A 57,671-nucleotide genomic window follows, 5' to 3' on the forward strand; every position below is an offset into this window, starting at 1 on the left:
GCATCCACGCCATATTCTACGAAATTATATTGTACTCCACTGAAGTTAACAGGGCTTCCGTGTGTTAAGTGACCACCATGAGATAAATTCATACCAAGTACTGTATCGCCTTGCTCTAAAATCGTGAAGTATACTGCCATGTTCGCTTGTGCACCAGAATGCGGTTGAACATTTACGTGCTCTGCGCCGAAAATTTCTTTTACGCGATCACGTGCGATATCTTCTACTACGTCTACATGTTCACAACCACCATAGTAACGTTTCCCAGGATATCCTTCAGCATACTTATTCGTTAAAACAGAACCTTGCGCCTCCATTACTGCTTCACTTACGAAGTTTTCCGAAGCAATTAACTCAATCTTCGAACGCTGTCTTCCTAGTTCTGCCTCAATTGCAGCAAATACCTTTTCATCTTGACGTTTTAAATGATCCACCAAAATCCCCCTTTTCTGAACGAATTACATCGATTCCCAACAGTTTTTTCTTATTTATTCAGAAAAAACGAAAATTCAGGTTGTAATTCTTTCGAACCTTCATGTTTTCAACTACATTCTAACATGACTTTCTATATCATAAAAGAAAAAAAAGACCGAAAATCGGTCTTTTCTTTCTTCTATAATAAAGTCAGACAACATACCTTATTCATAACTTTAACGGCAAGTGATATTCTCTTCCTTCGCCGCATAAACAGCACGTGCTCCACCAATTAGCTTTCCACGTGTTGTTGCCATCGTTACATGTGCACTTCCAATTTCCTTCACACTAGTACGAACCGGAACAGCTACGTGCTTTAAATGCATACCGATAAATGTATCACCAATATCCATTCCCGCATCTGCTTTAATAAACTCAATTACTACCGGATCTTTCAAATTGTGATAAGCATATGTTGCTAATGCACCACCTGCTGATCTAACAGGCGTAACTGTTACAATTTCAAATTGATATTTCATCGCCAACTCTTTCTCAACTACTAAAGCACGGTTTAAATGCTCACAACATTGAAACGCCAACTCAATACCTGTTTGTTCTTGAAATTGTTTTAACTCAGAAAAAATCGCCTCTGCTACTTCCATCGTTCCTGATGTCCCAATTCTTTCTCCTAGCACTTCGCTCGTACTACACCCCACTACAAAAATTTGACCACTTTGTAATGAAGCTTGTTCTTGGAAATCAGAAAGCGAAATTTGTAGCTGTTCTCTTACCTTTACGATTTCTGTCATTACGCCTCTTCCTTTCACAGGTTGGTTCACCAAATTATATTTCCTACTGCTTCTAGTTAGAATCTATTACTTTGCTTCGTATGTTTTAATTTTTCCTACGCGGTTTTCGTGACGGCCGCCTTCAAATTCAGTTGTTAACCAAATTTTTGCGATGTCGCGTGCTAGACCAGCACCAATTACACGCTCGCCCATTGCTAACATGTTTGTATCGTTATGCTCTCTCGTTGCTCTCGCACTGAAAGTATCATGAACTAAGGCACAACGAATACCATTTACTTTGTTTGCAGCAATTGACATACCGATGCCTGTCCCACAAACTAAAATACCACGATCTACTTCGCCATTTGCTACCATTTCCGCTGCTGGAAACGCAAAATCAGGGTAATCAACAGAACCAGCTTCACATTCACAACCTAAATCAATATATTCAATATTTAACTCTTCTAATAAACTTACAAGTTCTTTACGGATATTCATACCGCCGTGATCAGATGCTACTACTACTTTCATTTTTACCCCTCCAAAGTTTCAATCCATTATCTTCATTCTCACTTAATCCTTTAATGGGACGAAGTGATCTCCAATATCGTATTATACACGAAACATCAACCTTCTGAATGTTTTTTCAGTAAAGTTTGTACAAGTTTTTCCATCTCTTCTAATGTTTCTTTATAAATAGAGAGAGATCCGCCGAACGGATCTGAAATATCCTTACTCATCCCCTCAGTTACTCCATATAATGTATCTACTTTCCCTTCAACACTTGGATAATGCCCAAGGATAATTTCCTTATGGTTTTCCGTCATTGTTACTACAATATCTGCCCAATCAATTAAGGCTTCGTTTACCTGCTGCGAAGCATGATCGATTGCAATTCCCTTTTCAGCTAAAGCTTCCTTTGCATGTACCGACGCATCACTTCCAGGATAGGCGAAAACACCAGCAGATTGCACTTCAAACTTACCTTCTCCATAATGGCGCAGTAACGCCTCAGCCATCGGACTACGGCATGTATTTCCAGTGCAAACAAATAATACTCGTTTCATCTAAACCCACCCCTTTTCTCTATTTCCTTCCTTTTATCATAGCGTACATTACAATAGAACAAAAGAAATGTGAATATACGAAAGGCGCATTTCTCTTATATTTTTTCTAAGAAAAATGCGCCTTATCCACATATATGTGAAACCCTATTTCCAAGTGCCCAAAGTATTTTACCATATATAAGGAACAGACTACAAAACAAAATAAGGAATCCATTTCATACGAAACGGATTCCTTTCATGTGATAATTATTTCATTGTAACTTTCATTACTTCTGTTGAACCTTTTGTAGCAGTTACACCTACAGTTGTCTTAATAGACTCAGCTGCATCTGTGTTTGTAATAACGATTGGAGTAATTGTGCTTTTCGCTTTTTCACGAATTAATTCTAAGTCGAATGAGATTAATTTATCTCCAGCTTTTACAGCTTGTCCTTCAGAAACGTGAGCTTCAAAACCTTCGCCTTCCATTTTTACAGTTTCTAATCCAACGTGGATTAAAATTTCTGTACCGTTTTTCGCTTTAATTCCAATTGCATGTTTCGTGTGGAATAATTGTACGATTTCGCCATCAACTGGAGATACAACTACACCTTCAGTAGGATCGATTGCAACACCGTCACCCATCATACGACCAGCGAATACTGGATCTGGTACTTCTTCAATATTTTTCACCGCTCCAGTTAATGGAGCTACAATTGTTTCTTCATTTGTTTTTGAACCAAGACCGAATAATTTTTTAAACATAGGATAGTCCTCCTTATAATTTACCTAAAAGTTTATAGGGCAATCTCTATTAAAGATCAGAATAAACGTAAGACTTCATACTTCGAATATTATACTGTAAAAACGCTTTCGAAATAAATTACGTCATTGCTACTAGACTCTTATTGTAGCGTCTCACAAAATTCCAGTCAATTCTGATTGTCTGAATAACAATAAGAAGTTAACTTCTACTTATATTTTCTCTTTTTTTACCTAACTTGTCTAGAGGTCTTTACTACATTTTATTTTTTGTCGCTAATTTGTAAAATTAATTTCAAACTTTTTTCGAAATCCACTTGACTAAAGTAAGTAACTATTTTATTATTACTTACGTAAGATAAGTTAATAACTTTTAGGAGGTTTTCAAAAATGATGGATTTCGGTCTTCTTATTATTCGTCTTATTATAGGTATTACATTCATGGGTCATGGTGCTCAAAAATTATTTGGTTGGTTCGGCGGTTACGGTTTAAAAGGAACAGGTGGCTGGATGGAATCAATCGGTTTACGCCCTGGTGTATTTATGGCATTTATGGCTGGCGCAACTGAACTATTAGGTGGTTTCTTATTCGCATCAGGTATTTTCACTGCAATCGGTTCATTATTTATCGTTGGAACAATGTTAATGGCGATCTTCACTGTTCATGGAAAAAACGGTTACTGGGTAACTCAAAATGGATATGAATATAACTTAATGTTAATCGCTGTTGCAATTGGTGTAGCTTTAATCGGTCCTGGCGCATACGTTTTACTATAATTTTTATCTTGAATTCGAGATTATTTAGGTGGAACTTACTTCATTGTGGTTGAAGTAAGTTCTTTTTATGTAATAAAAATATTATTTTCAGCAGGAGTTTTCCACTAACATCTTGTAAACAAACAATAAGTCGTCATATTTAGAAAGGGGATTTCAATCATGTTATCCATTAATCCAAATGAACAATCGGAAAAAGAGAATTACAAATTACTTACAGGAAGTATTATTCCACGCCCTGTCGCATTCGTTACTTCTGTAACAAAAGACGGCGTATTAAATGGAGCACCATATAGTTATTTCAATATTGTCGCTGCTAATCCACCACTTATCTCAGTTTCTGTACAACGAAAAGCTGGAGAAAGAAAGGACACTTCCCGAAACGCAATTGAAAAAGGGGAATTTGTCGTACATATCTCTGATGAATCATATGTAGCGGCAATTAACGAAACAGCAGCTAATCTCCCACCAAATGAAAGTGAAATTGAACTAGCAAAATTAACACCAATTGAAAGTGATGTCATCTCCGTTCCAGGTGTAAAAGAAGCAAATATTCGAATGGAATGCGTACTAGAACGCGCAATCCCTCTTGGCGGAACAGAAGACTCACCAGCTTGCGATTTACTAATCGGACGCGTCGTTCGTTTCCATGTCGCAGAACACCTATACGAAAAAGGACGCATTCATGCCGAAGGACTAAAACCAGTAAGCCGCCTAGCAGGACACAACTACGCAAAACTAGGAGAACAATTTGAATTAGTGAGGCCAATCTAAAAGCGGAAGCGGCTCGCTCAGAATCGCAGGCTATTTGGAACTCTCGACCTTGAAGCGCTTTTTGCTTCGAGCGAGAGAGTGAAATGGCCGGAGATTCTAGCCGCTGGAGCTGGATAATATCTAAAAGTAAAGGCGGCTTGATTCCTTCCACCACTCAAACATAAAATCCCCTGCTAAATAGCAGGGGATTTTTATCATTGTAATTCTTCCTTCTTTTCTTCTAAAGCCGGTATCTTCTCTTTTTTCGGTTTCCCAAGCTTAATTACGAAGAAGTAAAGGGAAAGCAATGTAATAAGAAAAACAATTAAAAACGGGTATGGAGAATAAAAAGCACGCGCTGCCTCCGTTTTCCCCGCAACAAACTTCAATGACTCAATATCTAAAAACTCAGCAAACATTTGTACACCGAGCATACTAAACCAAAAAACAAAAAAACTAATAATAATACCAAAAACTTGCTTCAATCTCGTCATCCATCTCATCCTTTCTATATGTTTAAATTTTTAGCGCAATCAGTATAGTACAAACAAAACTATGCACAGAAAGGAACTATCCTATCATTCGCGAATTAATTTAATCCAACCTAAAATTGAAATTTGTAAAATAATACCCCAAATAATAAGCAGTCGTAACCATCTAGGAAAAAAGTTACAAATCGAATATACCATTCCAATAATTTGTTCATAACGCCCTCCCCCTAAAATTATATAGGAAAAAGGAGATATAATCCAAATCCAACCAAAATGATACCACCTACTATCTCACCATATGTACCGAGCATACCTTTCGCATGCCTACCAATGAATAAACCAGTCCACGCTAATAACATACTAATAAATCCAAAGAGTAATATCGTAATAACTGTCTGTGCTCCGTAAATACCAAGACTAAGCCCTACTGAAAAACTATCTATACTAACACCAAATGCAAATACGAATAAACTAATTCCAATAGGGGCTGTTCTAGTCTCTTCATTCTCTAAAATAGAGGAATACACAATATAAAATCCTAGTCCTATTAATAAAATAGCACCTGCAAAATGTGCAATGTCTCCATACTGCTCTGATAAAAAACGACCTAATACCATCCCAATAAATGGCATGATAATATGAAATATCCCTATCGTCACACCGATATACAGGATCTGTCTTATCTTTAAGGTCATCATTCCCATACCAAGACTCACCGAAAATGCATCCATCCCTAAGGCGAATGCCATAATTATTAAAGGTATTAGCTGTTCAAACGTCATTCATGTCCCTCCTCGGACGTGCTACTTCACAATATGCTTATCCGAGGAGAAATATTCTGTTTGCTAATCGTACCTTATCATTCAGTAATAATATGATGTCCTGCCGCTTTTGTTAAGCGATTCATAATCGCGTTTCCTATTCCTTCATTCGGGAACGATTCACTAAAAATAACATCCACTTCACTTGCATCAAACGTTCTAAGTACATCATATAATTTAGTCGCAACGCTAGCTAAATCACTTCGAACACCACATGATAATACAACATCCGCATTATATATATGGTGATACTCTTCTGTCGTTAATACACCTACTTTGAATCCTTCTTCCTTCTTCTCATCCACAAGGCGCTGGATAAACTCACGTGATCCTTCAACGATACTGAGCGGCGCTTTCGGTGCATAATGTGTATACTTCATTCCAGGTGATTTCGGTTTTTCCTTCTCATCCTTTAGAGCCGGATCTAAAGAAACCGTGCCAATCACCGCTTCCAATTGTTCTTTCGTAATCCCACCCGGGCGTAATATCGTTGGAACAGCGCTCGTACAATCAATTACAGTCGATTCAACACCGACTCCTGTTGCACCACCATCTACAATACCTGCGATTTTCTCATTTAAATCTTCATATACGTGAGATGCTAACGTCGGGCTTGGACGACCTGAACGATTCGCACTCGGTGCTGCAACAGGTACATTTGCCTCTTCAATAAGAGCAAGAGCTACCGGATGATCAGGCATCCTCACTCCAACTGTATGAAGTCCTGCCGTCACCTTCTCTGAAATTCCTTCTTTTCTAGGTAAAATAATTGTTAACGGACCTGGCCAAAAATGCTCCATCAACTTCTCTGCAACTGGCGGAATTTCCTTCACAATACCATCTAACTGCGATTTTGTACCGATGTGGACAATAAGTGGATTATCACTCGGTCTTCCTTTCGCCTCAAAAATTTTCGCAATCGCTTCATCATTCATCGCGTTTGCACCTAGTCCATATACCGTTTCTGTAGGGAAGGCAATCGCCTCATTTTCCCTTAATAATTTTGCTGCTTCTTGTAACTGTGGATAATATTTTTTTCTTTCCACAACATTATCCACAACCCACATATTTGTATGCATTTTTTCCCACGTCCTTTTCTACCCTGAAATACTTGTCTATTTTTAGTTTACTATGAGATTTATCCAAAAGACAAACAAGGTTTATCCACAAAATGTGGATAAACCTAATTAATCCGTGGATAACTTTGTGAATAGCTGACAATTTAGTATTATTGCATTTGGCTCTTTTATATTTTTACAAAAGTGTTCTAACTGTCGAATTCCCTCTGGTACGTCCTCTTTCTCTATAGTAACAAAGTCAAAAAACTGAAAGATTGTTATAGATTGTGGATGATTTGTTAGTAAGTACAATTGTCGAATATTTTTTTCTTTCATATACTGCAAAAACATTTCAAAAAAATATAAGAAAGTCTGTTTATCCACATTAGGTGTGAATAAACAAGAACGAATAAGTGCGTTTTTTTCACTTTGTTCATATCCGATGACTGCCCGTATTTCTTCCGCCTCTTCCAAAATCATAAACTGTGCGTACAACTCATTTATTTTATCATCTTTTTTATTAGCTTGTCCGAAAAAAGAATGCAATCTTTCCACATCTGCCTTCGTCGCAAAATATACCTTCTTCATAATAAATCCCTCCTCTTTTTTATATATGAGAAGGGATTTACGAATAGTACTATTTAGAGAATAAAGATGTAAAAGCTTCTACAATAAATAACTTAACTTCCGGCTTTTCTTCTTCCTCTTCTACTTTTACATACTCATTTCGCTTTTCTTGTTTTTGTTCCACAGGTTTCTCCACTTTTTCCACAGTTTTTGTTTCCTCTTTACTTGCAGGTTGTTCTTCTACTTTCGTTTCATTTTTTACTACTTTTTTTTCAGAAGCTGTTACTTTTTTTGCGACTTCCTGCTTTACAACTTTCTTTTCTTTCACCTCATCCTCTTTTTTCTCTTCTGCATTTACTACTTCTTCATCATCTATTTGTTTCACTTGCTCCTCTTCAGGAGATTCAGCCTTCACAACATGTTCTTCTTTCCTTACAGCTGTACCACTTGAAAAATCTAAGAAACACATTGGTGGAAATAGTACACACCACCAGTTTGCCCCTTCACCTTCGCCAATTGTAATTAAGACTGCTTCATATTCCCCTGCCGGATAAATAAAATTCCCATATACCTTTGTAGGAAACTTTACATTTTTACTGAATTTCACTTGAAATGAATCTTTACTTCCTTCTTTTTTCAACGTATTTGCTACTGTTTTTTCGATTTCTGGAATATGACTTTGAATGACTTTGCGCGCTTCTTCAAATGAAGTTAAATCAGCTACCCATCCATCAATTTGTGCTTTTACTTCATCACGCACTTTGCGCTTTAACGCCTGGTCTTTATCTGAATCACTATTTGCTAAAATTCGTAATCGAACGGCCTCTTTCGGAATAACTGAAGGCCCTTTCGCATCAGCTTTCATATATCCAAACTGCACAAGTAACTGTGCACCAATTAATAATAGAAGAAGATAAGCAATAACTTGTTTTTTCATTTCCTCCACCGTCCCTTCTACAAACATTGTGGACAGACTTTCATCTTTCTAAACTATTAAATTCAAAATCTATATGAATTTTTCCACAAAAAAATAGAGTAAGGTGTAAACCTTACTCCATCTCCGCAAATACCATACGATCTTTTCCATTAATATCAAAAACAACCTCAACATGAGCATGTGGAAATGCTTGTTGTAACAGCCCTTTCACGTCCTCACCTTGCCCTATTCCAATTTCAAATGCGACAATTGCTTTCTTCTGCAACACATTCGGCAACTCTTCCATAAAGCGGCGATAGAAATCTAATCCGTCTTCACCACCAACAAGCGCTCTCTTTGGCTCATGCTCTTTCACCACGGGAGAAAGACCACGCCAATCTTCTTCCGGTATATATGGAGGATTTGAAACAACAACATCTAACTTTTGACCCGTTTCATAAAATGGTGATAATAAATCACCATGATAGAACGTTACTTCTGCGCCCAAAGTTTTCGCATTTTCTTTTGCAACTTCAATCGACCCCTGCGCAATATCTACCGTATACACATGAAGATTTTTATTTTCCAAAGCAAGCGTAATCGAAATCGCTCCGCTACCTGTACCAATATCTGCTACATGTATTTTCTCATCACTAAAATGACGCTCGATTCTTTCTAACACTCCTACTATAAGCTCTTCTGTTTCTGGTCTTGGTATTAATACTTCTTCATTCACAAAGAACGATCTTCCATAAAACATTTCATGACCAATCATATATTGAATAGGAATACCTTCTACATGCTTGTGGATAAACTCTGTAAAACTTTTTTCTTGTTCCGCAGTTATTTCTTCACGCATGTTCATCAATAATCCTGTTCTATTCGTCTTTAATACATGACAAAGGACAATTTCTCCCGCATTTTCATCTCGTCCATTCTCCTGTAAAAAAGAAGAAGCCCATTTCAGGGCTTCATAGACACGCATTACTCAGCTGCCTCCATCCTTTGAGCCTGATCTTCCATTACTAAGGCATTGATGAAATCATCTAACTTACCTTGTAAGATTTGATCTAACTTTTGAATCGTTAAACCGATTCGATGGTCTGTAACACGGTTTTGCGGGAAGTTATACGTACGAATACGCTCTGAACGATCACCCGTACCAACAGCTTGTTTACGGTTTTGATCATACTCAGCTTGCGCTTCTTGTCTAAACTTATCATAAACACGTGCGCGTAATACTTTCATCGCTTTTTCTTTATTCTTAATTTGTGATTTCTCATCCTGACATGATACAACTACACCAGTCGGTAAATGCGTTAAACGTACCGCTGACATCGTTGTATTAACGCTCTGTCCACCAGGTCCACTAGAAGCGAATGTATCAACACGAACATCTTTCTCATGAATATCAATCTCTACTTCTTCCGCCTCTGGTAATACAGCTACAGTTGCTGTAGATGTATGGATACGTCCACCAGATTCCGTTTCAGGAACACGTTGTACACGGTGAGCGCCATTCTCGAATTTCAGCTTCGCGAAAGCACCTTTACCGTTAATCATAAAGATAATCTCTTTATATCCACCTAACTCTGTATAGCTAGCCTCGATAATCTCCGTTTTCCAACCTTGCACCTCAGCATAACGGCTATACATACGATATAAGTCACCAGCAAATAAAGCGGCCTCGTCGCCACCAGCAGCTCCACGAACCTCAACGATAACGTTCTTATCATCGTTAGGGTCTTTTGGTACAAGTAAAATTTTCAGACGCTCTGATAATGTTTTTTCTTGTGATTCTAACTCAGAAACCTCTTCTTTTACCATTTCACGCATTTCTGCGTCTAACTTATCTTCTAACATTGCTTTCGCATCTTTTAATTGCTCACGAACATCCTTATACTCACGATACACCTCTACCGTTTCCTGTATATCAGACTGTTCCTTTGAATATTCACGAAGCTTATTTGAATCACTAATAATTGCTGGGTCGCTTAGCAATTCATTTAACTTCTCATAACGATTTTCTACAGCTTGCAAACGATCTAACACATCATTCACCTCTACATCCTAGTATCTAATACAAATAGTATATGGTACTTACTCAAAAAAACGCAAATTATATTTAAAAGTGGCGGTGGCTCGTTCAGCTCTGACCAGCTAAAGTTCTTTCGACCTAAAGGTGCTTTTTACCTTTCGGGCGGAAGGTTCTTAGATGCGAAGAGCTAGCCACCAGAACTAGATATATTTAAAAGCGTAAGCGGCTTGCTCAGAATCGCAGGCCATTGGAACCCTCGACCTTGAAGCGCTTTTTGCTTCAAGCGAGAGAGTGAAATGGCCGGAGATTCTAGCCGCTGAAGCTAGATATCACACTTAAAGCGCAAGTGGCTCACACCACTTACACTCTCTATTCTGAAAAAAACCCGCCTTGCGCAGCGAGTTTTACTTATCTTTGTTTGTAGGAACTGCATGACAATGACGACAGCGTGGTTCATACGATTCTGAAGCACCAACTAAAATAATCGGATCATCAAATGCCGCTGGTTCTCCATCAATTAATCGTTGTGTACGACTTGCCGGAGATCCACATGCAGAACATACTGCTTGTAGTTTTGTTACATGTTCAGCAATCGCCATCAGCTGAGGAACTTGTCCAAATGGTAGACCACGGAAATCTTGGTCTAAACCAGCTACAATGACACGATAGCCACGATTTGCCAATACTTGCACCACTTCCACAATGTCCCCATCAAAGAATTGCACCTCATCGATTGCAATTACATCCATTTCTTCAGTGATATGTTCAAATATATCTTTTGAAGCTGAAACAGGAACTGCTTTTACCTTTAATCCGTTATGTGATACAACGTCTTCTTCACTATAGCGATTATCAATACATGGTTTAAATACAATTGCATGTTGTTTCGCAAATTGCGTACGACGCACACGGCGGATAAGCTCTTCTGATTTACCAGAAAACATACTACCGCAAATCACTTCAATCCAACCGTTCTGATTTATTAAGTACATGAAGCTCTCCTTTCATCTACTTTTTAATTAAAAGTAGGGTAAAGGTATAATATTTTCGCAAAAAAAACAGACAAGCGAATAGATACACTTGCCTGTTTTATGTTTTTATTACTTAAGACCGTATTTCTTATTGAAGCGGTCAACGCGTCCGTCTGCAGTAGCAAACTTCTGACGTCCAGTGTAGAATGGGTGAGAATCAGAACTGATCTCAACTTTTAGTAATGGATAAGTGTTACCATCTTCCCACTCAACAGTTTCGTTAGATCCTCTAGTAGATCCGCTTAAGAATTTGAAGCCTGTGTTTGTGTCCATGAATACAACTTTCTTGTAATCTGGGTGAATTCCTGCTTTCATTCTTTTCATCTCCTTCCGCCCTGAATCATTTTCGAAACAGAGTTTTTCATCTTCAGCTGCATACACAACTATATTGATGAAACACATATGATGAAATTATAACAAGGCTAACTTCATTTTGCAACTACCTGTTTTTGTCTTTTTAATTTTAAAAGCAGAAGCGGCTCGCTCAGAATCGCAGGCTATTTGGAACTCTCGACCTTGAAGCGCTTTTTGCTTCGAGCGAGAGAGTGAAATGACCGGAGATTCTAGCCGCTGGAGCTGGATATTATCTTAAAATGGAGGCCGCTCATCCAACTAGAACCAACTAATGCCCTTCCACTCATCTCTCTTTAAGATCACCTAAAAAACATAAAAAACTCGCTTACCATAAAATAAGCGAGTCCCAATCTTTTCCCTTTACTTCGTTGTTACATATCTTTTCGAATCTGCAACAATGTTTTGTAAAAATTCTTCATTTGTCTTTGTTTGACGAAGTTTACGTAAGAAACCTTCAACAAAGTCTGGTGTATCACGCATTGTTTTACGAATACCCCATAGCTTGTCTAAATGTTCTTTCGGAATTAATAGATCCTCTTTACGTGTACCAGAACGACGAATATCAATTGCCGGGAAGATACGACGCTCAGCTAATGAACGATCTAAATGAAGTTCCATATTTCCAGTTCCTTTAAATTCTTCGTAAATTACATCGTCCATACGAGATCCTGTATCAACAAGAGCTGTTGCTAAAATTGTTAAGCTACCGCCTTCTTCAATATTACGTGCAGCTCCAAAGAAACGCTTCGGTCTATGGAAGGCAGCTGGGTCGATACCACCCGATAATGTTCTACCACTTGGCGGAATAACAAGGTTGTAAGCTCGCGCTAAACGGGTAATACTATCCATTAAAATGATAACATCTTTTTTGTGCTCTACAAGACGCATTGCACGTTCTAACACAAGTTCTGCTACCTTAATATGATTTTCTGGTACTTCATCAAAAGTAGAGCTTACAACATCTCCTTTAACAGAACGTTCAATATCTGTTACTTCCTCTGGACGCTCATCAATTAAAAGGACAATTAATTCAGCTTCCGGATGATTTGTTGTAACACTGTGTGCGATTTCTTTTAATAGACTAGTTTTACCAGCCTTTGGAGGCGCGACAATTAAACCACGTTGTCCAAATCCAACTGGTGCAATTAAATCCATGATGCGTGTCGGTAACTTTTTCGGTTCCGTTTCCAATTTCATTTGGCGATCTGGGTATAATGGTGTTAATGCAGGGAAATGCACACGCTCTTTTGCTGACTCTGGATCATCTCCGTTTACAGCTTCAACTTGTAATAACCCAAAGTAGCGTTCATTTTCTTTCGGAGGTCGTACTTTACCAGAAACCTTATCTCCATTACGTAAATCGAAACGACGAATTTGCGAAGCTGAGATATAAATATCTTCTGAGCTTGGAGAGTAGTTGATAGGACGTAGGAATCCAAATCCTTCTGATTGAATAATTTCTAATACGCCTTCCATGAAGAAGAAACCTTCTTTTTCTGCTCGAGCTTTTAAAATGGCGAAGATTAACTCTTTTTTCGTTAATTTGCTATAATACGAAATTTTAAATTCTTTCGCAAGCTCGTATAACTCTTTTAATTTCATGTTTTCTAATGCTGCAATTGACAAATTCATTCAGACACCACACTTTAACGTTATTCTCTTTTCACATGGGTAAAGGGAAAAAATACGGAAGGCAAATAATTAATAATGAAAGGCAATAAGTTCAAGTAGGGTAATATTCACTATTGTAACCCTTTTATCTAGTTTTAATCAATACGTTGAAACACAAATACAAGAAGCGAAGACAAGAAAATTTGTCTTCGCTTTTTATTTAATCCAGCTTCAGCGGCTAGAATGGTCGGTGGCTAGAAGGATCAGTCATTTCACCCCTTCTGAGCAAGCTGCTTACGCTTTTTACTCAATCCAGTTCCAGCGGCTAGAATCTCCGGTCATTTCACTCTCTCACTCGAAGCAAAGAGCGCTTCAAGGTCGAGGGTTCTAAATAGCCTGCGATTCTGAACGAGCCGCTTGCACTTTTTATTTAATAACCAAGTTCGGTTTTTTATTTAAGCTGTGACGTCCGTCTACGAAGCGTACTGTGCCTGATTTTGCGCGCATAACAAGGGATTGTGTTGTTCCTACGCTACCTTTAAATTGAACGCCGCGTAATAGTTCTCCGTCTGTTACACCTGTTGCTGCGAAGATTGCATCGTCACCTTTTACTAAGTCCTCCATGCGAAGGATGCGGTTGATGTCGTCTATGCCCATCTTTTTGCAACGCGCCAATTCAGCGTCGTTTTGTGGTAATAATTTCCCGTGAATTTCTCCACCTAAACATTTTAATGCAACTGCTGCTAACACACCCTCAGGCGCGCCACCAGAGCCGAATAAAATATCTACACCTGTACGATCAAATGCGGTGTTGATTGCACCAGCTACGTCTCCATCATTAATCAATTTAATGCGAGCACCAGCTTTACGAATTTCTTCAATAATTGCTTGATGACGTGGACGGTTTAAAACTGTCGCTACAACATCTTCAATATCTTTGTTTTTCGCTTTCGCAACTGCACGTAAGTTATCGATAATAGGCGCATCAATATCGACCGCCCCAACTGCTTCTGGGCCAACCGCGATTTTATCCATGTACATGTCAGGAGCATGTAACAAATTACCATGATCTGCAATTGCAATAACAGCAAGAGCATTCCATCCACCAGCTGCTACAATGTTTGTCCCTTCTAAAGGATCAACTGCAACGTCTACACGCGGACCATATCCTGTACCTAATTTTTCTCCGATATATAGCATTGGTGCTTCATCCATTTCACCTTCACCAATTACAACTGTACCTTTCATCGGAATTGTATCAAATACATCACGCATAGCTGATGTTGCTGCACCGTCTGCCTCATCCTTTTTCCCACGTCCCATCCAACGCGCTGATGATAAAGCTGCAGCCTCTGTTACACGTACTAACTCCATAGATAAACTTCTTTCCACGATAATCCCTCTCCTTTAAGTCTTTATATTTCTGCCGTATTTTGTGAACCGTGTTTTTCTATAAAGTGTACTTCCGCAAGTAGTGATGCTTCGCTTCCCCCTCGCGGAAGTATCACTTATGCGTTCTTCATTTCTTCAATTTCTTGCTTTGTCATTTGTTCTCGCCAAATGTTTGCACCAAGCCCTTTAAGCTTGTCTACTATATTTTCATAGCCACGATCAATATGCTCAAGTCCGGTTACTTCTGTAATTCCATCCGCCATCAATCCTGCAATAACAAGGGCTGCTCCAGCTCGCAAATCACTCGCTTTCACTTTTGCACCTTGTAATAAAACAGGACCAGTTACGATAGCTGACCGACCTTCTACTTTAATTTGCGCATTCATACGACGTAATTCATCAATATGTTTAAAACGTGCGCCATAAATCGTATCCGTTACAACACCCGTTCCATGCGCCTTTGTTAAAAGTGTTGTAAATGGCTGTTGTAAATCTGTTGGGAAACCTGGATATACAAGCGTTTTTATATCAACTACTTTTAATCTTCTATCACCGTTCACTGTAATCTGGTCATCATTCGTTTCAACTTGGACACCAGCTTCTCTTAATTTTGCAGTAACTGACTCCAAATGCTGAGGAATAACATTATCAACTGTTACTTCTCCTCCTGACGCAGCACCTAAAATCATATACGTACCCGCTTCAATACGATCTGGAATGATCGTATGATGACAACCGTGCAATGAATCCACACCATCAATTCGGATTACATCTGTACCAGCACCTTTAATACGTGCTCCCATGCTAGTTAACAGTGTAGCTACATCAATAATCTCTGGTTCTTTCGCTGCGTTTTCAATAACAGTTCTACCTTTCGCTCGTACAGCTGCTAGCATAATATTAATCGTAGCTCCTACACTAACAACATCTAAATAAATACGTGCCCCTCGTAGTTCATCTGCTCTTAAATAGATAGCACCTTGTTCATTCGTAACATGTGCACCTAACGCTTCAAATCCTTTAATGTGCTGATCAATCGGCCTCGGTCCTAAGTGACATCCACCTGGAAGCCCAATAACAGCTTTTTTAAAACGGCCAAGCATCGCACCCATTAAATAATAAGAAGCACGCAATTTTTTCACTTTTCCATTTGGTAAAGGCATTGCAACCATGTTAGAAGGATCGACTACCATCTCTTCCTCCTGTCCATACGTTACTCTTCCTCCAATTTCCTCTAGTAAGTCTCCTAACATTTTCACGTCCGAAATATTAGGGACACCACCAATAGTTACTGGAGTATCTGCTAAAATTGTCGCTGGAATTAGTGCAACGGCGCTGTTCTTTGCACCACTCACGCGAATTGTTCCATTTAAAGCTCTTCCGCCTTCAATTAGCAATTTTTCCATATTGAGCTCCCTTCTTGTGAATGTATTTACTTTCTATATTTTTATAGAAAGCTCCCCCTTAAGAATCTCAATCACTCTTTCCACCCTAACACTCAATAAATAGGAAACCATCATCTTCATTTCTCCTGTAATACAAAAAGATAAAGATTAACTATTTATCGAATTTACTTTATCAATTTAGATACATTATCACATTTATTAATAGGACTATGCACATTATTTTCTATTTCAAAAACAAAATGATAAAATCTTTAGACTTGTTCACGCTTTCATTATACAACGAAAGGAAACCGTCTAAAAGAGTAGACGGTTTCCAAAACGGAATTTTATTCTTACGCTTTACCGTTAGAACCGAATTCGCGAATTTTACCAATAACAGTTGCTTTGATAGCGTCGCGGCCAGGTCCGATAAATTTACGAGGATCGTAAACTTCTTGGTCTTTGTTTAATACTTCACGAACAGCTTTTGTAAACTCAATTTGGTTCTCAGTGTTTACGTTGATTTTTGAAGTACCTAAAGAGATAGCTTTTTCGATATCAGCAGTTGGGATACCAGTACCACCGTGTAATACTAAAGGTACGCCAGTGAAGTCACGAACTTGTTCCATTTCAGCGAATCCTAAGTTAGGCTCACCTTTGTAAGGACCGTGTACAGAACCTAAAGCTGGAGCTAGGCAATCGATACCTGTTGCTTCAACAAGGTGCTTACACTCAGCTGGGTCAGCGTAAATTACGCCTTCAGCGATTACGTCGTCTTCTTGTCCGCCAACTGTTCCAAGCTCAGCTTCAACAGATACGTTACGAGCGTGTGCGTATTCTACTACTTTTTTAGTAGTTTCTACGTTTTCTTCGAATGGGTGGTGAGAAGCGTCGATCATTACAGATGTGAAACCTGCATCGATTGCTTCTTTACATTTTTCGAAGCTTGAACCATGGTCAAGGTGAATCGCTACAGGAACAGTGATGTTCATTTCTTCGATTAAAGCTTTAACCATAGCTACAACTGTTTTGAAACCAGTCATATGACGAGCTGCACCCTCAGATACACCTAGGATTACAGGAGATTTTTCTTCTTCCGCAGCAGCTAAGATAGCTTGAGTCCACTCTAAGTTGTTCATGTTGAATTGACCAACTGCGTATTTTCCTTCTAGTGCTTTGTTTAGCATTTCTTTCATAGAAACTAAAGGCATGGTGAATCCTCCTAAAAAACGTTTTTTGTATCCGATAAGTTCTTATCGCTGGTAGTATGACCAGAATAAGGTAAAATATGTATATCTACATACCGGACTTTTTTCTACACTCAATAGGATAACAACTTGTACTCAAAAACTCAACCGTATTCACCTGCACAATAGTCCATGTAAACGCTTTTTTCCATATTTTTTATAAAAAATTCATTTTTAAGCCTCTACAGCGAGTTCATTTCTCACCGCTTGACGAATTTCATCAATATCAAATGGTTTAGCAAAATGCATTAAAGCACCTAAATCTTTTGCTTCTTGGATCATATCAAGCTCTCCATAAGCAGTCATTAAAATCACTTTAATACTCTCATCAATTTCTTTTACATGCTTTAAAATCTCTATACCATCCATACCTGGAATTTTCATATCTAACACAACTAAATCTGGATTATCTTTTTTCACGATATCTAAAGCTTGAAATCCATTCGCTGCTTGGAATGTCTGATAACCTTCTTTTTGGAACACTTCATGTAATAACACACGAATGCCATATTGATCATCAACGATTAAAATTTTCCCTTCCATAACTCCCAACCTTTCTGTGTAAGTACAAGATTTAAAGCTTCTTATATCTTAACGATTAATTTTCGCTATTCTTTACCAAATTCCTTCCTATTTCTTTCTTATTTTACCGTTTCCTATTTTGTTATGCCACCTTCGATTTCACCTTTCTAAAAAAATAAACTATAATGAAAGCCGGTAAACACGTACGAAGGGAGTAACATTATGTTAAAAATTTTTTCAACCCAATTAAGCGGTTATTTCTCCAGAGTTTCTCAAAAAGAGGAAATGAATATAGAAGATAGCGCCCGTCTACTTGCTCAAGCATTAGTTGGCGAAGGTTTCATTTATTTACATGGTACAAATGAAATGGAGGGCGTTGTTGCTGAAGCACTATTCGGTGCTGAACCAATGAAGCAAGCAAAACGATTATTTGAAAATGGTAAGGAAGTAGAAGTAACTTCTGCAGATCGTGTGCTTCTTATTAGCCGTTTTTCAACAGATGAAGAAGTTGTAGCAATAGCAAAAAAACTGCAAGCAGATGGACACTCTATTGTCGGCATCTCTGCTATTCAAGAAGGCACTGAATCACTAGAACAATATACAGATGTACATATTGATACAAAGCTGTTAAAAGGTCTTATTCCAGACGATGAAGGTAATCGCTACGGATTCCCAAGCTTAATGATAGCTTTATTTGCATATCACGGAATCAAATTTACAATCGATGAAATGTTAAATGAATATTAAAAAAAGCGCCCTATTTCAGGCGCTTTTTTATTACTTGCTCTCTTTATTCGTAATAGATGCTCTTACGAAGTCATGGAACAATGGCTGTGGACGGTTTGGACGAGAAACAAGTTCTGGGTGGAACTGTGCTGCCACGAACCAAGGGTGATCTTTTAATTCAATGATTTCAACTAGACGGCCATCTGGGCTTGTACCAGAGAATACAAATCCTGCTTTTTCCATATCCGGACGGAATTGATTGTTGAACTCATAACGATGACGATGACGCTCATATACAACCGGCTCATTGTATGCATTGTATGCATTTGTTTCTTCAGCAAGCTTACATGGGTATAGACCAAGACGAAGTGTACCACCTAAGTCTTCTACATCTTTTTGTTCTGGTAATAAGTCGATGATTGCATAAGGTGTGTCAGGATTGATTTCAGAAGAGTTAGCTCCTTCTAATCCTAATACGTTACGTGCGAATTCGATTGATGCAAGTTGCATACCTAAGCAAATTCCTAGGAATGGAACTTTGTTTTCACGAGCATATTGAATTGCAACGATTTTACCTTCTACACCACGATCACCGAAGCCACCTGGTACAAGGATACCATCTGTGTCTCCTACTAATTCTTGTACGTTCTCTGCTGTTACGTGCTCAGCATTTACCCATTTCACTTCTACATCTGTGTCGAAAGAGTAACCCGCATGACGAAGTGCTTCTACAACAGAAATGTATGCATCTTGAAGCTCTACGTATTTACCAACAAGAGCGATTTTTGTTTTCTTAGAAAGATTACGCACTTTTTCAACTAGCGCAGTCCACTCTGTCATATCTGCAGCTGGATTGTCTAATTTTAAGTGATCGCAAACGATTTGGTCCATATTTTGCTCTTGAAGAGATAATGGAACTGCATATAAAGTATCTGCATCGCGTGCTTCAATAACTGCTTTTGTATCAATGTCACAGAATAATGCAAGCTTGTCTTTCATATCTTGAGAAACAGGCATTTCTGTACGAACAACGATAATATTTGGTTGAATACCTAAACTGCGAAGCTCTTTAACGCTATGTTGCGTTGGTTTTGTTTTCATTTCACCCGCTGCTTTTAAGTACGGGATTAACGTACAGTGAATGTACATTACATTGTCACGACCGATGTCGCTCTTAATTTGACGGATTGCTTCTAAGAATGGTAGAGACTCGATGTCACCAACAGTTCCACCGATTTCTGTAATAACAACGTCCGCGTTTGTTTCGCGACCAGAACGGTATACGCGCTCTTTAATTTCGTTAGTAATGTGAGGAATAACTTGAACTGTTCCTCCTAGGTATTCACCACGACGCTCTTTTTGAAGAACTGAAGAGTAAATTTTACCTGTTGTTACGTTGCTGTATTTGTTTAAGTTGATGTCGATGAAACGCTCATAGTGACCAAGGTCTAAGTCAGTTTCTGCACCATCATCTGTTACGAATACCTCACCGTGTTGGTATGGGCTCATAGTCCCTGGGTCTACGTTAATGTATGGATCAAACTTTTGAATTGTTACGTTTAAACCACGATTTTTTAAAAGTCTTCCAAGAGATGCTGCTGTAATACCTTTACCTAAAGACGATACTACACCGCCTGTTACAAAAATATACTTAGTCATGAAAAAGCTCCCTTCTATTTTGCTGTTATATAATCACCGTTGCAAAGCGCAACGTATGTAGATAACACTGTATCCATCTTATTGTTAGACTCTTTTTATTTTCTAAACAAAAAACAAAAAAGAAAATTGCTCCCCTCATCACATAAAGTAATAAGTAGGGAGCAATTTTCTTTTATATTTACACTTTAAAAGTATTATCGTCCTTTTTTAAAGAGCCCAAAAATGATTCTACATGGACGATAATGAAAAGTCAAGAACTACAGTTCTTCCTCTTCTTCTTCTTCAGTTTCATCATACTCAAGTTCTTCTTCAGCGAAGTCATCTTCATCGTCATCTAAATCATCAAGATCATCGTCGTCTCCGTCTTCGTCTTCAAGAACCTTGTCCAAATCTTCTACATCATCATCTTCGTCTTCATTTCCGTCTACATCATCAAAGTCATCTTCATCTTCTTCAATGTAGTCGTCAAAACCGTCTTCTTCAACTTTACGTTTCTTCTTCGGTTTTGGTTGAGGCAAGATTTCTTCATCAATTTGCTCATATGGGTACCAGCTACGTAATCCCCAACGATTTTCTCCTAAATTAATGAAACGCCCATCGATGTTTAAGTCTGTATAAAATTGTGCGATTTTCGCATTAACTTGCTCTTGAGATAGTCCCAGCACTTGAGCGATTTCTTGAACCAACTCGTTGAATGTCGTTGCTTGTTTTTTATCCCCTAAAACGCTATGTACAACTTCAATCATTGAACATTCTTTTAGCTCTTCTGGTGAATATTGCTTAAAATCCACTTATGCGGCACTTCCTTTCATCAAATATAACCTTATATATAACGGCCTGCTTAAAAAAATCCATACTATTCATTATAAACAAAAGTCGCACAAATATGCTACAAAAAAAAACGGGAAACTTTTATAGGGTAGTAAAATTATAATTTGTGCATTCCTTATTTCGGAAGCATATGGGCCCCTTGCAATACATACCTAATTTGCATGTCTGTATATTCTTCGAGCGTATATAGCTTTTGCAACGCCCAACGTCGAAATCCCCACATCTGTCCTTGTATAAAAATATTATGCGCAAGAAGCTGTATTTCTTTTTTATTTAATGTAAATGTTCCATTTTCCGTACACTGTTCTAAAATATTCTCAAACATTCCTACCATTTGAAACTCCTTTTCTAATACATACGGGAGTGATTCTTTCGGTAAAAAACGTACCTCTTGATACATTATTAATACTTCTTCCTGCAATTCGTCCATCACTTTAAAGTAATTCATTATTGCTATCTTTAAACTCTCTATACTCCCTTTTTCTGTACAAACTACTTCCTCTAACCTTTCTTTTACATGTTCATAAATACTATCACAAACTAAATACAAAACATCATCTTTTGTACGAATGTATTCATAAAGCGTACCAATACTAAATCCAGCTGCCTTTGCAATCTCTCTCGTTGTTGTACGTGGAAATCCTTTTTGCTTAAACAATTGCACCGCACCTTTAATCATTTGTTCACGCCTTAACGCGACTAATTTTTCATCTTTCACTGATGCGTGCACATTATGTTTAACCATCCCCTTCACCTCTCTATTATTTTTTGGAAGGAAAAAGCGTAGGAAAATACCTACGCCCTTGATCCTACTTCGTTAACATACGAGAAATTACGAGCCTTTGAATCTCTTGTGTTCCTTCATATATCTGTGTAATCTTTGCATCTCGCATGTATCGCTCTACTGGATAATCTTTCGTATAACCGTAACCACCAAATACTTGTACCGCTTCCGTCGTCACCTTCATCGCTGCATCACCTGCAAATACTTTTGACATCGCTGACTCTTTCCCATACGGAAGCCCTTCCGATTCCAGCCAAGCTGCTTGATATGTTAGAAGACGCGCCGCCTCCACATCCGTTGCCATATCTGCAAGTTTAAAGCCAATCCCTTGCTGCGCCGCAATCGGCTTCCCAAACTGATGACGCTCTCTTGCATATTCTACGGAAGCATCTAAAGCCCCTTGTGCAATACCGACCGCTTGCGCCGCAATACCATTACGGCCACCATCTAATGTTTGCATCGCTATCTTAAACCCTTGTCCTTCTTCCCCTAGTAAATTCTCTACAGGAATACGGCAATCTTCGAACATAATTTCAGTTGTTGGTGAAGAGCGAATCCCTAATTTACTCTCCTTCTTCCCAACTGAAAATCCTGGTGTATCACTTTCCACTATAAATGCACTCGTGCCACGCTGTTTCGATTCAGGATCAGTTAATGCGAAAACAACATAAATATCAGCAATACCACCATTGGTGATAAATATTTTTGATCCATTTAATACATAATGGTCTCCATCTCTTTTGGCGATCGTCTTCATTCCACCAGCATCCGATCCAGACCCTGGCTCCGTTAAGCCGTACGCACCAATTTTCTTTCCTTCAGCCATCGGTCGTAAAAATGTTTGCTTTTGTTCTTCTGTTCCAAATTTAAAAATTGGCCAACCAGCAAGTGAAGTATGTGCAGACAATGTTACACCTGTAGAAGCACATACGCGTGATAATTCTTCAATAGCAATTACATACGCCAAGTAATCGCTTCCAATTCCGCCGTATTCTTCAGGCCACGGAATTCCGGTTAAACCAAGCTCTGCCATTTGATCAAATAGCGCACGATCAAACCTCTCTTCTTCATCACGTTCAGCTGCTGTCGGTGCTACTTCGTTCTTAGCAAAGTCCCGAACCATTTTTCTTATCATTTCATGTTCTTCTGATAGTTTAAAATGCATGCCCGTCTCCCCCTTGTGCTTTTATAAAGCCCGGCTAATAACAAGTTTCTGTATTTCACTCGTTCCTTCATATATTTGCGTGATTTTCGCATCACGGAAAAATCTTTCTACTGGATAGTCCTTCGTATAACCGTATCCCCCAAATACTTGCACCGCTTCAATCGCAACTTCAACAGCTGTTTTAGAAGCGAATAATTTCGCAATAGATGCTTCCTTACCACATGGTAATCCTTGCGCTCTTAGCGATGCCGCCCTATATACGAGTAATCGCGCCGCTTCTACACTAGTTGCCATATCTGCAAGTTTGAAGCCAATCCCTTGCTGCGCCGCAATTGGCTTTCCGAATTGCTCACGTTCTTTCGCATAATCAATCGCACATGCAAGCGCCGCTTCAGCAATCCCTAATGCTTGCGCCCCAATCCCAATTCTTCCAACATCTAAATTCGCCATTGCTACCTTAAATCCTTGTCCTTCTTCACCAAGTAAATTCTCAGCCGGTACCTTCATATCCTCGAACGTAAGTTGTACAGTGCGAGAACCGAGCAGTCCCATTTTATGCTCATCTTTACCGATAATTAAGCCTGGTGTATCTTTCTCTACTATGAATGCAGAAATCCCACTCTTTCCTGCCTCTGGATTTGTAGAAGCGAATACAATATATGTACTTGCTTCACCACCATTTGTAATGAACACCTTCGATCCATTAATAATGTAATGATCGCCTTTCTTCACAGCTCTTGATTTCAAACTTCCTGCATCCGATCCTGCATTTGGTTCTGTTAATGCAAATGCACCTAAATATTCACCAGTCGCAAGTTTAGAAACGTATTTCTCTTTCTGTTCTTCTGTTCCGAAATATAAAATCGGGTTCATTCCAACTGACGTATGTACAGCTAAAATTACACCAACCGTTGCGCTTACCTTTGAAATTTCTTCAATTGCTAAAATGTAAGAAATAAAATCCATTTCTGCCCCGCCGTATTTTGCAGGCGCTGGAATTCCCATTAATCCAAGCTCACCCATCTTCTGCAAAATCTCTTTTGGAAACACCCCTTGTTCCATACTAGGAACAAAGGGAGCAATTTCCTTCTGTGCAAAATCTCGAACCATTTTTCTCATCATTTGTTGCTCTTCATTAAAACGAAAGTTCATATACTCCGCCTCCATTTGCTATAAATCCTTTTAATAATTTGGTAAGACCACTATTTTGTAACAAAGGGGGATTTATTCGTAAACGTAGAAACCACGACCTGTTTTACGTCCTAACCATCCTGCATTTACGTACTTACGCAGTAATGGACATGGGCGGTATTTACTATCACCTAAACCTTCATGCAACACTTCCATAATATATAAACACGTATCTAAACCGATAAAATCAGCGAGCGTTAAAGGACCCATCGGGTGATTCATACCAAGTTTCATTACTTCATCAATCGCTTCTTTCGTCGCTACACCTTCATATAACGTATAAATTGCTTCGTTAATCATCGGTAATAAAATACGATTCGATACAAATCCTGGGAAATCATTTACTTCAACTGGTACTTTGCCAATTTTCTTCGTAATATCTTCAATTGTTTTGTATACCGCATCATCTGTAGCCAAACCACGAATAATTTCAACAAGTTTCATAACCGGAACCGGATTCATAAAGTGCATACCGATTACTTTTTCCGGACGTTTCGTTACCGCGGCAATTTCTGTAATTGGCAAAGATGACGTATTTGTCGCTAAAATTGCGTGTTCTGGAGCAATTTCATCTAAATTCGCAAAGATTTTCTTTTTAATATCCATTTTCTCGACAGCTGCTTCGATAATAAGATCCGCTTCCTTCACACAATCTAAATCAAGCGTTACTGCAAGACGGTTTAATGTCGCTTCCTTTTCTTCTTCCTTCATGCGCCCCTTTTCTACTTGGCGTGCTAAGTTTTTCGTAATAATAGCCAATCCTCTATCTAATTGCTCCTGTTTTAAATCTTGTACCTTCACATCGTATCCTGCTATTGCACATACTTGCGCAATTCCTGATCCCATTTGTCCTGCACCAATTACAACAATTTTTTGTACACCCATTTCTTCTTCCCCCTTAATTTTTAATAAACTATATATCTTCTAATCTTAATTAGTGAACTTCAATCATCACTGCATCGCCTTGACCGCCACCACTACAAATCGAAGCAATTCCAATTCCACCGCCGCGTTGCTTAAGTGCATGGATTAGTGTAACGATAATGCGCGCTCCGCTTGCTCCAATCGGATGTCCCATCGCTACTGCGCCGCCATTTACATTCAATTTTTCTGGGTCAATTCCTGCGATTTCTGTACTTGCAATTGCTACTGCTGCAAATGCTTCATTAATCTCGAATAAATCGATGTCTTCAATTGTCTTACCTGTTTTTTCAAGCAATGCGTTAATTGCATAACCTGGCGTTCTCGGGAAATCTTTAGACTCCACTGCAATTGCTGTATGTGCCAAAATTGTCGCTAACGGCTTTCTTCCTTCTTGCTTCGCTCTGTCTTCGCTCATTAATACAAGTGCAGCACCACCATCGTTTAAGCCTGGTGCATTACCAGCTGTCACTGTCGCTGTTTTATCAAATACAGGTTTTAATTTTGCTAACTTTTCAATTGTTGTATCCGCGCGTGGCGCCTCATCCTTTGCAACGACAATAGGATCGCCTTTTCTTTGCGGAATCGTTACTGGCACGATTTCCTCTTCAAAACGTCCTTCATTATGTGCTGAAACCGCACGCTGGTGGCTACGATATGCCCATTCATCTTGCGCTTCGCGAGAAATTCCATCTTCCTTCGCAACTTCTCCGCCATAAACACCCATGTGTATACCTGAAAATGCGCATGTTAAACCGTCAGCAACGTTTAAATCAACGACTTCGTTGTTGCCCATTCTATATCCCCATCTTGCTCCTCGTAAAATGTAAGGACTGTTACTCATCGACTCCATACCACCAGCTACAATCAATGATTGATCGCCAGTACGAATAATTTGATCCGCTAACGTAACCGCACGAAGCCCCGATGCACAAACTTTATTCACTGTTTCCGTCTGCACTTCCCAAGGGATTCCAGCAGCCCTCGCCGCTTGGCGCGATGGAATTTGCCCCTGCCCACCTTGAATAACCGTTCCGAATATAACTTCCTCAACATCACTAGCAGAAACATTTGCTCTTTCAAGCGCCGCTTTAATTGCAATCCCTCCAAGTTCTGTTGCTTTTACATCTTTTAAAGATCCTCCAAATTTTCCAACTGGTGTTCTTGCAGCACTTAAAATAACTGTTTTACTCATGTTTCTTTCCCCCATTTCATTTTTTAACACTGAGCGCTCGCTCGGTATCCCTACGTTGAGAAGAGGTGCAATCATTGCACCTCTTTCTAAAGTTGTATGCATTCCTACAAACTAGATTGCTTCTTTCTTCTGTCCAATCACTGAGCGTTCTAAAATCTCTGTTACATCGAGAGTTTGAACTTTCTCTTCAACTTCTTTCGCTTTCGTCCCATCACTAATCATCGTTAAGCAATAAGGACATCCTGTGCCGATAATGGATGGCTGTACAGCTAATGCTTGTTCTGTACGAGCAACGTTAATACGTGAACCTGTTGTTTCCTCCATCCACATTAAGCCACCACCTGCTCCACAGCACATTCCCGTTTCACGGTTACGTGCCATTTCTACAAGATTCACACCAGGAATCGCTTTCAAAATGTCACGCGGGGCTTCGTATACTTCGTTGTATCTTCCTAAGTAGCAGGAATCATGGTACGTAACTGTTTCCTCAATAGCGTGAACCGGTTTTAAGCGTCCTTCTTTCACCCACTGAGCTAACAGTTCTGTATGATGATAGACTTCTGCTTGCAAGCCAAAGTCCGGATACTCATTTTTAAATGTGTTATAAGCATGAGGGTCAATCGTAACGATTTTCTTCACTCCTGCTTTTTCAAATTCCTCGATATTTTTTGTCGCCATCTCTTGGAAGACAAATTCATTACCAAGGCGGCGCGGTGTATCTCCAGAATTCTTCTCTTTATTACCGAGTATCGCAAATGAAATGCCTGCTTCGTTCATCAACTTCGCAAATGATATCGCAATCTTCTGACTACGATTATCATATGATCCCATTGAACCAACCCAGAATAAATATTCGAACTCCTCGCCAGCTTTTGATTTTTCTTTTACAGTTGGAACCGTTACTTCATCATCACCTTGGCGCCAAGTTTCACGCTCTTTACGGTTTAGACCCCACGGATTCCCTTGACGCTCGATGTTTGTCATCGCACGCTGTGCTTCCGCATCCATCTTTCCTTCTGTTAAAACGAGATAGCGGCGTAAATCAATAATTTTATCAACGTGCTCATTCATAACCGGACACTGATCCTCACAGTTACGACACGTTGTACAAGCCCAAATCTCTTCTTCTGTAATAATATCTCCGATTAAACTCGGATCGTAAGCGAGTGTTGTAGCTGCAGATTCTTGTTGTCCTTTCCCAGCTGCCATCATCGCTAACTGATTTCCTTGTGTATTATTAAAAGCAACTACTGGAACCCACGGTGCTTTTGATGTCACTGCAGCTCCTTTATCAGTTAAATGATCGCGAAGTTTTAAAATTAAATCCATCGGCGATAACATTTTACCTGTTCCTGTTGCCGGACACATATTTGTACAACGACCACACTCTACGCAAGCGTATAAGTCAATAAGCTGATTTTGTCTAAAATCTTCGATTTTACCAACACCAAATGTTTCTTGTGTTTCATCTTCAAAATCAATCTTTTCAAGTTTCCCTGGATTTGAAAGACGGCCGAAGAAAACGTTAGCTGGTCCCGCAATTAAATGCGCGTGTTTCGATTGTGGAACATAAACTAAAAATGTTAACAAAATTAGTAAATGCACCCACCAAGAGAAATAGAACACAGAAATGGCTACGGTTTCATTTATCCCTGAGAAAACGTAAGCGATTGCAGAAGCGATTGGCTCACTCCATGAAAGCTCCTCGCCATGCCATATAATTCCCATCCCATTACCGAGTAGCACAGAAATCATTAAGCCACCGATAAAGATAAGAACAAGTCCTGATTTGAAATTACGTTTTAAACGAACTAGCTTCTCAACATAACGTCGATGAAAAGCCCAAAAGACTGCAATTAAAATAACAAGTGTGACAATTTCCTGGAAGAATGTAAATGCAGGGTATAGTGGTCCAAGTGGAAGATGTGATCCTGGTGCGAGTCCTTTCCAAACGAAGTCAATTGCTCCAAATTGGACAAGAATAAATCCGTAAAAGAACATAACGTGAATAATGCCGCTCTTTTTATCTTTCAGCAGCTTTTTCTGACCGAAAACATTGACCTTAAGGAGATCCCAACGCTCTTTAAAACGACGGTCAAATTCAATCTTTTTTCCTAACTGTATGTAGGCCATCCTCGTTCGTATAAGATACACAAACAAATATCCCGCATAAGCAATAACAGCAATGGCAGCCAGCCAATTCATGATCAGTAAGCTATTCATTTTTATGCTACCCCTCTCTTTGTAAGCCCTCTTTCTTTTTTAGAATCTTCAAAAACATATAATTTTCTGAATTTTATCCCCTACCTTCATTATATAATGAGTGAGCATTCAGTCAACAGTTTTTTGTTATACAACAACATATTTTTTAATAAAGCTGTTTATTTCGGTGAAACTATAAAGTGAAACTTTAATCATTAGAAGTTATTTACTCCCTACTAATTATTAGCCCACAAATAACCGAATAAAATGAATGTTTGATTTATAAAAAACAAATGGTGAAAAGACCGTGAAGGAGGGAATTTACTCATGTTCTTCTTATCTCTCTTATTAATAGGTATTGCTCTCTGGATTGTAATTGATCTTTCTTATGGGAGAATTGTTCATTTAAGGCGTGTACGTTCTCGTTCTTTCCCTTTACGTCAAAGTGATTTTCACCTTTATACATACGGAAAAGATTTGTATGACACTCTATTTACTGATATAAAACAGGCGAAACACCATGTGCATGTTTTGTTTTTCATTGTAAAAAACGATACAATCAGCCGAGAATTTTTAAAGTTACTTATTGATAAGGCAAAGGAAGGAATTGAAGTAAGACTTTTACTCGATAGATTGGGAAGCCATCATTTATCAAACGAGGCCGTTCACTCCCTACAAAAACATGGTGTCTCTTTTTCATTTTGTCACAAAGTAAAGTTTCCTTTTCCTTTCTTTTCTGCAAATCAAAGAAACCATAGAAAAATTACAGTTATCGACGGGAAAATTGGTTACATTGGGGGATTTAATATTGGTGAAGAGTATTTGGGACATAATGAGCGGTTAGGATTATGGAGGGACTATCATTTACGTCTTACAGGCGAAGGAGTACAAGATTTACAAAAGCAATTTTTACATGACTGGTTTGATGATACAAACCAAAATTTATTGGACGCTTCTCTTTATTTTCCGAAACAGCAACCCGGTACTATCGAACATCAATTTATTCCAACTGATGGTGCCTATTTACAACATACTTTTTTACATTTAATTGAAGGTGCAAAAAAGGAACTCTTTATCGGTACACCCTATTTCATTCCTGGAAGAAAAATTATGAACGCATTATTAGAAGCACGAAAACGCGGGGTTCAAATCACGATTCTCGTTCCAGAAAAAGCGGATCACCCCCTTGTTCGAGAAGCAAAATTCCCATATTGCCGAAAGTTAATACAAGCTGGCTGTAATATTTACGCATTTCAACAAGGTTTTTTTCACGCTAAAGTTATTATAGTTGATGACTATATCTGTGATATCGGAACTGCAAACTTTGATATGAGAAGTTTATATATTAACCATGAAATCAACTGCCTTTTATATGATGAACATTTTATACAAACAGTAAAAAATAAATTCCACGAAGATCTAGAAAATGCGTCATTACTTTCCTTGAAAGATGTTAGTCCGAATTCTCTCATTAATAGAGGCAAAGAATGGATAGGAACAATACTTGCTTTCTTCCTATAGGAAAGATAATGCATAAAGGAGATGTATTCATTATGATTATGCGTTTCGGATATGTCTCACATGCAATGGCACTCTGGGACTGTTCTCCGGCTAAAACGATGACATTTACAAGCTTTCAAAAGCTTAGTAAACAAGAACGAGAAGATAAATTATACGATGTTACGCGGCAGAATCTTGAGCATACAATACGTATTCTTCATTACAATATAGCGCATGAAATTCCATTATATCGCTTATCTTCTTCCATCGTCCCACTTGCAACACATCCCGAAGTCGAGTTTGATTACATCGGATTGTTCACACCGCTTTGGCGTACAATTGGGGCATTAATTAAAGAACATAATTTACGAGTAAGTTTTCATCCGAATCAATTTACACTATTTACAAGCGACAAACCACACATTACGACTAACGCTATTACAGATATGACCTATCATTATAAAGTATTAGATGCAATAGGCATTGCAGATTCTTCTTATATTAACATCCATGTAGGTGGTGCCTACGGAAATAAAGAAAAAGCGGTTGAACGTTTCCATGACAACATAAAAAAACTTCCTGCACATATAAAGAGGCAAATGACACTTGAAAATGATGATAAAACATATACAACTGCTGAAACTTTATCTATTTGCCAAAAAGAAAAGATCCCATTCGTATTTGATTATCACCATCACATGGCAAATCTTTGCGAAGAACCGTTAGAAGAGTTACTTCCTGCAATTTTTGAAACTTGGTCACATACAAATATCGTTCCTAAAGTTCACATTTCCTCTCCTAAATCAAAAAAAGAATTTAGGGCTCACGCGGAATATATTGATTTAGAGTTTATTAAACCTTTCTTACACGTTGCAAAAAAAATCAATCATAATTTCGATATTATGATTGAAAGTAAACAGAAAGATTTAGCGATGCTGCAATTCATACATGAATTATCCTCTATAAGAGGGGTAAAAAGAATAAGTAGCTCAACATTACAATGGTAAATTGTAATGTTGAGCTATTTTTTTCAAAAAAAGTAATTTTTTTAGTAAAAAACACCCTATTTTATATGCTATGATTGGAATTAGCATTTTCCACCTGTGATTCAACTTTATTGAAACGGAGTCATAATATGATTAATCAAAAAAAATACGTACACTTTGTCATAATGTACATAATTATATTTTCTCTTTGGATATTTCTTATCCCTAAGGACTTAAATATAAAAGAAATTGGAATTCTCTTCTTATTTTGTTTCGCTACAATCTTTTCTTGCTATTGCCTATATAAAGCAATTAAGAAAATGAAGCGCGGTGACAAATTATTTTGGGTTTTGGTACTATGCACTTGCCTATGTGGATTGACAATGGAGATAACTCTATTTCTTCATTCACTTTCTATATATGACCAAGTCATATTCTCATATAAGGCATTGCCCTTTTTTATCGTACAATATATTTTGCTCTTTTCTGGCTTTGCTATAAAGTTCATAAAACATTATTCTATTAGAGGACTAGCTCAATTTTCATTCGATAGCATCTTTATCGTTATTATGAATATTTATTTTACCTTAACTTTTATTTTGGACATTTCAAGCTTTCGTATGTTAACAACAGATACCTGGGTTTTAATTGGATATTTTATTGCACAATCATTAGTAATCTACGCCGTAATTAGTCTATATAGAAGAGAAGAATATTCTTCTAGCAGAATTTCATTAATTATCGGCTTTACTATTATACTCGTGTACGGATATATACACCTGTTTCAATTAAACGCAGGGATAAAACCTTCTTCTGAAGTCTCTTACTTAATACATACTGCTTCGATTTTATTAATTGGTTTGTCATCCATACTATATATTTTAGATAAACCAATACAGCATGAAACGAAAACAAAATATTATCGGTTTGATTATGTGCGCTTTATATTACCTTATTTTAGTATAATCATTACTTTTTCTTTTATTATCTTTCAACCTTGGGATGATAAGTTCATGTTGATCGGTCTAGTATTATCTCTTATCTTATTTTTCTTACGACAACTTTATATGTGGAAAGATAATCAGGCACTAATCGATACATACGAGCAGTTGACTACACAACTAGAAGATAAAGTAGAAGAAGGTGCATCTGCTTTATCAAAAAGTGAACAACGTTATAAATCTTTATTCGAAGATCACCCGGATGCTGTTTTCTCTTTAAATATGTATGGTATTTTCCAGCAGTCTAATACAGCTTGCGAAAGCTTATTTACTGCCTACTATTGTGAAGTAGAAAGCTATTCTCTTTTACACTTTATTGACCCAAAAGACCATGATTTACTGCAGAAAGCTTTACAACTAACGAAAGAAGGTAGACCACAAACTTTAGAAGTTCGTACAAAAGAAAAGGAAGGTTATTACTATTACCTTCACATTACACTCATCCCTACTTTCATAAACAAAGAAGTTGTTGGGATGTTCGGTATAGCACGTGATATTACAACTTTATATGAAAAACAAAAACAAGTAGAACATTTAGCCTTTCATGATGCACTTACCGGATTACCAAATCGCCGTAAGTTTGAAAAAGATTTAAAAAACATTTTAAATACCGCTCAGGCTAGCGCAAATGATGTTGCCGTCATGTTTCTTGATTTAGATCGATTCAAAAAAATTAACGATAGACTCGGTCATGGCGTCGGAGACTTGTTATTAATTGAAGTAGCAAAACGATTACGCAGTTGCCTACGTTCAAAAGATGTCGTTGCTCGCCAAGGCGGAGATGAGTTTACAATTCTATTACCAGATATGTACTCAGAAAAAAGTGCGGCCTTTATAGCTGAACAGATTTTAAATATTTTAAACAAACCATTCTTCATTAAAGATGAAGAACTGTCTATTACACCAAGTATCGGAATTGCAATGTACCCTGATTGTGGAACTGATGTAACAGCATTAATGAAAAATGCTGATATGGCTATGTATCGCGCGAAAGCAAATGGAAAAAACCGATTTGTTTTCTTCTCAAAAGAAATGAGTATCGCTCAAAATGAGAGTAACTTCTTAGAAGGAGAACTTTCAAAAGCATTACAACAAAATGAATTTTTCCTTGAATACCAGCCACAAGTAAGCACAAAAACAAAACAAGTTATTGGTTTTGAAGCATTAATTCGTTGGAAACATCCAAAGCTCGGTATCGTATCCCCAGCCCAATTTATCCCTCTAGCAGAGGAAACTGGATTCATTATTGAACTTGGAAATTGGATTTTACGTACTGCTTGCTTAGAAGCGAAAAGATGGCATAATCAAGGTTTCTCTCACTTAAAAGTCGGTGTAAATTTATCTGTAGTTCAATTTAATCATGCAGATTTAATCCCAACTATTTCAAAAGTTTTAGAAGAAACAGAGTTAAAACCAGAAGCACTAGATATCGAAATTACAGAAAGTATCGCCATTAACCAAAATCAATCTGTAGTTGCAAAACTAGAACAACTTCAAAATCTCGGTATTCAAATTTCAATTGATGACTTTGGAACTGGTTATAGTTCTTTAGCTTATTTAACAAAATATCCAATTAATACATTAAAAATTGCTCGAGAATTTATTTGCGGAATTACAACTAGTCCTTTAGAGGAAGCGATTATTTCTTCCATTATTACACTATCAAAAGAACTAAATTTAGAAGTTATCGCAGAAGGTGTAGAAACCGAAGAACAATGGAAGTTTTTATATGAGCAAAACTGTGACCACATTCAAGGATTCTTTATTAGCAAGCCCGTTTCTAGTAAAGACGTTTGGAGGTTACTCCACAAAAAAACAACCGTCTAAGTAAGACGGTTGTTTTTTTAATATTCAAAAGGTAGGTCCGAAGCTAATTGTACCTCTTGATCATTATGAGAAATTACTTGGCTTTTCTCTAAAGCTGTATCTGTTAATGAAATACCCCATGCCATTGCTAACGTTAATAAACTACCAATAAGTAATTTTTTCATATTCCATCACCCACATTTTTTCTTTTAATATATCATGAAAATTTATCCATGCCGTATGCAATTATGCATATCCATTTTTTAGGGTTATTCATTGATTGATTTTATTTACGATTGCCTCTTTATATGCATGCATTTCTAATATATCAAAAAAGAAACTTGCTTTCTTATATGTATCTTCAATCTCTGCCTCATCATACTCCAACCTTTCTAGACATTCACCTCTTTGATAGTACAGCTGCCCAATTAATGCCATACTATTAATTCGGCAAGATATTTCAATCGCCTTATTCACTTGATATAAGGCTTGTTCATATTGATTATCTAAGTATAATGCTTTTGCATGATTATATCTTACCTTCACGTCGAATTCTTCATTATCATGCAATGACTCTAATTGTTTCAATATACCTTCAAATAACTCAATACTCTTCTTAAAATAGCCATTTTCAGCATAAATATTTGCGATTGCATTTTCTATATAGAGGTTTTGGTATACATCTATTCCAGCTAATTGTTGGTTTAACAATTTTTTCAATTCTAAAATACAATATTCGTAATCAATTTTCTTCAACATGTAAGCTGCTACATGATATTGCCATTGAAGAAACTGCTGGAATTCGGGATGATATTCTTCCTTTTTCAGCTCATTCCATACTCTATTATAAATCTCTTTATATTTTTTTTGCTTACATAGCGTAATGACTTGATCTTTAAACTGCTTTTTTCTCTCAATATCTGAATAAATGAGTACCTCATAAAAATGAATAATGGGAACTTGTAACTTTGCTGCAATACCTTGCAATATATCCATACTTGGGTATACTGCGCCTGATTCAATTCGGCTCACTTCCGATTGATGACATATGTTCTCGGATAACTGTTTTTGTGTTAATCCCCGCATTACCCTAATTTTCTTAATTTCACTTCCTAATTTTTCTGCGTGCATACTTACTCACCATCCCATTATAACAATATAATTTGTTAAGTTGTCATACCACTACAATAATGTGAGTTCGACAATTTTTGACATGAAATAATGCATAATATATATAAAATTCGGCAAATTCTTCATACAATTCGTCTCACATATAATAATAGATTAGTGGTTTTATAAATAAATTATAGAAGATTCGTCCGTGCCTTCGTTACATTCGGTCTTCTTTTTCCTTTATTAGCAGTAGCAGAAGTTATTCACACCCAAGAATTAGGCAGAAATGAAGTAAAATTTGAAATTACTTAGCCTAATTTAACGCTTAAAAAATTACACAACCTCAAAATGATACGAAAAAAACATACTGAAAAAGTATTTAAAAGGTGAGATAAATGAGGCAAAAGCTCAACAAAAGTGAATGACAACTGAAATGAATATAGATTCCCAACCTACAAATAAAGCAACAAAAGAAAATCAAACCGAAGCTCGCCTTGCACAAACATATAAAAACTATAAAGTATATGGCCAAGATCTCATTGTAAAAGTAGATAAAAATGGAGTAATCACAACTGTTAGTGGTAAAGTTGTCCAAAACTTAGATCAACAACCTAATCTTACTATAACAAATTTTTTGTCGAAAAATGAAGTAAAATCTAAATTACACGATATACTTCAAATCCTGAGCGATGCGACTGTGACGAAACTCTCTATCGAAATACTTGTTTATAAGAAAAAAGAAGTTTACCATTCATAGGTAAACTTCTTTTCATATCCATCCCTTTTCTTCCGCAATTGTAATTGCCTCAATTCTATTTTTCGCATCAAGCTTCGTTAATACTTCAGAAATATAATTACGTACTGTACCTGGCGAAAGATAAAGTGCCTTGGCAATTTCATTTGTCGTCTTTCCTTCTTTTGCAAGTAGCAATACTTCTTTTTCGCGATCCGATAACGGATTTTGCTCCTGCCATAAGCCGAACATTAAATCTTGAGAAATCTCTCGTTTTCCTTTCATTACATTACGAATCGATGCAGCTAAATCCTCGCTTGGGCTATCTTTTAATAAATATCCGTGCACACCAGCTTTCATTGCTCGTTCAAAATATCCCGGGCGCGCAAATGTTGTTAAAATCATTACTTTACATGCCGATTTTTCTTTCTTCAACGTTTCCGCAACATCTAATCCACTTTGAATTGGCATTTCAATATCCATAATGCTTACATCAGGCTTTAACGATTCAATTAGTTTTAGCGCCTCTTCCCCGTTTGCAGCCTGCCCAATTACTTCAATATCATCTTCTAGATCAAGCAGGGCCCCTAATGCACCACGAAGCATCCGCTGATCTTCTGCAATAATAATTCGAATCATGCCTTCACCTCATCTTTTCCTGTTCGAATAACAACTGGAACTTTTACTGTTAATAGTGTTCCTGGATTAATCGTACCTAGTTCAACAAATCCATCAATAAGAGCGATTCGCTCCTTCATACCACGAATACCATTCCCATCGTGATTTTGATCCGCTAAACCGATTCCGTTATCTTTTACTGTCAAAATCAACTCACCTTGTGATTCTAGTAAAGAAACTGTGCAATGCGTTGCCTTACTATGCTTTACAACATTCGTAACAGCTTCACGTAAACACATTCCTAAAATATTTTGTTCAATGGGTGATAGCAAACTTGCACTCGTTTCTTGTTTTATCTCTAATTCAATATTAGCAGCTTGTAAGATCGCTTTTATTTGCTCAAGCTCTTCTTCTACTGTAATCATGCGCATATCAGAAATTAATTCTCTTAGCTGCTTTAAAGCGGTACGAGATGTTTGTGTAATTTCTTTCGCTTCCACACTTGCGCGTTCTGGATTTTTCACAATCAACTTCTCCACGAGCTGACTTTTTAACGTAATAAGAGATAGCGTATGCCCGAGCGTGTCATGAAGATCTCTTGCAATACGCTGCCGCTCTTCACGTTTTACTAAGTCTTTAATTTGCTCGTTTGCTTCATTTAATTGATTTCTTAATATCTTTTTCTGATTAAAGTTGCGCATACCAAATGGTGTAAGAAGCATTAAAATAAACATCGGTACGATATTTATTAAACTTGTAGGTGTTAGTTGATTCATATTTATAAATACAAATGCTCCAAGCATTACAACTAACAAACATAGTAATACCCGAAATGCTTTCTTACTTGGTGCAAATCCCATCGCACTTGCCGTGAAAAAGCCAAAAAATATCATGAAGGGATTATAAAATAAAGCAAATAAATAGATAAGCACCATCTGTATACATGCCCACAAAACAAACGTCTTCTGAACAAAATAAAGTTGACGGTATGTGATAATAAAAAGTATCAACATACCGCTCCCTAGCACAAACTTCCATCCTGACACTTGCGCTAAATGGTAAATTGGAAATAATAAATACACAAGAAACATATACGGAAAGAATCCCATATGCTTCGGAAAAATCTCAATCCTCTTCTTCTCTATCATTTATACCGCTTCCTGTCTTTTTCTTATATATATTGATACTACAACAAATATAAGGAAATAACCTCCTAATACCGCGATATTTTCCCATCCAATTGATTTTCCAGCAACAATATCCCATGCACCACTTCCAAAATGGTATGTTGGTGTCCATTCACCGATAGATCTTAATATTTTCGGGAATACTTCGATTGGCATCCATAAGCCACCAAGAATTGCTAAACACATATTTAAAATATTTGCTAAGCCCGCAGCAGCATCCGCCTTCTTAATAGAACCTATTACTGTTCCTAATGCTAAAAATGGTGTTACACCTAACAACAACCATAATCCAGCACCAATCCATTGCCCTACCGTTAACTCCACATGATTAATTAATATTCCTGCAATAAAAATAACTAAGATTGAAAAAGCATTTACTACTGTTTGAGCGATGATCTTTGCTGTTATATACGCTCCCTCTGGAAGTGGTGTAATTTTCAACAAATGTGTCCACCCTTGCCCTTTTTCCTGAGAAATCCTTACACCGAAACTAAAAAGTGCTGTCCCTACAATACTAAACGTCGCCATCGAGATTAAATAATGCGCTTTCCACGCATCTCCGTTTTGTGGCACTTGAACAACATTTGTGAAAATATAGTAAAACATAACTGGCATTAATAATGAGAAAAAGATAAATAATTTATTGCGGAACGTACGTAAAATTTCTATTTTGCATTGCATCCATAAAGCTTTCATGCGATTTCCCCCTTCTGATTTGCGACAAACTGCTCAAATGCTTCATCAAGACTTCCACGTTCAACTGAAATATTTGTTACAGGTAAGTTCTTTTCATAAATTGCTTTTAAGGTTGCATCCGTATCTTCAGTTATTAAAGTGAAGTGACCTTCGTTTGATTGTACTTCTGTTACATTTGGTAATTCCTTTAATAACTTTGTAGGAATGCTTTCCTTCGAATAAAACGTGATTGTTTTTCGTGAAATCGTCGCTTTCATCTCATCTGGTGTACCGTCTGCGATAATCTTTCCATTTGCAAACAATAAAATACGATTCGCCAATGCATCCGCTTCTTCTAAATAGTGCGTCGTCAAAATAATTGTTTTCCCTTCACTTGCTAACTTTCGAATCGTTTCCCAAAACGTTCTTCGAGACGTAATATCCATTCCAACTGTCGGTTCATCTAAAAATAGCAAATCTGGATTTCCTGCAAGTGCGAGTGCGAAATTTAACCTTCTCTTTTGACCACCTGATAATTTCTCACATCTTTGCTTTCGTTCCGATTTTAAATTCGATAACTGTAGCAACGTTTCTTTCGCTATCGGATTCGTATAATAGCTGCGGAATAACTCAATTGCCTCTTCCACCGTAATGCTATCAATAACACTTACTTCTTGTAACATCGCACCGAGTCTATTACGAACATCTCTATGCTTTGGACTCTTTCCGAATATAGAAACCGTTCCTTCCGTCGGATCCTTTAGTCCAAGCATCATCGACATCGTCGTCGTTTTCCCTGCACCATTCGGTCCAAGCAATGCTACGATTTCTCCTTTATTCACATGAAATGAAACGTTATTTACTGCTTTTTTATGTTTAAATGTTTTAGAAACACTATTTACTTCAATAATCTTTTCCATCTCTCCACCCCCGCTGTTTCTTATATTTACATTGTATTCCTTGGAAAACTTAGGAAACAGTATGATGCGTCATAACATCGATATGACAATTGTCATGTATTCTTTATGAGAGGAATCAATCCGCCATACTGCAAGCGAGTAGCAGGACGAAAATAAACATGATACAATCGGGTAAGATATATATTCGAGGAAGGACAGTGGTTTTCATGATTATTCGTAATGAACAAGATTTAGAAGGCTTACGAAAAATCGGCCGCATCGTTGCGCTTGCACGTGAAGAAATGAAAAAAGAAGCGAAGCCAGGTATGACAACGAAAGAGCTTGATTTGATCGGTAAAAAAGTATTAGATGAGCATGGTGCTATTTCTGCACCTGAAAAAGAATATGATTTCCCTGGCGTAACTTGCATCAGTGTAAACGAAGAAGTTGCTCACGGTATTCCAGGTGATCGTGTATTAAAAGAAGGCGACCTTGTAAATGTCGACGTATCTGCAGCACTTGATGGTTATTATGCAGATACAGGTATTTCATTTGTACTTGGAGAAGATGAAGCAAAAGAAAAGCTTTGCCAAGCAGCTGTTGATGCCTTTTGGGCAGCAATGAAAAAGGTGAAAGCTGGTTCAAAACAAAACCAAATTGGTCGTGCCGTTTCAAACTTTGCACATAAAAATGGATACAATGTTATTCAAAACTTAACTGGTCACGGTATTGGTCTTAGCTTACATGAAGCACCAAACCACATTTTAAGCTATTTTGATCCAATGGATAATGCGCTTCTAAAAGACGGTCTTGTTATCGCTGTAGAGCCATTCATTTCTATGAAAGCTGATCATATTATCGAACGTGGCGATGATGGTTGGACATTCGTTACACCTGATAAAAGCCTTGTTGCACAATGTGAACATACAGTTGTCGTAACACGCGGCGAACCGATAATTTTAACAGAAATATAAAAAGAACCGCTTCTTAATAGGGAGCGGTTCTTTTTACATACTATTTTGAAAAGAAGCAATACGGTTGAACTCTTTTTCATTTACGTATATAATTTTTAACGAAGGTTATTGATGATTATCTCTTATAGAAGATAATCAAGGGAGTACCTTCTTTTTTTATTGAATAACATCGATTAAAGTAATGCGTTCTATTTATTATAAAACGCTGTCTTCACTTTGATCTACGAATTGTATACTCTTTTAGATAGTACATATTTTCTTCATTCTGACCAAATTCAAGCTACATTTTATCACTACCTCAATACGAAAGAACTTTTTACAATGGGATACATTATTTTGGTTAGTATGTATCGTAAAACTCACCTTTATAACGATTCTTTACACATTACAAGAATACAAATCCTTATAAAATAGTTTAAGCATTTCACTGCATATTTTTTGTATGTACTTATTTTATAAAGAACCACATAACAACTCGCATTCTATAAAGGTCTGATATCATTCCTTATCAGCATTTCATTCGACATTTTTTGTCGAAATTTGTATATTCACTCCCTATATTATTAAAATATGCATTTGTTTTACGTTACAAGACATCGAATATGAACACTTTTCCTATAGGAGTATACGTAGTAAAGGAGGCATCACGTAAAGCACATTGATCTATGACAAATAATCTCTTCATAAAGCATTGTTATGCAATAGAAGGATTCATAAAGGAGGCACAATGAAAAAACTTTTCAATATATGTTTAATTGTATTCGTACTATTTTCGCAACTTGCTAGTTTTCCATACAATCAAGTAAAAGCGGAAACCTTAACAGGGAATTCATTATTTGACACTGTTGAAATGAAAGATGCAACAAATCATATTATTGACGAAGCATTAAATCCTAAAAACTTAATACAAGTAGGATCAACCATTCACCTAGAATATGCTTGGTCAATAAAAGATCAACAAACAGACTCAGCAGTGCTCCAAATACCTAACGCATTAAAAGTAAAAAGTGACCAACAGGGAAATCTGATGGCAGAGCAACAAATTATTGGTCAATATTTTGTTAAAGCAAACGATAACAAAATGAAACTAGTATTTAACGACCAAGTAAAAGATTCCAAAGGTGCTAACGGAAAAATCAGTATTGATACAGTATTCAATCCAGATTTAAAATCTGGTGCAAAATCTGTTCAACTCTCTTTCCCTTTAGGTGCAACAGCTAAGCCTATTTCAGTTCCTGTTCAAGTAGATAACCCGGCTTCACCTACTACGGATAAGGATACTGCTCCAAAGCCTGCGGAAGAGCAAAAGAGCAACGATGTTCAAAAGCCTGTGGAAGAACAAAAGAACAATGATGCTCAAAAGCCTGCGGAAGAGCAAAAGAACAACGATGCTCAAAAGCCTGCGGAAGAGCAAAAGAACAACGATGCTCAAAAGCCTGCGGAAGAGCAAAACAATAACGATGCTCAAAAGCCCGCGGAAGAGCAAAAGAACAACGATGCTCAAAAGCCTGTGGAAGAGCAAAAAAATGGTGAAACTCAACAATCTACAGAGCAACCTGGTGACAGTCCAGATCTATCACCTAAGCAAATTACAGAAAATATTTTAACAGGTGTCACATTAACGGATAAAGACGGTAAACCATTTAATAATACAGATAATCGTCCAAATCCAAATTCTATTACCAAAATCGATTTTACATGGGAAGTTTTAAAGTCGCTGAACGTCAAAAAAGATGATTATTACACTTTCCAACTCCCAGAATACTTTATTGTCCACAATACCATTACAGAAGATTTAATAGATGGACAAGGAAACACGATTGGATCATTCGTTGTTACGCCTGATGGCAAAGTAACGATGACTTTTAACGAATATGTTGAAGATAATCCTAATATAGCTGGACATTTAAACATTCGTACGGAGTTTAATGAAGTAAAAATTACAGGGGCTACCGAAAAACAAATCCCATTCCCTATTAAAGAAAAAGACGTTATTGTTGAGCTTGATTTCAAGCCTAAAGTAAAAAAATCTATAGATAAAAAAGGTGTACCTGATAGACCAATTAATACGAATCAAATTAATTGGAAAGTAGAGATGAACAAAACAAAAGATAAGCTTACAAATGCCGTCTTTCAAGATGACATTCCAAATGGGGCTAGTCTCAACGAAGATTCTATCAAGGTTTACTATTTAGAAGTAGATATTAATGGAAAAACAACTCGTGGTGCAGAAGTTCCTAAAGAAGAATATGAACTTACTTCATCCTCTAATAAATTAAATATCGCTTTCAAAAAAGAAACGAATAAAGCATATGAAATTGAATATGCAACGAAGATTACAGATGAAAGTGTTACTAGCTTCAAAAATAACGCAAAAGTATCCAGTAAAAATCAAAAAGATGTATCTGCGAATGCAACTGTAACTGTTTCACGCGGTACACATCTAGCGAAAAATAGTAGATACAATCCAAAAACACAGACGATTGAATGGACGATTACTTTTAACGGGGACCAGCGAGATATTAAAAAAGCTGATGCACTTTTAAAAGATGTTTTGGATAAATCTCATAAAGTTGATAAAAATTCTATCGTGGTAAAAAATGCTTCTTATGATGATGCAGGAAAACTTGTTACAGGTGACAACGCCACAAACTTTACTGTAAAGGAAAACGATGATGGATTTGATTTGCAATTTACTGAAGATATCAATAGCGCCTATGTCATTACTTATACATCGAAAGCTACGAATGATGTCATAAGAGATGGCGCAATCAAAAATGAAATTATCGCAGATGGTGGCTCAAGCAAAACAAACAAAGTTACGTTAAAACAACAAAATATCATAAAGAAACACAATAAAAATGCAGGCGATACAGATTACAATGCGAAAACAACAAAATGGACCATTATTGTAAATGATAATAACTACGTGTTAAACGACGCTGTTATTACTGATACATTTGACTTTGGTGGCCTAACGTTACAGGAGAATAGTTTCAAGATTACTGACGGATCAAATGAACTTAAATTAGGACATGACTACACACTTCATGCAACCGATAAGGGATTTGAAGTGAAACTAACTGGTGATTATAAGTCAAATATGGATAAAACTTTAACTATCACATACACAACAGACTTTAATTATGAAAATTTATCCAAAGAGAATGATAATAAATCATTCAAAAATACAGCAAATTTATCATGGATAGACATAAATGATAAAAAGAACAATAGTTCATCTGATGATACATTTGATCCTGATTACTACACAAAAGGAAACGGATTTAAATACGGTTCTTACAATGCCCAAACGAAAGAAATTAAATGGGACATAGGGTTTAACTATAATAATAGACCGATTAAGGATCCTTCTATCGTTGATGTATTAAGAGATAACCAAAAATTAATACCGGAATCTATTGAAGTTCGACATATGAAATTAACTGGTGGTGCACATGGATTTGAAGTAAGTGATCCTGTTCCTCCTAGCGAATATACGATAGAAAATCCAACAAAAGATAATAACAATACATTAACGGTTCATTTTAAAAACGAAATTAATTCTGCGTATTACATTAGCTTTAAAACTTCACTCGCAGGTGAACAAATTAATAAGCGCTACGATAATTATGCCGATTTAAAAGATGGATCAGAAACTGTTACTACTATCCATGGTGCATTTGAAATCACGAACGGTGGTAGCGGTATTACGAAAACAGCGAAACAAAATGACAAGTATATTGATTGGAGTGTTTCTATTAACGCAAGTCAGTCAACTATTGAAAATGCTGTCGTAACAGACGAACCGACAGACAATCAAATGCTTGATGAAAAGTCCTTCCATCTATATCCGACAACAGTAGCCGTAGATGGAACTTTAACGAAAGATACAGCAAATGAATTAAAAGAAGGAACAGACTATAAACTCAAAGTAATAACAGACAACGATACAGGGAAACAACAATTTAAAGTTGAATTTCTTCATACCATTGAACGGGCTTATATTTTAGAATATCGCTCACTCATTAATGCAGACCATAATGAAAAGGTAAGTAATAAAGCGACGATTACTGGTCACCGTTTAACATTAACGAAAGTGGAAGATGTTAAGTTCGTTGAAGTTAAAGTATCTTCTGGATCTGGAGGTGGTTCTGCTAATAAAGGACGCGGAAGCCTTCAAATTATAAAGGTTGATGACAAAGATCAAAAAGTACGATTAGCTGGAGCAGAATTTACTTTATATGATCAAACAGGTACAACCGCTATTCGACCAATTACAACAGGTGATGACGGTGTTGCTAAGTTTAACAACTTACGACGTGATAAATATTTAATTAAAGAAACGAAAGCACCTACAGGTTATGTAATTAGTAAAGAATTAAGAGAAGGTATACTTGTTGAGCTAGGCTCTGAAGAAATCACAAAATATACTTTTACAAATAAAAAGTTTGTTGGGAAAGTAGTACTTACAAAAACTGATGCTACGAGTAGAGAGAGACTTGAACATGCTGTTTTCTCTTTACTGGATCAAAACAAACAGGTTATTCCTGAACATAAAGAATTAATAACAAATGATAAAGGACAAATTACTGTAGATCATTTAAAACCAGGAACTTACTACTTACAAGAAACAAAGGCTCCTGAGCATTATAAATTAGATGATCGACTGATTGAGGTTAAAATCGCGGAAGATCAAACAACAGTAATCAACCGAACTGCAACAAACAGCTTGATTCCAGGCGCGGCCATTTTAACAAAAGTCGATAAAGATGGAAAAACCTTAGCTGGTGCGGAGTTCAGTGTAAGAGACCGGAACAACATAAAAGTTCCTGGTTATGAAAAGTTAACGACAAATGATCAAGGACAAATCGAAGCAAAAGATTTACGCCCTGGAGACTATCAATTTGTCGAAGAAAAGGCACCGAAAGATTACGACATAGATAAAAAACCGATTGAGTTTACAATTGTAAAAAGTCAAAAGAAAGCAGTTACTGTTACTGCGACAAATCACCTCATTAAAGGTGGCGTCACTTTAACAAAAACTGATGATATCGATGGTACAGCTCTTGCAGGTGCTGTATTTAAAATTGTCGATGCTAATGATGAAAAGAAAGTCATTCGCAAAAATGTAACAACTGGTGCGGATGGTAAAGTAACTGTTAAAGACTTAGAGCCTGGTACGTATAGATTTATTGAAACAGAAGCTCCTAAGGATTATGTGTTAAATACAAATCCTATCGAGTTTACAATCGATAAAAGCCAACAGTCATTTGCTACTGTTACGGCAACTAACAGTTTAAAAACAGGAGAAGTTGAATTATTAAAAGTTGATGAATTCGGTGATAAAAAACCTCTAAAAGGCGCCGTATTTAAGATTGTTGATGTAAATAACAATGATGTTCGTACTGACCTAACTACAAATGCTGATGGAAAAACAAAAGCTGATAAGTTACGTCCTGGTACGTATAAATTTATTGAAACAGCTGCTCCTGAACATTACGTTTTACGAGCAGAACCTATTGAATTTACAATCGATAGAAGTCAGAAAGAAACTCTACTTGTGAAAGCTGAAAATGCTTTAAAACCAGGAGATGTTGAATTAACGAAAGTTGATGATATCGATGGTACAGCTCTTGCAGGTGCTGTATTTAAAATTGTTGATGCTAATGATGAAAAGAAAGTCATTCGCGAAAATATAAAAACGGGTGCGGATGGTAAAGCTATCGCTACTGGCTTACGCCCTGGCGACTATAAATTTATCGAAGTAACAGCACCGAAGTATTATGATAAGAACACAAGTCCAATCAAGTTCACAATTACAGAAAGTCAAACAACGTCAGCTACTGTTACTGCTAAAAACAGCTTAACAAAAGGCGGTATTGAATTAACAAAAGTGAATGCTGCAGATGAAAAGGAAACACTTGAAGGTGCAGTATTTAAAATCGTTAATAGAGATACGAATGAAGATACTCGTACGAACCTTGTTACGAATAGTGAAGGAAAGTTAGTTGTAGACGACTTACGTCCTGGTAACTATAAACTTATCGAAACAAAGGCTCCAACTTATTATGATGTAAATGTAGAGCCAATTGAATTTACAATCGAAAAAGGACAACAAAAACTTCTTCCACTTACATTTAAAAATAGTTTAACGAAAGGAAAAGTTAAACTTATTAAAGAAGATGATGTGGAGAGTAGTATCGCTCTTGCCGGCGCAGTGTTCACATTACAAGACGCAAACGGTACAGAAATTGCGAAAGATTTAAAAACAGATGATCATGGAGTAATAGTTATTCCTGACTTAGCACCAGGAGATTATCAATTTATTGAAACATCAGCTCCTGAACATTATAAATTAGATCAAACACCTATTAAGTTCACAATTAAAAAAGGTAGCAAGGATGATCTTCCAGTCCCTGTCATTGTAACAAATAGTTTACTTACAGGTGGCGTTACTTTAACAAAAGTTGATGACGTTGATGGCGCTACTATTGAAGGTGCAGAATTTATCATTGTTGATGCTCATGATACGAAAAAGGTGGTTCGTAAAGAGTTAACTACCGATAAGCAGGGTAAAGTTTCTGCTTCTGACTTGCGCCCAGGTGACTATCAATTTATTGAAGTAAAAGCTCCCAAAGACTATACGTTAGCCAACGATCCTATTCCGTTCACTATCGGAAAAAGTCAAAAAGAAAACATTACTGTTACTGCTACTAACAGCTTAAAGAAAGGTGCAGTCACATTAACGAAAATTGATGACATCGATCGTACAATGCTAAAAGGTGCAATCTTTAAAATTGTTGATATGAAGGGTAACGAAGTTCGCACAAACCTTGGTACAGATAAAAATGGAAAAATTTCCGTTTCTGATTTACGTCCTGGAGACTATCAGTTCATTGAAACAAAGGCTCCTGAGCACTATGTATTAGACGAAACACCGATTCCATTTACAATTGAAAGAAGTCAAACGAAAGAGATCAATGTTACAGGTAAAAACACTTTGAAAAAAGGTAGCGTTGAACTAACAAAGATTGATGATATTGATACTAATACGAATCTTGCTAATGCTGTATTTAATTTATTAGATGAAAACGGACAAGTAGTTGAAGAAGGCTTAAAAACAAATGCTGAAGGAAAAATTGTTGTTGAAAACCTACGTCCTGGTACGTATCAATTCGTTGAGACAATAGCTCCTGAACATTACGATTTAAATAATACACCGATCGAATTTACAATTAAGAAAAGCCAAACTGAAACTCTTCATATTACGGCTAAAAACGCTCTAACAAAAGGTGGCGTTGAACTTTCTAAAGTAGATGACATCGATGGCACTAAACTTGAAGGTGCAGTATTTAACATTGTTGATATGAAGGGTACTGTCATTCATAAAGATCTTGTTACAAATAGTAAAGGGAAAATCGAAATCGATGACCTACGTCCAGGTAATTATCAATTCATCGAAACGAAAGCTCCTAAGCATTACGTTTTAGATGAAACACCAATCCCTTTCACTATTGAAAAAGGACAAAAGAAAGCTATTTCTTTAACTGCTAAAAATAGCTTACAACAAGGTAGTATTGAACTACTTAAAGTAGATGATCTAAACGATCAAATGAAACTTTCTGATGCGGTATTTAATTTACTAGACCAAAACGGGAAAGTGCTTAAAACAGATTTAAAAACAAATAATGAAGGAAAAATCGTTGTTGAAAATTTACGTCCTGGTACGTATAAATTTGTCGAAACAACAGCTCCGAAACATTATGATTTAGACAAAAAACCAATTGTAGTTACAGTTGAAAAAAGCCAAAAAGGTATTGCTACTGTTACTATGAAAAATAGTTTAACAAAAGGCGGCGTTGAACTTTCTAAAGTGGATGACGTCGACGGGGCTACTCTTGAAGGCGCAGTATTTAACATTGTTGATATGAAGGGTACTGTAATTCGCGAGAATCTTACTACAAATTCACAAGGTAAAATTAGCGTTCCTGACCTACGTCCAGGTGATTATCAATTCATCGAGACAAAGGCTCCGAAACATTACGATTTAAATAAAGAACCGATTCCTTTCACTATTGAAAAAGGACAAACCGAACCGATTTCTGTTACTGCTAAAAATAGTTTAACAAAAGGTGCGGTAGAACTTTCTAAAATGGATGATATCGACGGTACTGCTCTTGAAGGTGCAGTATTTAAAATTGTTGATATGAACGGCAATGACGTTCGCACTGGCATTACGACAGATGCGAAAGGTAAAGTTTCTATTCCCGATTTACATCCTGGAGACTATCAATTTATTGAAACAACGGCTCCTAAGCACTATAAACTAGATGCTACACCAATTAAATTTACAATTGAGAAAAGCCAAGCAGAGAAGTTACAAGTCACTGCTAAGAACAGCTTAATTGAAGGTGCGGTAGAGTTAATTAAAGTGGATGATATAAATCCAGATACAAAACTTTCTGATGCAGTATTTAACATCATTGATGCGAAAGGGAAAATTGTTCGCACAAATTTAACTACTGATAAAGACGGGAAAGTTTCTGCTTCTAATTTAAGACCAGGAGATTATCAATTCGTAGAAACGAAAGCTCCGAAAGATTATGATTTAAATAATACACCGATTCCTTTCACTATCGAAAAAAGCCAAACAACTCACGTTTCTGTTACTGCTAAAAACGGCTTGACTAAGGGTGGCGTTGAATTAACGAAAGTTGACTCTTTAGATACGAAAGAAACGCTAGAAGGTGCGGTATTTAAAATTACTGATATGAACGGTAATGATATTCGTACGAATTTAGTTACCAATAAAGACGGAAAAATCATCGCTAAAGACTTACAACCTGGAGACTATCAATTTATTGAAACGAAAGCTCCAAAACATTATGACTTAAATGAAGATCCTATTAAGTTCACAATTGAAAGAAGTCAAAAAAAGCATGTCTTCGTTACAGCTACTAACAGCTTAACGAAAGGTAGTGTGGAGTTAATTAAAGTCGATGATGTTGAAAAAAACACAACACTCGAGGGTGCGGTATTTAAAATTGTTAATAAGGATGGACACGACGTCCGTACTGATTTAACTACTGATAAAAACGGCCGTTTAGTTGTGGATGAATTACCGCCAGGAGACTATGAGTTTATCGAAACAAAAGCTCCTAACCATTATGACTTAAACGAAACACCTATTAAGTTCACAGTTAAAAAAGGACAAGAAAAAATAGCTTCCGTTACTGCTAAGAATAGCTTAACAAAAGGCGCTGTGGAATTAACGAAAGTCGATGACATCGACGGCTCTACTCTTGAAGGAGCTATCTTTAAAATTGTTGATATGAACGGCAATGACGTTCGTTCTGATTTAACTACTGATAAAGATGGCAAGATTTCTGTTTCTGATTTACGTCCGGGTGACTATCAATTCATTGAAACAAAGGCTCCTACTCATTACGACTTAAATCAAACTCCTATCAACTTTACTGTTGAAAAGAGTCAAACTGCTACAGCTTCTGTTACCGCTAAGAATAGCTTAACAAAAGGCGCTGTGGAATTAACGAAAGTCGATGACATCGACGGCTCTACTCTTGAAGGAGCTATCTTTAAAATCGTTGATATGAACGGCAATGACGTTCGCGCTGATTTAACTACTGATAAAGACGGAAAAATTTCTGTTTCTGATTTACGTCCAGGAGATTATCAGTTCGTTGAAACGAAGGCTCCTGATCATTATGACTTAAATCAAACTCCTATCAACTTTACTGTTGAAAAGAGTCAAACCGCTACAGCTTCTGTTACTGCTACAAATAGCTTAACGAAGGGCGCTGTGGAACTTTCTAAAGTAGATGATGTCGATGGTACTGCTCTTAAAGGTGCAGTATTTAAAATCGTGGATATGAACGGCAATGACGTTCGCGCTGATTTAACTACTGATAAAGACGGAAAAATTTCTGTTTCTGATTTACGTCCGGGTGACTATCAGTTTATTGAAACGAAAGCTCCTACTCATTACGACTTAAATCAAACTCCTATCAACTTTACTGTTGAAAAGAGTCAAACCACTACTGCTTCTGTTACTGCTAAGAATAGCTTAACGAAGGGCGCTGTGGAATTAACGAAAGTCGATGACATCGACGGCTCTACTCTTGAAGGAGCTATCTTTAAAATCGTGGATATGAACGGCAATGACGTTCGCGCTGATTTAACTACTGATAAAGACGGAAAAATTTCTGTTTCTGATTTACGTCCGGGTGACTATCAGTTTATTGAAACGAAAGCTCCTACTGGGTACGATTTAAACGCTAAGCCAATTCCTTTCACAATTACGAAAGGACAATCTCAAGTTACTTCTGTTACAGCGTTAAATAGTTTAACAACAGGTTCAATAGAATTAACTAAAGTTGATATGGATCACAATGGAACACTTGAGGGTGCCATTTTCAATATTTTAGATCAAGATGGAAAAGTAGTACGAGAAGGCTTAAAAACAGATGGGCATGGTAAATTAATCATAAATGATTTGAAACCTGGCAATTATCAACTAGTGGAAACAAAAGCTCCTGAAGGCTATCAATTAGATGCATCACCAATAAGCTTTACAATTGAAAAAGCCCAAGCTGCACCACTACAAATTACAGTTTCAAATAAAAAGATTGAATCTTCATCAGGTGGAGATAATGAATCAATTACTCCTCCGAATAAAGAAGAGAAACCAGGTAAGGAAACTTCCGAAGAACTAGAAAAAGGTAACCCTGAAACACAAATAAACAAACAGCAAGATGACCGAAATACGGGTAAAGAACTTCCAAATACAGGTCACAAAAAAGATTCTACTCAAACAGTAGGTATCTTACTTCTACTAGCTGGTTTGTTAAGTATTTTAGCTACAAAACGCAAAAAATATTATTAATAGTTTTTCACACCCAATCAAGTGAACATTTGATTGGGTGTTTTTTTATACAAAAAAGGACGATACATAGAGTATCGTCCTTTTAACGGGGTGAGGCTGTCCAAAAGTACGGAAAACCTTTGAACAGCCTCGTATTTTCATATGGATGCCTTACATATATCACTGATGATAATTATGAAATGCGGAAACATATTTATCATCACATGATTCAAACACGAGAAAAGAAACCCTACAGTGGATTCTTTTCTCTACATAATCTAAAGTTTGGGTACACTAGATTCATGCAATGTAGGAGCTTTCCAAATAGAAAGCGAACCTTCGTTTAAAATGATAGCATACATATCTCCGTCAAAAATATGCAAATGTGCATATAGCGTTTTTTATTTCTCAATGTCAGAATATTGAAAAATAATAAAGATAAGGGTAAAATGAAGTCGTTATCCGTCTTCTTTTGTCAGTCAGAGAGAATAGAAGAATAGGAGAGGAAAAAATGAAAAAATCTTTGAAACAAAAAATAGTAAGCTCTTTGCTTGCTGTATCACTCGCTGTTAGCTTAGCTCCGATTGGACAAGCCAAAGCTGATTCCACTTCAGAAATCACACAGACTTCATCTATTACAAAACAAATTGATGCAAGCCGCGCTATCGAACACATCCGTTTCTTATCCGAAACAATTGGCCCTCGACCTGGCGGGACAAAATCAGAAGAATGGGCTTCTCGCTACGTCGGTATGCAGCTTAAATCAATGGGCTACGAAGTAGAATATCAACCATTCCAAGTGCCGGATCAATACGTTGGATTTATTGAATCACCATTATCCACAAAGCGTAATTGGCAAGCTGGTGCTGCCCCTAACGCACTAATTTCTACAGAATCTGTTACGGCTCCTCTTATCTTTGTTCAAGGTGGGACAAAATTAGAGGATATCCCAAATGAAGTAAACGGAAAAATTGTTCTATTCGAAAGAGGAACAACAGTAGCTGACTATAATAAACAAGTTGAAAATGCCGTTAGCAAAGGAGCAAAAGGTGTTCTTTTATACAGTTTAATTGGTGGACGTGGAAACTACGGACAAACTTTCAATCCCCGCCTAACGAAAAAGCAATCTATCCCTGTCTTTGGTCTTGCTTATGCGCAAGGAAATGCATTTAAAGAAGAAATCGCTAAAAAAGGAACAACAATTCTTTCCCTAAAAGCGAGACATGAATCTAATTTAACATCATTAAACGTCATCGCTAAAAAGAAACCAAAAAACAGTACAGGTAATGAAAAAGCTGTCGTTGTAAGTTCACACTACGATAGTGTCGTTGGAGCACCTGGAGCAAATGATAATGCTTCTGGTACAGGATTAGTATTAGAATTAGCTCGTGCTTTTCAAAATGTAGAAACTGATAAAGAAATTCGTTTTATTGCTTTCGGTTCTGAAGAGACTGGCTTACTTGGCTCTGATTATTACGTTAATAGTTTATCCCAAAAAGAACGCGATCGAATTTTAGGTGTCTTTAACGCAGACATGGTCGCAACAAATTACGATAAAGCAAAGAATTTATATGCTATGACGCCTAACGGTTCTCCAAACCTTGTAACAGATGCAGCCTTGCAAGCAGGTAAACAGTTAAATAATGACCTTGTACTGCAAGGAAAATTCGGCTCTAGTGATCACGTACCATTTGCTGAAGTTGGGATTCCTGCCGCTCTATTTATTTGGATGGGTGTCGATAGTTGGAATCCATTAATCTATCATATCGAAAAGGTATATCACACACCTCAAGATAACGTATTTGAGAACATTTCACCTGAACGTATGAAAATGGCATTAGAGGTTATTGGAACAGGAGTTTATAATACACTTCAAAAACCTGTCGCTCAAACTGAACAAAAAGCTGCTTAGTCATTTAAAAGACCACCGATTTTTATCAGTGGTCTTTTATTGAGAAAAAATATATATGCATAAAAGCATATTTTCTCCTACTCATTATCGTATACAATATTAACTGTAACAAAAATGATTACAACAATTAAGGAGGCTTTTCTACTATGAAAAAAATAATTTTAGCCGGTGCATTAACTTTAGCAGGAATTACTGGTGCTACCGCGTTTATTCCTGAAACAAAGGCCGCTGCCGCTACTCAAGAACAAAGCTTTACAAAATTTTATTCTTTGCAAACTGGAAGTAGTTCTGAACAAGAACCTGTTTTCCTTCAAAAGGGACAAGAGTTAACAATTCAACCTAACAGCAAAACCCCTACTTACAGTGTTTATGACTCAAATCATAACCTTATTGGACGTTATTCTGATGGCTACGGCCGAATTTTCACTGCAAAAACAGATGGGAATATGTACGTTCAATTTCATGCACCTTATGTTTACTATAGTCCTGTTAGCTTTTCGGTTACGTATACAATCCGATAAAATAAAGGGCCCTTCCCAAGGGCCTTTATTTTGTTTCCCAATTCACTTTTACAAAACCATCTTTCACCATTAAACCACTTATACTAAATACATACTTTTCATTCGCTTTCAATGTAGCTTTAAAAGTACCTTTTTTTGATTCACAGATTTCTTTTAACTCCCTTACACCTTCTCCTTCTCCTTTCCTTTCATACAAGCTAAAGCATAAATTCCCACGTTTTGCATCCGTCTCATAAGAAAATGTTACTTCTGTGTCTTTGGCATACTCAAGTTCAATACCTTTCCCAGCAATATCCCACGATGAGAATTTTGCCTCATAGCTTGTCTCTCCTTGTTGCTCACTCTCTAAATATATATCACCAGCTCTCCACATATCATCTAACGTTTGAAGAAAAGCAAAACCGCTCAGTAATACAAACATCGCACTTGCAAATATGACAACTAATGTTATCTTTTGCTTTTTCACAACATTCATCGTATGCTCTCCTTCTATTTTCTTGTTACTTCTTCGTATCATATATAACAAAACTCCAATAAAAAACGGCAATATAATTGCTACAACACTCCACCACTTACTTATTCCACGCGTTTTCGCATCTGTATACACCCATGATGCTACACATACTAAAAGTGCTATAAAAGCTAAAAACATTGTAATCCCAGCTATCTCAAATACTACAAATGGATTAGCGAACTCTATCATGTAATTTATACTCCTTCTTTAAAAACGACTGTATGACAACATATATAGGAATGTATAGGTGCATCATAATAACTATCGTTATAATGACAGATATTTTATGCTCCAAATGACTAACAAACTGCTCTAGGGTGACTGTTAATACAATCATCCAAATAGCATGAATGAAAACAACCCATCTCTTCTCTAATTTCCGAGCATTTCGCATGCCCTGCTTCGTATTATTTATTAGCTCTTCGCTAGGAATCATCTCTTTCGCTAAACTACTTTTTATCTTTTGATCAAATTTGTCTTCCTTCATAAACGAACCCCTCCAAATGTTCTCGCATTTGCTTCTTCGCATAATTAAGGCGGTATTTCACCGTACCAATTGGTATATTTAATATTTCACTCATTTCTTTGTAAGAATATTGTTCATAGTAGTAGAGTACGAGCACTGTTTTATATTTTCCGTTTAATAACTGTATAACTTCTCGTATCATTTCTGCTTCGACTTTTTGAATAAATTCTTCTGATATATTCACATCATCTGCATGCTCAATTTCTCCGCCATCTTCTTTATGAAATAAATCCAATACACGATCTTTCCATCTTTTCTTTTTACGATAAAAATCATAAAACGTACGAATACAAATCGTAGTAATCCACTTTTTATAATTTTCCACGTAAGAAAGTTGGTGCCGCGATGAAAAAACTTTTATCCATGTCTCTTGAAAAATATCTTCCGCATCTTCTTTCGTTTTCGCTAACTTATAGCATAAGGAATATATTTGCTGCTTATATATGTCAATCAATTCTTCTACCTTTTCTTCCATCATAAACCTCCTGTCATTTATATAAGACGACGCAAATTCTCCTTTTGTTTGATAAAATTTTATTTTTTTATTATTTCCATACAAAAAGGCAATCACAACATCGTGTGATTGCCTTTTACTGAAAGCGGAAAATCGGCTCCGCTTTTCTCTATTGTCCAGCTCCAGCGGCTTAGAATACTCGGTGGCTTCGCGCCTTCCTCCGAGGCAAAGTACGCCTCTCTGTCAGGAGCTCCATCCCCCTCCTATTCTGAACGAGCCGCTTCCGCTTTTCTTTATGTCTAGCTCTGCCTCCTAGCCCCTTCCGTCTAAGAACCTTCCCCACGAGAAGATAAAATGCATCTTCTGTGGGAAAGAACCTTAGCCTTCGGGACTAAACAGTCGGCTCCGCTTTTCTTAATTACATTTTTTCTGGCGCAGATACTCCTACGATTGCTAATGCGTTTTGAAGTGTCGTGCGTACTGCTTTCATTAACTCGTAGCGAGCTTTACTTAATTCTAAGTTATCTTGGTTTAATACTTTTTCTGCATTGTAGAAGCTATGTAATGTTGCTGCTAATTCAAATGCATAGTTTGTAATACGGTGTGGTAAACGTTTTTGTGCTGCATCTGCAACTACTGCTGGGAATTCACCAAGTTTTTTCAGTAACTCTACTTCTTTCTCAGAAGTAACAAGTTTGTAGTTCACGTCTCCGCCTGTAGCTAATCCTAATTCTTCACCTTGACGAAGGATACTGCATACGCGAGCGTGAGCGTATTGTGCATAATATACTGGGTTTTCATTAGATTTTGATACAGCTAAGTCCATGTCGAAATCTAAATGAGAATCGCCACTACGCATTGCGAAGAAGTAACGCATTGCGTCCACGCCTACTTCTTCCATAAGCTCACGAAGTGTAACTGCTTTACCTGTACGTTTACTCATCTTCATTTTTTCACCGTTTTGGTACAGTTGTACCATTTGGATGATTTCTACTTCAAGTGTTTCTTTATCGTAACCTAACGCTTGAATAGCAGCTTTCATACGTGGAATGTAACCGTGGTGGTCAGCACCCCAAATGTTGATTAACTTATCGAAACCACGCTCTAATTTATCACGGTGATACGCGATATCTGGCGTTAAGTACGTGTAAGAACCGTCGTTTTTAATTAATACACGGTTTTTATCATCACCGTAAGTCATTGAGCGGAACCAAGTTGCTCCATCTTCTTCAAAGATCTCGTCACGCTCTTTTAATACAGCAAGAGCTTGATCGATTTTTCCGTTTTTGTATAATGATGTTTCTGAGAACCATACATCAAATTTAACACGGAAACTTTCTAAGTCTTTTTGAAGTTTTGCTAACTCATATTTTAAACCGTACTCACGGTAGAATTCATAGCTTTCTTTTTCATCAGCTTTCGCATAACGATCGCCAAACTCTTCTGCTAAACGTTTACCAATTGCAATGATGTCTGCACCATGGTATCCGTCTTCTGGCATTTCTTTCTCTAAACCTAAAGCTTGCATGTAACGAGCTTCAACAGAAAGAGCTAAGTTATGAATTTGGTTACCAGCATCATTAATGTAGTACTCACGAGATACATCATATCCTGCTTTTGCTAATAAGTTACATAACGTGTCACCTACTGCTGCACCACGTGCATGTCCTAAGTGAAGGTCACCTGTTGGATTCGCAGATACGAACTCAACTTGTACTTTTTCACCTTTACCAGTATTCGTTTCACCGTAAGCTTCACCAGCATTAACGATCGTTGGGATTAAGTCTGTTAAGTAGCTATTATCCATGTAGAAGTTAATGAAACCAGGACCTGCGATTTCAATCTTTTCAATAGAAGCTTTTGCTTTATCGAAGTTTGCAACTAATTCTTCTGCAATCATACGAGGTGCTTTTTTCGCAACACGTGCAAGTTGCATTGCCATATTTGTAGAGAAGTCACCATTTGTTTTATCTTTTGGAGATTCTAATACTACATTTGGAATCTGTTCTTCTGTCGCTAATTCTGCCTTTAATACAGCAGCTTGAATTTCTTCTTTAATTAATCCTTTTACTTGTTCTAAAGAATTCATTATTTTGCCTCCTTCAAATTAATCGTAATTGTATATCTGCCAGCTTCTTGTTCACTTAGAAGCAATGCGTACGTTAAGAAGAGTTGTCCTTTTTTCTTTTCATCCGACCATTTAAAAAGAACGTTATCAGTCTTTGTTTGCAATGCAAACGTACCAAGTTCACTCGTGTACGTACCAGTTGTCCATTCACCTTTCACATGCGTTTGACGCATCGAAACAGCACCTGAACGCATAATGAGAACTTGTTCATCTTGGATTTTAATAATTGTTTTCACTTCGCCTTGTTCGTTCGGCTCTTGGAATGTTACGTATGTACCTTGACCTTTTACATAGTATTGACCATTTGCTTCAAAAGCAACGGTTTCCTTCCTCGCCCCTTCACGGATTTCTGTTACGAAATGAACGTGTACCGGCAAGCCTGCAAGTTGTTTCTCCACGTCTTGCACACCTTTCAAATGTTATAGATATTAAATACTACTTATAATAAATCACTTTTCCTATCATATCAAAAAAAACCTCTGTCTGTCTGCTGAAAAATCAGGAAAACTCCATTTCAAAACATAATTCACTCTCACTTTATTTCATATGATAAAATGTTTTTTAAGTCTAAATATTCTTTCATTTAAAGGGGTGA

General features: G+C 37.0%; 49 protein-coding genes (1 of these 49 only partly in view). 11 read left to right on the forward strand and 38 right to left on the reverse strand.

The window, feature by feature from the left end:
- The 5 genes from glyA to EGX95_RS25420 form a co-directional block, all read right to left on the reverse strand.
- Positions 1 to 434: the start of a serine hydroxymethyltransferase gene (gene glyA, locus EGX95_RS25400; RefSeq protein WP_000349817.1), read on the reverse strand. Its footprint begins 808 nt before the window's first position; the window shows 434 of its 1,242 coding nt (coding positions 1-434); it begins with the start codon at positions 432 to 434; the stop codon falls past the left edge of the window.
- A gap of 216 nt (positions 435 to 650) precedes the next feature.
- Entirely contained in the window at positions 651 to 1,223 is a 573-nt protein-coding gene (locus EGX95_RS25405) for a TIGR01440 family protein (protein WP_192957645.1), read from the reverse strand.
- A gap of 66 nt (positions 1,224 to 1,289) precedes the next feature.
- Positions 1,290 to 1,733, reverse strand: coding sequence for a ribose 5-phosphate isomerase B (gene rpiB, locus EGX95_RS25410; RefSeq protein WP_000869919.1), 444 nt, complete (start codon positions 1,731 to 1,733; stop codon positions 1,290 to 1,292).
- A 95-nt stretch (positions 1,734 to 1,828) separates the two neighbouring features.
- Positions 1,829 to 2,269, reverse strand: coding sequence for a low molecular weight protein arginine phosphatase (locus tag EGX95_RS25415; protein ID WP_000832384.1), 441 nt, complete (start codon positions 2,267 to 2,269; stop codon positions 1,829 to 1,831).
- 246 nt (positions 2,270 to 2,515) lie between these two features.
- Positions 2,516 to 3,013 carry a PTS sugar transporter subunit IIA gene (locus EGX95_RS25420; RefSeq protein ID WP_000473666.1) on the reverse strand — a complete coding sequence of 166 codons (498 nt, stop codon included), beginning with the start codon at positions 3,011 to 3,013 and terminating at the stop codon, positions 2,516 to 2,518.
- A 387-nt stretch (positions 3,014 to 3,400) separates the two neighbouring features.
- On the opposite strand from EGX95_RS25420, the gene EGX95_RS25425 reads away from it, so the two are divergent.
- Together EGX95_RS25425 and EGX95_RS25430 are read left to right on the forward strand one after the other, a co-directional pair.
- Positions 3,401 to 3,787 (forward strand): DoxX family protein, encoded by a 387-nt coding sequence (locus tag EGX95_RS25425; protein ID WP_000968618.1) that lies wholly within the window; start codon positions 3,401 to 3,403, stop codon positions 3,785 to 3,787.
- A 159-nt stretch (positions 3,788 to 3,946) separates the two neighbouring features.
- Entirely contained in the window at positions 3,947 to 4,558 is a 612-nt protein-coding gene (locus EGX95_RS25430) for a flavin reductase family protein (RefSeq protein ID WP_000949039.1), read from the forward strand.
- Positions 4,559 to 4,752: 194 nt separating this feature from the next.
- Here EGX95_RS25430 and EGX95_RS25435 read toward each other — a convergent pair whose 3' ends face one another.
- The 14 genes from EGX95_RS25435 to spo0F form a co-directional block, all read right to left on the reverse strand.
- Positions 4,753 to 5,031 carry a DUF3935 domain-containing protein gene (locus EGX95_RS25435; RefSeq protein ID WP_000197470.1) on the reverse strand — a complete coding sequence of 93 codons (279 nt, stop codon included), beginning with the start codon at positions 5,029 to 5,031 and terminating at the stop codon, positions 4,753 to 4,755.
- A 230-nt stretch (positions 5,032 to 5,261) separates the two neighbouring features.
- Positions 5,262 to 5,810: a manganese efflux pump MntP gene (locus EGX95_RS25440; RefSeq protein WP_000142480.1), complete on the reverse strand. Its 549-nt coding sequence runs from the start codon at positions 5,808 to 5,810 to the stop codon at positions 5,262 to 5,264.
- 77 nt (positions 5,811 to 5,887) lie between these two features.
- A complete protein-coding gene (locus EGX95_RS25445; protein ID WP_000557336.1) occupies positions 5,888 to 6,928 on the reverse strand; it encodes an L-threonylcarbamoyladenylate synthase in 1,041 nt (346 codons plus the stop codon).
- 108 nt (positions 6,929 to 7,036) lie between these two features.
- On the reverse strand, positions 7,037 to 7,495 hold the full coding sequence (locus EGX95_RS25450) for a GNAT family N-acetyltransferase (RefSeq protein WP_000758436.1): 459 nt from the start codon (positions 7,493 to 7,495) through the stop codon (positions 7,037 to 7,039).
- Positions 7,496 to 7,544: 49 nt separating this feature from the next.
- Positions 7,545 to 8,411, reverse strand: coding sequence for a stage II sporulation protein R (spoIIR, locus tag EGX95_RS25455; RefSeq protein WP_002092582.1), 867 nt, complete (start codon positions 8,409 to 8,411; stop codon positions 7,545 to 7,547).
- 112 nt (positions 8,412 to 8,523) lie between these two features.
- A complete protein-coding gene (gene prmC, locus EGX95_RS25460; protein WP_001267036.1) occupies positions 8,524 to 9,375 on the reverse strand; it encodes a peptide chain release factor N(5)-glutamine methyltransferase in 852 nt (283 codons plus the stop codon).
- Positions 9,375 to 10,442: a peptide chain release factor 1 gene (gene prfA / locus EGX95_RS25465; RefSeq protein ID WP_000887065.1), complete on the reverse strand. Its 1,068-nt coding sequence runs from the start codon at positions 10,440 to 10,442 to the stop codon at positions 9,375 to 9,377. The genes prmC and prfA overlap by 1 nt, the downstream gene beginning before the upstream one ends.
- A 390-nt stretch (positions 10,443 to 10,832) precedes the next feature.
- Positions 10,833 to 11,420 carry a thymidine kinase gene (locus EGX95_RS25470; RefSeq protein ID WP_000280862.1) on the reverse strand — a complete coding sequence of 196 codons (588 nt, stop codon included), beginning with the start codon at positions 11,418 to 11,420 and terminating at the stop codon, positions 10,833 to 10,835.
- Positions 11,421 to 11,528: 108 nt separating this feature from the next.
- Positions 11,529 to 11,774: a type B 50S ribosomal protein L31 gene (locus EGX95_RS25475; protein WP_000643437.1), complete on the reverse strand. Its 246-nt coding sequence runs from the start codon at positions 11,772 to 11,774 to the stop codon at positions 11,529 to 11,531.
- A gap of 399 nt (positions 11,775 to 12,173) precedes the next feature.
- Entirely contained in the window at positions 12,174 to 13,445 is a 1,272-nt protein-coding gene (gene rho, locus EGX95_RS25480) for a transcription termination factor Rho (RefSeq protein WP_001053898.1), read from the reverse strand.
- 405 nt (positions 13,446 to 13,850) lie between these two features.
- A complete protein-coding gene (gene glpX, locus EGX95_RS25485) occupies positions 13,851 to 14,816 on the reverse strand; it encodes a class II fructose-bisphosphatase (protein ID WP_000442333.1) in 966 nt (321 codons plus the stop codon).
- Positions 14,817 to 14,932: 116 nt separating this feature from the next.
- Entirely contained in the window at positions 14,933 to 16,222 is a 1,290-nt protein-coding gene (gene murA / locus EGX95_RS25490) for a UDP-N-acetylglucosamine 1-carboxyvinyltransferase (protein ID WP_000413260.1), read from the reverse strand.
- Positions 16,223 to 16,554: 332 nt separating this feature from the next.
- A complete protein-coding gene (locus EGX95_RS25495) occupies positions 16,555 to 17,412 on the reverse strand; it encodes a class II fructose-bisphosphate aldolase (protein WP_001131850.1) in 858 nt (285 codons plus the stop codon).
- A gap of 210 nt (positions 17,413 to 17,622) precedes the next feature.
- Positions 17,623 to 17,991 carry a sporulation initiation phosphotransferase Spo0F gene (gene spo0F, locus EGX95_RS25500; protein WP_000398594.1) on the reverse strand — a complete coding sequence of 123 codons (369 nt, stop codon included), beginning with the start codon at positions 17,989 to 17,991 and terminating at the stop codon, positions 17,623 to 17,625.
- A 201-nt stretch (positions 17,992 to 18,192) separates the two neighbouring features.
- On the opposite strand from spo0F, the gene EGX95_RS25505 reads away from it, so the two are divergent.
- A complete protein-coding gene (locus tag EGX95_RS25505; protein ID WP_000912423.1) occupies positions 18,193 to 18,717 on the forward strand; it encodes a DUF2529 domain-containing protein in 525 nt (174 codons plus the stop codon).
- Positions 18,718 to 18,747: 30 nt separating this feature from the next.
- Here EGX95_RS25505 and pyrG read toward each other — a convergent pair whose 3' ends face one another.
- From pyrG to EGX95_RS25545, 8 genes are all read right to left on the reverse strand, one after another.
- Complete coding sequence (gene pyrG / locus EGX95_RS25510) at positions 18,748 to 20,355, reverse strand: CTP synthase (RefSeq protein WP_000170452.1); 1,608 nt, start codon at positions 20,353 to 20,355, stop codon at positions 18,748 to 18,750.
- Between the two features lie 257 nt (positions 20,356 to 20,612).
- The gene (rpoE, locus tag EGX95_RS25515; protein ID WP_000346281.1) at positions 20,613 to 21,146 is read right to left on the reverse strand and encodes a DNA-directed RNA polymerase subunit delta; all 534 of its coding nucleotides are present in this window, start codon (positions 21,144 to 21,146) and stop codon (positions 20,613 to 20,615) included.
- A gap of 155 nt (positions 21,147 to 21,301) precedes the next feature.
- Positions 21,302 to 21,931, reverse strand: a complete 630-nt coding sequence (locus EGX95_RS25520) for a TetR/AcrR family transcriptional regulator (protein WP_123805769.1) — start codon at positions 21,929 to 21,931, stop codon at positions 21,302 to 21,304.
- Positions 21,932 to 21,995: 64 nt separating this feature from the next.
- Complete coding sequence (gene acdA / locus EGX95_RS25525) at positions 21,996 to 23,135, reverse strand: acyl-CoA dehydrogenase AcdA (protein ID WP_000545533.1); 1,140 nt, start codon at positions 23,133 to 23,135, stop codon at positions 21,996 to 21,998.
- Positions 23,136 to 23,156: 21 nt separating this feature from the next.
- The gene (locus tag EGX95_RS25530) at positions 23,157 to 24,287 is read right to left on the reverse strand and encodes an acyl-CoA dehydrogenase (RefSeq protein ID WP_001011168.1); all 1,131 of its coding nucleotides are present in this window, start codon (positions 24,285 to 24,287) and stop codon (positions 23,157 to 23,159) included.
- A 72-nt stretch (positions 24,288 to 24,359) separates the two neighbouring features.
- Positions 24,360 to 25,211 carry a 3-hydroxybutyryl-CoA dehydrogenase gene (locus EGX95_RS25535; protein ID WP_000538851.1) on the reverse strand — a complete coding sequence of 284 codons (852 nt, stop codon included), beginning with the start codon at positions 25,209 to 25,211 and terminating at the stop codon, positions 24,360 to 24,362.
- A 49-nt stretch (positions 25,212 to 25,260) separates the two neighbouring features.
- Positions 25,261 to 26,544, reverse strand: coding sequence for an acetyl-CoA C-acetyltransferase (locus tag EGX95_RS25540; protein WP_001998670.1), 1,284 nt, complete (start codon positions 26,542 to 26,544; stop codon positions 25,261 to 25,263).
- A 9-nt stretch (positions 26,545 to 26,553) separates the two neighbouring features.
- A complete protein-coding gene (locus EGX95_RS25545) occupies positions 26,554 to 28,665 on the reverse strand; it encodes a (Fe-S)-binding protein (protein ID WP_001086792.1) in 2,112 nt (703 codons plus the stop codon).
- Positions 28,666 to 28,971: 306 nt separating this feature from the next.
- Between EGX95_RS25545 and cls the strand changes: the two genes are divergently transcribed.
- From cls to EGX95_RS25560, 3 genes are all read left to right on the forward strand, one after another.
- Positions 28,972 to 30,165 (forward strand): cardiolipin synthase, encoded by a 1,194-nt coding sequence (gene cls, locus EGX95_RS25550; protein ID WP_000465817.1) that lies wholly within the window; start codon positions 28,972 to 28,974, stop codon positions 30,163 to 30,165.
- A gap of 32 nt (positions 30,166 to 30,197) precedes the next feature.
- Positions 30,198 to 31,151 carry a UV DNA damage repair endonuclease UvsE gene (gene uvsE / locus EGX95_RS25555; RefSeq protein WP_000605890.1) on the forward strand — a complete coding sequence of 318 codons (954 nt, stop codon included), beginning with the start codon at positions 30,198 to 30,200 and terminating at the stop codon, positions 31,149 to 31,151.
- Positions 31,152 to 31,279: 128 nt separating this feature from the next.
- A complete protein-coding gene (locus tag EGX95_RS25560; protein ID WP_063246654.1) occupies positions 31,280 to 33,958 on the forward strand; it encodes a DUF4084 domain-containing protein in 2,679 nt (892 codons plus the stop codon).
- A 17-nt stretch (positions 33,959 to 33,975) separates the two neighbouring features.
- Here EGX95_RS25560 and papR read toward each other — a convergent pair whose 3' ends face one another.
- The gene (papR, locus tag EGX95_RS25565; protein ID WP_000734741.1) at positions 33,976 to 34,122 is read right to left on the reverse strand and encodes a quorum-sensing peptide PapR; all 147 of its coding nucleotides are present in this window, start codon (positions 34,120 to 34,122) and stop codon (positions 33,976 to 33,978) included.
- A gap of 88 nt (positions 34,123 to 34,210) precedes the next feature.
- Complete coding sequence (plcR, locus tag EGX95_RS25570; protein ID WP_000542922.1) at positions 34,211 to 35,068, reverse strand: transcriptional regulator PlcR; 858 nt, start codon at positions 35,066 to 35,068, stop codon at positions 34,211 to 34,213.
- Between the two features lie 415 nt (positions 35,069 to 35,483).
- Here plcR and EGX95_RS25580 point away from each other — a divergent pair, with 415 nt between their 5' ends.
- Positions 35,484 to 35,807, forward strand: coding sequence for a bacillolysin (locus EGX95_RS25580; protein WP_012644730.1), 324 nt, complete (start codon positions 35,484 to 35,486; stop codon positions 35,805 to 35,807).
- Between the two features lie 12 nt (positions 35,808 to 35,819).
- Here EGX95_RS25580 and EGX95_RS25585 read toward each other — a convergent pair whose 3' ends face one another.
- Genes EGX95_RS25585 through EGX95_RS25600 form a run of 4 tightly spaced genes read right to left on the reverse strand, consistent with a single transcriptional unit; the run spans position 35,820 to position 39,183 of the window.
- Complete coding sequence (locus EGX95_RS25585) at positions 35,820 to 36,422, reverse strand: response regulator transcription factor (protein ID WP_000619256.1); 603 nt, start codon at positions 36,420 to 36,422, stop codon at positions 35,820 to 35,822.
- Positions 36,419 to 37,549, reverse strand: coding sequence for a sensor histidine kinase (locus EGX95_RS25590; protein WP_000570599.1), 1,131 nt, complete (start codon positions 37,547 to 37,549; stop codon positions 36,419 to 36,421). The genes EGX95_RS25585 and EGX95_RS25590 overlap by 4 nt, the downstream gene beginning before the upstream one ends.
- Complete coding sequence (locus EGX95_RS25595; RefSeq protein ID WP_000646289.1) at positions 37,550 to 38,284, reverse strand: ABC transporter permease; 735 nt, start codon at positions 38,282 to 38,284, stop codon at positions 37,550 to 37,552.
- The gene (locus tag EGX95_RS25600) at positions 38,281 to 39,183 is read right to left on the reverse strand and encodes an ABC transporter ATP-binding protein (RefSeq protein WP_000411148.1); all 903 of its coding nucleotides are present in this window, start codon (positions 39,181 to 39,183) and stop codon (positions 38,281 to 38,283) included. Before EGX95_RS25600 ends, EGX95_RS25595 begins: the two co-directional genes overlap by 4 nt.
- 158 nt (positions 39,184 to 39,341) lie before the next feature.
- Between EGX95_RS25600 and map the strand changes: the two genes are divergently transcribed.
- The 4 genes from map to EGX95_RS25620 all read left to right on the forward strand — a co-directional run bounded on the left by map (position 39,342) and on the right by EGX95_RS25620 (position 53,454).
- A complete protein-coding gene (map, locus tag EGX95_RS25605; protein WP_002096176.1) occupies positions 39,342 to 40,136 on the forward strand; it encodes a type I methionyl aminopeptidase in 795 nt (264 codons plus the stop codon).
- A 727-nt stretch (positions 40,137 to 40,863) separates the two neighbouring features.
- A complete protein-coding gene (locus tag EGX95_RS25610; RefSeq protein ID WP_123805772.1) occupies positions 40,864 to 51,042 on the forward strand; it encodes a SpaA isopeptide-forming pilin-related protein in 10,179 nt (3,392 codons plus the stop codon).
- A gap of 490 nt (positions 51,043 to 51,532) precedes the next feature.
- Complete coding sequence (locus tag EGX95_RS25615) at positions 51,533 to 52,933, forward strand: M28 family metallopeptidase (RefSeq protein ID WP_000749142.1); 1,401 nt, start codon at positions 51,533 to 51,535, stop codon at positions 52,931 to 52,933.
- 146 nt (positions 52,934 to 53,079) lie between these two features.
- Positions 53,080 to 53,454 carry a hypothetical protein gene (locus EGX95_RS25620; RefSeq protein ID WP_000720475.1) on the forward strand — a complete coding sequence of 125 codons (375 nt, stop codon included), beginning with the start codon at positions 53,080 to 53,082 and terminating at the stop codon, positions 53,452 to 53,454.
- A gap of 25 nt (positions 53,455 to 53,479) precedes the next feature.
- Here EGX95_RS25620 and EGX95_RS25625 read toward each other — a convergent pair whose 3' ends face one another.
- The 5 genes from EGX95_RS25625 to EGX95_RS25650 all read right to left on the reverse strand — a co-directional run bounded on the left by EGX95_RS25625 (position 53,480) and on the right by EGX95_RS25650 (position 57,474).
- Complete coding sequence (locus EGX95_RS25625; RefSeq protein ID WP_000568900.1) at positions 53,480 to 54,157, reverse strand: ABA4-like family protein; 678 nt, start codon at positions 54,155 to 54,157, stop codon at positions 53,480 to 53,482.
- Positions 54,141 to 54,455 (reverse strand): hypothetical protein, encoded by a 315-nt coding sequence (locus EGX95_RS25630; protein WP_000656676.1) that lies wholly within the window; start codon positions 54,453 to 54,455, stop codon positions 54,141 to 54,143. Before EGX95_RS25630 ends, EGX95_RS25625 begins: the two co-directional genes overlap by 17 nt.
- Entirely contained in the window at positions 54,436 to 54,969 is a 534-nt protein-coding gene (locus EGX95_RS25635; protein ID WP_000391652.1) for an RNA polymerase sigma factor, read from the reverse strand. Before EGX95_RS25635 ends, EGX95_RS25630 begins: the two co-directional genes overlap by 20 nt.
- Before the next feature lie 397 nt (positions 54,970 to 55,366).
- On the reverse strand, positions 55,367 to 57,037 hold the full coding sequence (gene argS / locus EGX95_RS25645) for an arginine--tRNA ligase (RefSeq protein WP_001086449.1): 1,671 nt from the start codon (positions 57,035 to 57,037) through the stop codon (positions 55,367 to 55,369).
- Positions 57,037 to 57,474: a YwiB family protein gene (locus tag EGX95_RS25650; protein ID WP_000414867.1), complete on the reverse strand. Its 438-nt coding sequence runs from the start codon at positions 57,472 to 57,474 to the stop codon at positions 57,037 to 57,039. The genes argS and EGX95_RS25650 overlap by 1 nt, the downstream gene beginning before the upstream one ends.
- Between the last annotated feature and the right edge of the window lie 197 nt (positions 57,475 to 57,671).

The organism is Bacillus sp. FDAARGOS_527, from assembly GCF_003812125.1.
GTDB lineage: Bacteria > Bacillota > Bacilli > Bacillales > Bacillaceae_G > Bacillus_A > Bacillus_A paranthracis.

Excerpts from the sequence above, each read along its gene's own strand:
- prmC (WP_001267036.1), bottom strand. The coding sequence starts at position 9,375 with ATGCGTGTCTATGAAGCCCTGAAATGGGCTTCTTCTTTTTTACAGGAG.
- EGX95_RS25635 (WP_000391652.1), bottom strand. The coding sequence starts at position 54,969 with ATGGAAGAAAAGGTAGAAGAATTGATTGACATATATAAGCAGCAAATA.
- cls (WP_000465817.1), top strand. The coding sequence starts at position 28,972 with ATGTTCTTCTTATCTCTCTTATTAATAGGTATTGCTCTCTGGATTGTA.
- EGX95_RS25560 (WP_063246654.1), top strand. The coding sequence starts at position 31,280 with ATGATTAATCAAAAAAAATACGTACACTTTGTCATAATGTACATAATT.
- spoIIR (WP_002092582.1), bottom strand. The coding sequence starts at position 8,411 with ATGAAAAAACAAGTTATTGCTTATCTTCTTCTATTATTAATTGGTGCA.
- spo0F (WP_000398594.1), bottom strand. The coding sequence starts at position 17,991 with ATGGAAGGGAAAATTTTAATCGTTGATGATCAATATGGCATTCGTGTG.
- EGX95_RS25580 (WP_012644730.1), top strand. The coding sequence starts at position 35,484 with ATGAATATAGATTCCCAACCTACAAATAAAGCAACAAAAGAAAATCAA.
- EGX95_RS25610 (WP_123805772.1), top strand. The coding sequence starts at position 40,864 with ATGAAAAAACTTTTCAATATATGTTTAATTGTATTCGTACTATTTTCG.
- EGX95_RS25600 (WP_000411148.1), bottom strand. The coding sequence starts at position 39,183 with ATGGAAAAGATTATTGAAGTAAATAGTGTTTCTAAAACATTTAAACAT.
- EGX95_RS25615 (WP_000749142.1), top strand. The coding sequence starts at position 51,533 with ATGAAAAAATCTTTGAAACAAAAAATAGTAAGCTCTTTGCTTGCTGTA.
- EGX95_RS25445 (WP_000557336.1), bottom strand. The coding sequence starts at position 6,928 with ATGCATACAAATATGTGGGTTGTGGATAATGTTGTGGAAAGAAAAAAA.
- EGX95_RS25520 (WP_123805769.1), bottom strand. The coding sequence starts at position 21,931 with ATGGTTAAACATAATGTGCACGCATCAGTGAAAGATGAAAAATTAGTC.
- EGX95_RS25420 (WP_000473666.1), bottom strand. The coding sequence starts at position 3,013 with ATGTTTAAAAAATTATTCGGTCTTGGTTCAAAAACAAATGAAGAAACA.
- argS (WP_001086449.1), bottom strand. The coding sequence starts at position 57,037 with ATGAATTCTTTAGAACAAGTAAAAGGATTAATTAAAGAAGAAATTCAA.
- EGX95_RS25415 (WP_000832384.1), bottom strand. The coding sequence starts at position 2,269 with ATGAAACGAGTATTATTTGTTTGCACTGGAAATACATGCCGTAGTCCG.
- EGX95_RS25545 (WP_001086792.1), bottom strand. The coding sequence starts at position 28,665 with ATGAATAGCTTACTGATCATGAATTGGCTGGCTGCCATTGCTGTTATT.
- EGX95_RS25630 (WP_000656676.1), bottom strand. The coding sequence starts at position 54,455 with ATGAAGGAAGACAAATTTGATCAAAAGATAAAAAGTAGTTTAGCGAAA.
- uvsE (WP_000605890.1), top strand. The coding sequence starts at position 30,198 with ATGATTATGCGTTTCGGATATGTCTCACATGCAATGGCACTCTGGGAC.
- murA (WP_000413260.1), bottom strand. The coding sequence starts at position 16,222 with ATGGAAAAATTGCTAATTGAAGGCGGAAGAGCTTTAAATGGAACAATT.
- acdA (WP_000545533.1), bottom strand. The coding sequence starts at position 23,135 with ATGCATTTTAAACTATCAGAAGAACATGAAATGATAAGAAAAATGGTT.
- EGX95_RS25625 (WP_000568900.1), bottom strand. The coding sequence starts at position 54,157 with ATGATAGAGTTCGCTAATCCATTTGTAGTATTTGAGATAGCTGGGATT.
- EGX95_RS25470 (WP_000280862.1), bottom strand. The coding sequence starts at position 11,420 with ATGTACTTAATAAATCAGAACGGTTGGATTGAAGTGATTTGCGGTAGT.
- EGX95_RS25530 (WP_001011168.1), bottom strand. The coding sequence starts at position 24,287 with ATGAACTTTCGTTTTAATGAAGAGCAACAAATGATGAGAAAAATGGTT.
- EGX95_RS25440 (WP_000142480.1), bottom strand. The coding sequence starts at position 5,810 with ATGACGTTTGAACAGCTAATACCTTTAATAATTATGGCATTCGCCTTA.
- EGX95_RS25585 (WP_000619256.1), bottom strand. The coding sequence starts at position 36,422 with ATGATTCGAATTATTATTGCAGAAGATCAGCGGATGCTTCGTGGTGCA.
- EGX95_RS25430 (WP_000949039.1), top strand. The coding sequence starts at position 3,947 with ATGTTATCCATTAATCCAAATGAACAATCGGAAAAAGAGAATTACAAA.
- rpiB (WP_000869919.1), bottom strand. The coding sequence starts at position 1,733 with ATGAAAGTAGTAGTAGCATCTGATCACGGCGGTATGAATATCCGTAAA.
- EGX95_RS25505 (WP_000912423.1), top strand. The coding sequence starts at position 18,193 with ATGTTAAAAATTTTTTCAACCCAATTAAGCGGTTATTTCTCCAGAGTT.
- EGX95_RS25535 (WP_000538851.1), bottom strand. The coding sequence starts at position 25,211 with ATGGGTGTACAAAAAATTGTTGTAATTGGTGCAGGACAAATGGGATCA.
- EGX95_RS25435 (WP_000197470.1), bottom strand. The coding sequence starts at position 5,031 with ATGACGAGATTGAAGCAAGTTTTTGGTATTATTATTAGTTTTTTTGTT.
- EGX95_RS25450 (WP_000758436.1), bottom strand. The coding sequence starts at position 7,495 with ATGAAGAAGGTATATTTTGCGACGAAGGCAGATGTGGAAAGATTGCAT.
- EGX95_RS25540 (WP_001998670.1), bottom strand. The coding sequence starts at position 26,544 with ATGCATACAACTTTAGAAAGAGGTGCAATGATTGCACCTCTTCTCAAC.
- EGX95_RS25620 (WP_000720475.1), top strand. The coding sequence starts at position 53,080 with ATGAAAAAAATAATTTTAGCCGGTGCATTAACTTTAGCAGGAATTACT.
- EGX95_RS25405 (WP_192957645.1), bottom strand. The coding sequence starts at position 1,223 with ATGACAGAAATCGTAAAGGTAAGAGAACAGCTACAAATTTCGCTTTCT.
- map (WP_002096176.1), top strand. The coding sequence starts at position 39,342 with ATGATACAATCGGGTAAGATATATATTCGAGGAAGGACAGTGGTTTTC.
- plcR (WP_000542922.1), bottom strand. The coding sequence starts at position 35,068 with ATGCACGCAGAAAAATTAGGAAGTGAAATTAAGAAAATTAGGGTAATG.
- EGX95_RS25590 (WP_000570599.1), bottom strand. The coding sequence starts at position 37,549 with ATGATAGAGAAGAAGAGGATTGAGATTTTTCCGAAGCATATGGGATTC.
- pyrG (WP_000170452.1), bottom strand. The coding sequence starts at position 20,355 with ATGACTAAGTATATTTTTGTAACAGGCGGTGTAGTATCGTCTTTAGGT.
- EGX95_RS25495 (WP_001131850.1), bottom strand. The coding sequence starts at position 17,412 with ATGCCTTTAGTTTCTATGAAAGAAATGCTAAACAAAGCACTAGAAGGA.
- rho (WP_001053898.1), bottom strand. The coding sequence starts at position 13,445 with ATGAATTTGTCAATTGCAGCATTAGAAAACATGAAATTAAAAGAGTTA.
- EGX95_RS25475 (WP_000643437.1), bottom strand. The coding sequence starts at position 11,774 with ATGAAAGCAGGAATTCACCCAGATTACAAGAAAGTTGTATTCATGGAC.
- EGX95_RS25595 (WP_000646289.1), bottom strand. The coding sequence starts at position 38,284 with ATGAAAGCTTTATGGATGCAATGCAAAATAGAAATTTTACGTACGTTC.
- papR (WP_000734741.1), bottom strand. The coding sequence starts at position 34,122 with ATGAAAAAATTACTTATTGGTAGTTTATTAACGTTAGCAATGGCATGG.
- EGX95_RS25425 (WP_000968618.1), top strand. The coding sequence starts at position 3,401 with ATGATGGATTTCGGTCTTCTTATTATTCGTCTTATTATAGGTATTACA.